This is a genomic window from Bradyrhizobium sp. SZCCHNGR1005, assembly GCF_032489995.1.
Lineage (GTDB): Bacteria > Pseudomonadota > Alphaproteobacteria > Rhizobiales > Xanthobacteraceae > Bradyrhizobium.
The window spans coordinates 947,501-1,005,171 of sequence record NZ_JAUEZC010000003.1; the positions used below are offsets into that span (position 1 = coordinate 947,501).

Consider the following 57,671-nt stretch of genomic DNA (forward strand, 5'->3'; position numbering starts at 1 on the left):
ACGATTACTAGCGATTCCAACTTCATGGGCTCGAGTTGCAGAGCCCAATCCGAACTGAGACGGCTTTTTGAGATTTGCGAAGGGTTGCCCCTTAGCTTCCCACTGTCACCGCCATTGTAGCACGTGTGTAGCCCAGCCCGTAAGGGCCATGAGGACTTGACGTCATCCCCACCTTCCTCGCGGCTTATCACCGGCAGTCTCCTTAGAGTGCTCAACTAAATGGTAGCAACTAAGGACGGGGGTTGCGCTCGTTGCGGGACTTAACCCAACATCTCACGACACGAGCTGACGACAGCCATGCAGCACCTGTGTTCCGGGCTCCGAAGAGAAGGTCACATCTCTGCGACCGGTCCCAGACATGTCAAGGGCTGGTAAGGTTCTGCGCGTTGCGTCGAATTAAACCACATGCTCCACCGCTTGTGCGGGCCCCCGTCAATTCCTTTGAGTTTTAATCTTGCGACCGTACTCCCCAGGCGGAATGCTTAAAGCGTTAGCTGCGCCACTGGTGAGTAAACCCACCAACGGCTGGCATTCATCGTTTACGGCGTGGACTACCAGGGTATCTAATCCTGTTTGCTCCCCACGCTTTCGTGCCTCAGCGTCAGTATCGGGCCAGTGAGCCGCCTTCGCCACTGGTGTTCTTGCGAATATCTACGAATTTCACCTCTACACTCGCAGTTCCACTCACCTCTCCCGAACTCAAGATCTTCAGTATCAAAGGCAGTTCTGGAGTTGAGCTCCAGGATTTCACCCCTGACTTAAAGACCCGCCTACGCACCCTTTACGCCCAGTGATTCCGAGCAACGCTAGCCCCCTTCGTATTACCGCGGCTGCTGGCACGAAGTTAGCCGGGGCTTATTCTTGCGGTACCGTCATTATCTTCCCGCACAAAAGAGCTTTACAACCCTAGGGCCTTCATCACTCACGCGGCATGGCTGGATCAGGCTTGCGCCCATTGTCCAATATTCCCCACTGCTGCCTCCCGTAGGAGTTTGGGCCGTGTCTCAGTCCCAATGTGGCTGATCATCCTCTCAGACCAGCTACTGATCGTCGCCTTGGTGGGCCTTTACCCCACCAACTAGCTAATCAGACGCGGGCCGATCTTTCGGCGATAAATCTTTCCCCGTAAGGGCTTATCCGGTATTAGCACAAGTTTCCCTGTGTTGTTCCGAACCAAAAGGTACGTTCCCACGCGTTACTCACCCGTCTGCCGCTGACGTATTGCTACGCCCGCTCGACTTGCATGTGTTAAGCCTGCCGCCAGCGTTCGCTCTGAGCCAGGATCAAACTCTCAAGTTGAACTTGAAGCTTTGAACCGGCTGATCACAACGTTTGACGAGGTCCCACCTATCAATCACCCACGCTTCACAGCGCAAATGATCATGGTGTTACCTTTGAAACATTGTCCGCCGAAGTCTTCTCGTCCGATCTCAGAACCAAAAGCCGAAGCTCTCAACCCCAAGACCCGCAAGGACTCCGCCGTCCACGTTTCTCTTTCTTCATCTTCACTTGTCAAACAGCCTGGAACCGAAGTTCCACCTCCGCGAAGGAGGGTCGCTCAACCTTATTCGACGACGATGGGCAACCGGGTTCTACCGGTTGTGCACCACTCATCAAAAGTGAGGAGCAGAACGGGCGCGAGTGCTTGCCCCGGTCAGTTCCGAAGCAGCGCCGCGCTCAGTGGTCGTGCTTATAGGGGGGTCCGATCCGGGTGTCAACGACCAATGTCAACAAATCGTCGCATCGAATCATTTTTCTTCAGGCCGCCCGACGCCGTGTCGTTTTGCCGTGGTCTCCCGGCGCGGCGCCGCACTTGGGCCACAATCCTGCGACGATTTGTTAATATGTACTTGATTCACCGGCGCCAGCGGGGACTGCCGGTGGTCTATCTCAAGGAAATGGCGAGCCCTTCGCCTGATCCTGACGGCCGAGACAACATCGAGAGATCCTGAACAAGCCTCATGGTTCGTGTTTCCGGCTTCTGAAGCGCCAGAATCCCGGACCACCTGCAGCATGCCATCATCTTGAGCCGTTTCTGTTGAACGGTGCGGAGGCCGGCCGCTGCAGCTGACGAGGCTCAGCTTGGGATGTTCGGTGTCGGGCGGTGAATTTGGGGGACGAGCGGTTGAACCATCGGACGTCACGCGGGGGGCATGGGCGCGAGATCGGCATGATCGATCTCGGTCATGAACCGCCGCTGTCGGTCGACGGCTCCGAAGCAGCGGTGATCGATCGCCGCCGGGTTTCCGTCCAATGGTTTTCAGGCACGATCCTGACCGGGCTTTGCGGCGCGGCCCTGATCGGCGGCGCCGTTTTCGCCTCCCTTGATGGTGAGCTGACGTTCGCGCGCATGCCGGAACGGGTCGAAACCGCCTTGCGGGGCGCCTTTGGCGGCGGCGACCGGGTTACGACGCTGCGCAAGAGCGACCGGCTGCCGCCGCCGAGCGAGGCCGCCGCAGCCCGCAGCGTGGTCCGCGTCTCGACGGTGACCCGGGTCGGCGCCCGCGACGTCGTCAAGGTTCGGCCGTTCGTGCGCGTCTCCGGCAACCTCGCGATGGCGACCAGCGATCTGTCGGCCAAGATCCCGCCCTTCAACGCCCAGCGCCTGTTGAGCGATGCCGATTCGAACGCGAACGGAACCGCTGCGGATCCGAACAATCCGGAAGCGGTCGAGCCCGACGCCGAGGTCTCCTTCGTGACCAAGGATCTTGCCGCCGTCCTGCCGAAGGCCAAGATCGCCGCCGTCGTGCCGCTCGATGAAATCATGATGCGCGTCCGCGACACCGCCAATTGGCGCGGCAATGGCGGCGGCGTCCGCTACGCCGCCCTCGCCAATGCGGCGGCGGATGCGACCGGCGCCCAGGGTGACCTGAAATTGGCCTATGCCAGCGACGGCAGCGTTCCCGACCCCTATGCCGGCTTCGAGACCCGCATCGTGCCGGAAAACGTCACCCTGCTGCCGAAGACCAAGGAGCAGATCACCGGCGGTAATCCGATCGGCGAGCGCATCCATCTGGTCAAGAAGGGCGACACGGTCACATCGATCCTGCGCGACCAGGGAGCGACGCCCGACGAGGCGAAAACCATCGCCGCGACACTGGGGCCGCGTGGCCGCGACGGCGGTTTGAAGGAAGGCGAGAAGGTGCGGATCCTGATGGGTCCCTCCAGTCCCGCGCCTGGCGCCCGGCTGCAGCCGTTCCGCGTGATCGTCGCTAACGATACGGTGGTCGAGGCCGTGGCTGCGCTGTCCGACCTCGGCAAATATGTCGCCGTGGACGTGCAGAGCATGAACACGGTGACCGATACGGCCGAGAGCACCAATGACGAGGAGGACGACGGCTCGGGCGTCCGGCTCTATCAGAGCATTTATGAGACCGCGTTGCGCAACAAGGTGCCGAACCCGGTCATCGACGAGATGATCCGAATCTACTCCTACGACGTCGACTTCCAGCGCAAGGTCCAGCCCGGCGATTCCTTCGACGTGTTCTATTCCGGCGACGACGACGAAAAGACCCCTGACAAAGGCGACGTGCTGTTCGCCTCCCTCACCGTCGGGGGCGAGACCAAGAAGTATTACAAGTTCATCACCCCTGACGACGGCGTGGTCGACTACTATGACGAGACCGGCAAGAGCGCGAAGAAGTTCCTGGTGCGCAAGCCGGTCAACAACGCCATCATGCGCTCCGGCTTCGGCGGCCGCCGCCATCCGATCCTCGGCTATGTGAAGATGCACACCGGCGTCGACTGGGCCACCGCCTACGGCACGCCGATCTTCGCCGCCGGCAACGGCGTGATCGAGACGGCCGGCCTCGAGGGCGGCTACGGCAAATATATCCGCATCAAGCACAACAACGGCTATGAGACCGCCTATGGCCACATGTCGGCCTTCGCCAAGGGCATGGAGCAGGGCAAGCGGGTGCGCCAGGGCCAGGTAATCGGCTTCGTCGGATCCACCGGCATGTCGACCGGCCCGCACGTGCACTACGAGATCCTGGTCAACGGCCGCTTCGTGGACCCGATGCGGGTGAAGCTGCCGCGCGGCCGTTCGCTCGAAGGAACGCTGATGGCGAATTTCGAGAAGGAGCGCGACCGCGTCGACCAGATGATGGCCGGCCGCAACGGTGGCTCCCGCCTCTCGGATGCCGGCCCATTGCAGATGCAGCAGGTGAGCAACAGGTAGCGTCCATTGCCCTTCCACACCGGTGGGTGCCGGAGCTCAGCCGCAATCACTGGCCATCCGGTCGAGACAGCACGCGGGATAGGCGGCTGATGAGGCCGAAATACCAACCGTAACGCGGTCGAGCCGGGCATTCATCGCCTCCCTCGTCGGCGACCTGCACACTTTCCTCCACTCCAGGCCGCCGCAAATTCGCCAAACAATTTCCGCGATCTTTCCCAGATCACGTAAGTCTGACGAAAGCTGAGCTTTGTCTGTTCCGCGCCATCTTCAATGAAGAGCGAGCGGAAATGGAAACCGTGCATGTCGTCGAGCGCTGCGATCCTCAGCGGTCCGAGGCAGAAGCGTTCGTCCGGGACGTCTACCGTCGCGAGTACGATGCCAAGGTCACCGATTTCGCCAACCGGTTGATCTGCCGGTTCGGGCCCGGCGGACAGATCTCATGCGTGGCCGGCCTTCGGCTCGCCGAGGAAGGTTTCTTCTCCGAGCGATATCTCTCCGATCCGGTCGAGACGGCCCTGTCGCGCGCCGCCGGGTGCAGCGTCAATCGCGGCGACATCTACGAGGTCACGACGCTGGCCAGTCGCTCGCCGCGCGAGATCGCTGCCTTCATCAACGACATCATCACGTTCGGAACGGAGCGCGGCCTCTCATGGTCGTTCTTCACGCTGACGCGCCGCCTCAACCTGCTGCTCACGCGGCTTCACCTCGCACCGATCTACCTGGCCGACGCCGCCTCGGATCGCGTGGCCGATCCGTCGGCATGGGGCCGCTATTACGAGACCGAGCCGAAGGTCTACGGCGTATACGACGACGGCCTGCTTCGCAGCCGTGCATCCAGCGCTGCGGAGGCTGACCATGCGCACCTTTTTTGAGACGGTCGTGGCCCATGCAGGGCGTGATCCAGCACGAATCGCGTGCAGCGATTCCGAGAGGATGCTGACGCGGTCCAACCTGCTGAGTGAGGCGGCGCGGCTCGCCGCCCGCCTCCCGAAGGCAGCGCGCACCGTTGGACTTCTGATGCCGAATAGCTGCGATCAGGCCATCGCGCAGCTGGCCTGCGTTGCGGCCGGCCGAATCACCGTGCCGCTGCCGACCTTCTTCAGCCCCCAGCAGCTCGAGCACATCGTGCGTGACGCAGGGATCGACTTGGTCCTCACCGGGGCAACCGACACCGATGCCTTGCCTGCAGGGCTGCCGCGAATGCAGGCCACCTCGAACGGCGCTGAGGCAGCTATTCCCGCCTTCGAGCCCGGCTTCGGCGGCATCATCTACACGTCGGGAAGCTCCGGCCAGCCGAAGGGGGTCCGGCACGAGAGCGGCCAGATCGGCTGGTCCGCAGCCGCACTTGCCCGAGCGATCGATGCAACCGAATCCGATTCGTATCTGTCCCTGCTGCCGCTATCGCTTCTGCTCGAGACCATCTGCGCCATCTTCGTTCCTGCACTGGTCGGCGGGCGCGTGCACTTCGACACCGCGGTCGCCGAGGCGATTGGACGCGGCGCTCCGTCCGGCATTGCCGAGTCGTTCGCGCAGCACCGCCCGACCACGGGCGTGCTGGTTCCGGAGCTGCTGCGACTTTGGGTCGCCGAGCTCGCAGCTCTCAGGCGCCGTGCACCAGACAGCCTGCGCTTCGTCGCCGTTGGCGGCGCCGCAGTGCCGGTCGCGGTGGCGGAGGCCGCTTGGCAGTTCGGGATTCCCGTCCACGAAGGATATGGGCTTTCGGAATGCTGCTCGGTGGTGGCCCTGAACCGACCCGGCCAGCGCGTCGGCGGCACCGTCGGACAACCGCTCCCCGGGCTCTCGGTCGCGATCCATGACGGCGAAGTCCATGTCGACGGTCCCTGCGTGACCGATGGCTATCTGAGCGGCGGCCCGTCGCCGCGGCCCTGGCCGACCGGCGATCTCGGCGCCCTGGACGATCAGGGGCGGCTGACCATTTTCGGTCGGCGCGACAATCTCATTGTCACCGCGCTCGGACGCAACATCAGTCCTGAATGGGTCGAAACCACGCTGCTCCAGGACCCGAGCATCGCCTTCTGTGCCGTTGCAGCGGCCGAAGCCGGTCTCGCCGCGCTCATCGTTGCCACACCCCAGGCGGCGGGATGGTTTGCGTCGGCCGGCACGGACGTCGTCCAGGCACGCATCGCCGGCCTCTGTGCCGCACTGCCCGCCTATGCGCGACCGCTACGCGTCGAGGTGATCAGCCTCGCTGACGCAAAGGATGCCGGGCTCCTCACCGACAACGGCCGGATCCGGCGGCGCGTCGCGCGCGACCTTCTGGCCACCCTGTCCACCCCCTCCCCCCTCAGCTCAGAAGAAAGGACCGAACCATGAGCTTTCATGAGCGTCTGACCAGCGCAACTGCCGCCGCACGTGAGCAGTTCCTCGCTATCCCCCTCATCCAGAACGCACCACGCTACGGTGCGCCCAAGAGCCTCTATGTCGCCTTCCTCGCGGAAGCCTATCATCACGTGAAGCACACCTTCCCGCTGCTCGCGCTCGCGGCTTCGCGGACCACCGACGAACGCTATCAGGACGCGCTCGTCGAATACATGGAAGAGGAGCGCGGCCACGAGAAATGGATCCTCGACGACATCAAAGCGATGGGCGGCGACGCCGAGGCTGTGCACAACGGCCAGCCGGGCGCGGCCTGTCGCGTGATGGTCGCCTTTGCCTATCACGCCATCGAGCATGTGAGCCCTTATGCGATGCTCGGCAGCGTCCACGTTCTCGAAGGAATCTCGGTGCTGCTCGCCGATCAGCTCGCCGCGACGCTGCGGCAAAGCTTCGCGGTGGAGGGCGGCGGTGCCGGCTTCTCCTATCTGACCTCGCACGGCAGTCTCGATCAGGAGCACGTGGCTTTCTTCCGAAAAGTCGTCGACCGCATCGAGGATCCGATCGCGCAGGCCATCATCATCGATCATTCGAAGATGTTCTATCGCCTCTATGGCGACATCTTCCGTGATCTTGGCGCCCGTCCGGAACTCAGCCATGCAGCTTGACGGCAAATGCGTCCTGATCACGGGGGGCGGGTCCGGCATCGGCCGGGCTCTCGCCGTCGAGGCGGCACGGCGCGGCATGAAGCTCGCCTTGTGCGGCCGCCGCTACGAGGCCCTGAAGGAGACCGCAACCTCATTGGTGAGCAGCTGCGACCCGCTGGTGATCGAAGCGGACCTCACCGTGCCGGCGCACCGGGCGCGAATCGTGACGCGGTTGAGCAGCGCCTGGGGTCACCTCGACGTGCTGGTCAATAATGCCGGGATCGTGGCTGGCGGAGCCGTCACTCATCTCGACGACCATGCCATGGAGCAGACGTTCCGCACCAACGTCATTGCGCCGATGGCGCTGACGCGTGACCTCGCGGGGCTGTTGGCGAGGGCCCGACCGTCACGCGTGGTGAATGTCGGATCGATGTTCGGCGATATCGCCTATCCCGGGTTCGCCGCCTACTCGGCGTCGAAATTCGCACTGCGCGGCTTTTCCAGCGCCCTGCGCCGCGAATGGCGCCAGCTCGGCATCGGTGTGACCTATGCGGCTCCCCGCGCGACGCAGACGGACGCGGCCGCCGCGTTCCAGGACCTGATCACCGCGAACGGCATGCAGCTCGACGACCCGGCCCGCGTCGCAGCCGCGATCTGGCGCGGCGTGGAAGCCGGGCGGGACGACATCTATCCGCGCGGGGCCGAGCGCCTGTTCGTGCTGATCCAGCGCCTTGCCCCTCGGCTCATCGACCGCGCCCTTGCCCGCACCACGGCGCGCTCCGCCGTCTAATCTCCTGAACAACTACGAGAAGGCCAACTCATGCGTGCCCGACTGCACAACCTCGCTTATTGGATCATGCTCGCCACGTCGATCACCGCGGCGCCTGCCCACGCAGCCGAGGATCCATTGATGACATCGATCCGGCAGATCCAGACGCGATGGGAAACCATCAAGTTCACCGTGCCGGAAGGCGACGAGCAGACGCGCCAGATGGACGCGCTCGGGTCGGAGGTCGACGCGCTGGCGGCAAAATATCCCGACCGCGTCGAAGCGCAGATCTGGGACGGTATCGTCACCAGCGAACGAGCCTCCATGTACAGCGCCTTCTCGGCACTGTCGCTCGCCAACCGGGCTCGCGATACGCTGGAGAAGGCGTACAAGATGAGCCCAACCGCGCTCGATGGCGGCGCACCGACGAGCCTCGGCGTGCTGTACTACCGCGTACCCGGTTTTCCGGTCGGCTTCGGCGACAACAGCAAGGCGCGCACCCTTCTGGAGCAGGCGACCGCTTCGGCACCGAACGGGCTCGATGCCTGGTATTTCTATGGCGACTTCCTGGTGTCGCGGGGCGAATATGCGCGGGCGCGCGACGCTTTCATGCACGCTCTCTCGATTCCAGCGCATCCCGACCGGCCGCTCTGGGACAAGAACCGCCGGATCGTCATCAAGGAGAAGCTCGATGACATCAGGGCCAAGCAATGACCGGAGCAGAGAATGCGAGCCGGAGCGGCGGCGGACTGTGGCATCGCTTCGGCCGTCAGCTCGCCCGCCCCAAGGGACTCACCGGGCTTCTGGTCGGCCGCTTGATGGCCCAGATCAACCGGGCGCCATACCGCTTGGCGCTCGAAGCCCTGGCTCCCCAGCGATCCGACCGGGTCCTTGAGATCGGCTTCGGCCCCGGCGAGGGCATTGCCGCCCTCGCAGTGCAAGTATCTGCCGGCCGCATCATCGGCCTCGACGCGGCGTCGGCGATGCTTGCGCAAGCGTCGCGGCGCAACCGAAAAGCCATCGCCGAGGGACGCGTCGCCCTTGGCATTGGCGAGGCCAGCGACCTGCCCTGGGCGGCGGCCAGCTTCGACCGCGTGCTCGCCGTCAACGTGGCCTACTTCTTCGATTCGCGTGGTGATGCCGCGTCCGAAATCCGTCGCGTGCTCGCGCCAGGCGGCCGGGCCGTTCTCTATGTGACCGATCGCGCGACCATGGCCCACTGGCCGTTCGCGGGACCGCAGACGCACAAGACCTATGATGCGTTCAGCCTCCAGCAGTTGCTCCGGGCCGGAGGCTTCGCGGCAAACAGGATCCGGATCGAGCGGCACCGCCTTCCATTCGGAGCATGGGGTCTGGTTGCGATTGCTTCGGCCTGACGACCCGTCAGCTCACGTGAGCAATCAGCTTCTTCGCTGGGGGAAATCGCATCTCGGCGCATCCACCGCCCGGTGCGTTCGACAGATTGAGTTCACCGCCATGGGCGAGCATGGTCCGCTCGACGATCGATAGGCCCAGTCCCGCACCGTCGCGCCGGTCGCTGCGCACGAGCCCGCTTCTACGCCATTCGGCGTCCAGCACCTGCGCCGGAAATCCCGGCCCGCAATCGCGGACGGCGATTGCCGGCACATTTGTAATCTCGACCGAGATCGTGCCGTTCGCCGGCGAATGCTCCAGCGCGTTCTCAATGAGATTGCGGACAGCGCGGAAGATGTCGTCGCGTCCCCCGGACACGATCACGGGCTGATCGCCGGCAACAACTTCGATCAGACGGCCGCGGGCGACGATCTGAGGGGCGAGAAAGGCCGCCGTCTCGCGCGCCACGTCGCGCAGATCGACCACGTCGCCAGGCTCGATACGGAAGCGGCCGAGCCGGGCGCGGTCGAGCATCTGCTCGACCAGACGCTCCATGCCGCCCAAATCGGTCTCCAGCAGCCGGGCCTGGGGCACGTCAAGCGCCGCGAGCTGCGCCTTCATGACCGAGAGCGGGGTCCGCAATTCGTGCGCCACGTCGGCGACGAACTCCTCCTGCAACTGATAGGCCTGCCGCAGCCGGATGAACGCCTCGTTGACCGTCCGCACCAGCGCCAGAAGATCGTGCGGCAGGCCCTTCTCGCTGAGAAGCACCGCCACACCACCCGGCTGGATCGCCCTCGCCTGCTCCACCGCCTGGGCCAGCGGGCGCAACGCGAGGCGCGCGACGACGATGTTCGTCAGCAGGAACAGCCCCAGAAACGGAATCCAGAGCCAGGCGATCTTCTTCATGAATTCGTGCAGGACGGATTCGAAGATGATGTCGCCAGAGGGAAAGACGATCTGCAGGGCGGCGAATGACGAGACGTTCGGAATGCGTCCGGTGAGGCCAAACAATTCGGGCTGCGTACCGCTCGCAGGCAGGCGGAAATAGAAGTACGACAAGGACGTAGGATCGAAGGCAATGAATGGGTCGGTCACCTCCGGCGAACCGGCAAGCTTCTGGCCGTCGATATCGAGCAGGATGAACCGGCCACCCGCCTCCGCAATCCGGCGTCTCGTTTCCTCGCTGACCTGCGCCCTCAGCTTGCCATCGCCATCCGTGACGTCCTTGAGGATGTCCGCAGCGAAGCCTTGCAGCGTGCCTTCATAGAAGAGCGAGTGCGGGCCGTGGAAGCGCGTATAGAGGAATAGCGTCGCCACGCCGACGGCACACAGGCTCACCAATACGAGGCCAAGCACGAGACGGCCGAACAGGCCCTGGTGCAAATGTCTCAAGGTCGTCGCTCGGAGAGAAGATAGCCGATACCGCGCAGGGTGAAGATCTCCCGCTCCGCGCCGGCCTCCGCGAGCTTCTTGCGCAGACGATGCATCAGCACCTCGATGGCGTTGGAGCTGACCTCTTCGCCATAACCATAGAGCGCCTCCTCCAGCGAGGATTTCGGCACGACACGGGGGCGACAGCGCATCAGGAGCTCCAGCGCGCCGACCTCGCGGCGGGTGAGATCCACCACGATACCGTTCACCTTGGCCCGGCGTTCGCCCGGGTCCAGCGCAATGTTGCCGTCGTGAAGGACGCTCTGGAACGTCGTACCTGGCCGCCGCAGCAGTGCGCGGACCCGCGCGATCAGTTCGTCCGGGTTGAACGGTTTGCGCAGATAGTCGTCGGCACCGCCATTGAGGCCGCTGATGACGGACGACGCGTCATCCCGAGCGGTCAGCAGCAGGATTGGCGTCGAGGCGCCACGACGCCGGAGCGAATCGAGCAGATCCATGCCATCGCCATCGGGCAGGCCGAGATCGAGCACGATGCAGTCGTAATCGGTCGTCCGCAATGCGACCTCGGCGTCGCCCAGCGTTACGAACGGATCGACGGCAAAGCCGGCGCTGCGCAGCGCGTTGGTCGTCAGCCCGCGCAAGCGTCGATTGTCTTCCAGAAATAAGATCCGCACGTCCGCTTTGACCCGCGTCGCGCATGCCGGGCATGCGCATGAAGTTCCGATGCGCAGGTCGCTAACACACATCCGAGGCGGCATCGACGGATGAGGGGAACACATTCAAATTTCCACGGGGATTTGATCGAGTGATTCATTTGCATATCAGTCGCATTTGCACCCATCATTCTAACGAAAACGCCCCTCACCGCGACACGCGGTAAAGGGCGCAGACTTGTTAGTATCGGGCTCTTCCTGGCGTCGGGTTCACCGACCTCCTGCTGTCGGCGTCCGCCGCGCCCGGATCAGTTCAGCTTGCGCTTCGGGATCGGCGCCTCGAAGGTTGCGATCTCGGCAGTGTGCGGCACCTTGCCGTTGAAGGTCAGCACATTGCCTTCGGCCGAGATCGTCATGTGATCGCCGTCCTTCACGTCGCCCGCCAGGATCATCTCGGCGAGCGGATCCTGCAGGTAACGCTGGATCACGCGCTTCAGGGGACGCGCACCATAGGCCGGATCCCAGCCTTTGACCGCGAGCCAATCGCGCGCCACCTCGTCGAGGGTGAGCTCGATCTTGCGCTCCTCCAGCAGCTTCTGCAGCCGAGTGAACTGAATCTCGACGATCCGCCCCATCTCGCTCTTCTGCAGCCGATGGAACAGGATGATCTCGTCGACGCGGTTCAGGAATTCGGGGCGGAAATGCGCCCGCACCGTACCCATCACCAGATCGCGCACCTCCGATGTATCCTCGCCCTCCGGCTGGTTGACCAGGAACTCGGAGCCGAGATTGCTGGTCATGATGATCAGCGTGTTGCGGAAGTCGACGGTGCGGCCCTGGCCATCGGTCAGGCGGCCGTCGTCGAGCACCTGCAGCAGCACGTTGAACACATCAGGATGCGCCTTCTCGATCTCGTCGAACAGCACGACCTGATAGGGCCGGCGCCGCACGGCTTCGGTCAGCGCCCCGCCCTCGTCATAGCCGACATAGCCGGGAGGCGCGCCGATCAGCCGCGACACCGAATGCTTCTCCATGTACTCGGACATGTCGAGGCGGACCATCGCAGTCTCGTCGTTGAAGAGATACTCCGCGAGCGCCTTGGTCAGCTCGGTCTTGCCGACTCCGGTCGGGCCTAAGAACATGAACGAGCCCATCGGCCGGTTCGGATCCTGCAGGCCTGCGCGCGAGCGGCGCACGGCGGTTGCCACCGCATGCACGGCTTCGGCCTGACCAACCACGCGCTTGGCCAGGCTCTCCTCCATCCGCAGCAGCTTGTCCTTCTCGCCTTCCAGCATCTTATCGACGGGAACGCCGGTCCAGCGCGAGACCACCTGCGCGATGTGGTTGGCGGTGACCGCCTCCTCCATCATCTCGCCGGCATTCTCCTTGGCCTCGATGTCCGCAAGCCGCTTCTCGAGTTCCGGAATGCTGCCATAGGCGAGTTCGCCCGCACGCTGATATTCGCCACGGCGCTGCGCATTGGCGAGTTCGATGCGCAGGGCATCCAGCTCGCTCTTCAGCTTCTGCGCATTCGAGAGCTTGTTCTTTTCCGCGCTCCAGCGCGCGGTCAGGCCTGCCGACTTCTCCGAGAGATCGGCGAGTTCCTTCTCCAGCGTCAGCAGCCGGCTCTTCGAACCGGGATCGGTTTCCTTCTTCAGCGCTTCCTGCTCGATCTTGAGCCGGATGATCTCACGATCCATCGAATCCAGCTCCTCCGGCTTGGAGTCGACCTGCATCTTCAGCCGCGCCGCCGCCTCGTCCATCAGGTCGATGGCCTTGTCGGGCAGGAAGCGGTCGGTGATGTAGCGGTTCGACAGCGTCGCCGACGCCACCAGCGCGGAGTCGGTGATGCGCACGCCGTGGTGCTGCTCGTATTTGTCCTTCAGGCCGCGCAGGATCGAAATCGTATCCTCGACCGAGGGCTCGGAGACGAAGATCGGCTGGAAACGCCGCGCCAGCGCCGCATCCTTCTCGACGTGCTTCTGATACTCGTCGAGCGTGGTGGCGCCGATGCAGTGCAGTTCGCCGCGCGCCAGCGCCGGCTTGAGCAGGTTCGACGCGTCCATCGCACCGTCGGCCTTGCCGGCGCCGATCAGCGTGTGCATCTCGTCGATGAACAGGATGAAGCTGCCTTCGGCCGCGGTGACTTCCTGCAGCACGGCCTTCAGCCGCTCTTCGAACTCGCCGCGATATTTCGCGCCCGCAATCAGCGCGCCGAGATCAAGCGCCAGCAGCCGCTTGTCCTTCAGACTCTCCGGCACGTCGCCGTTGATGATGCGCAGCGCCAGGCCTTCGACGATCGCGGTCTTGCCGACGCCGGGCTCACCGATCAGCACGGGATTGTTCTTGGTGCGGCGGGACAGCACTTGAATGGTGCGGCGGATCTCCTCGTCACGGCCGATCACCGGATCGAGCTTGCCGTCGCGCGCGGCCTGGGTCAGGTCGCGGGCATATTTCTTCAGGGCATCATAGGCGTTCTCGGCGGTCGCCGAATCGGCGGTGCGGCCCTTGCGCAAGGTCTCGATCGCAGCATTGAGGTTCTGCGCCGTCACCCCGCCCTTGCTCAGGATCGTGCCGGCCTCGCTGTTCTTCTCCAGCGCCAGCCCGAGCAGGAGCCGTTCGACCGTGACAAAACTGTCGCCGGCCTTCTCGGCCGCTTTCTCGGCCGCGTCGAAGGCGCGCGCCAGTTCGGGCGACAGGTACACCTGCCCGGCGCCACTGCCCGACACTTTCGGCAACTTGTTCAGGCCATCCTCGGTCGCCTTGAGGATCGCGCGCGAATTGCCGCCGGCGCGATCGATCAGACCAGCCGCCAAGCCTTCAGTGTCGTCGAGCAGAACCTTGAGGAGGTGCAGGGGCGAGAACTGCTGGTGCCCATCGCGCACGGCCAGCGACTGGGCGGATTGGATGAAGCCCCGAGCACGTTCGGTATATTTTTCGATATTCATAACTGGTTTCCCTCAGCCTGCCGCTCACGCCCCGAAAGCACGTTGTCGGCATCTTCACTGGGTTTCGCTCCTCGACGTTGACGCTCGTCAACCTCGCAAGCGGACGCGTCGCCGGCACGTCGCCGGCTTGACGGAAATGTGGGAAGCGAGGTCCGGATTCGGAAGAGGCAGCTTCACAAATTCGTGTGCGCTAGCGAACGGCTGGGGAATCTTTTATCAGGGCTGATGCCTGTGAACCCACCAGCCGAAATCGCCGGCCTCTACCGCTACCCGGTCAAAGGTCTCACCCCGGAACCACTGCAGCAGGCGCCGTTGCGCGTCGGCCAAACCCTGCCCGCCGACCGCCGCTACGCCATCGAGAACGGACCGAGCGGGTTCGACCCGGCGCAACCAGCGTGGAAGGTGAAGACGTTCTACCTGATGCTGATGCGCAATGAGCGCTTGGCGGCCCTGAAGGCTCGGTTCGACGATGCCACCAACCTGCTGACGATCCAGCGGGGTGGCGAGGTGGTCGCGCAGGGCGACCTGGAGACGTCGGAAGGACGCGCCGCGATCGAGGCATTCTTCGCCGCCAACTTCTCCGAGGAACTACGCGGCCCACCGAAGGTCCTGTCCGGCGGCGACCACAGCTTCTCCGACGTGGCGCGCAAGGTGGTCTCGATCATCAATCTGGCAAGCCTGAAAGAGATCGAAGCGATGGTCGGCGCAGCCGTGAACCCGCTGCGCTTCCGCGCCAATCTCTACGTCAAGGATTGGCCGGCCTGGTATGAGGCTGGCCTCGTCGGAGCGACACTGCGCATAGGCACGACCAGGCTGAAGGTGGTCAAGACCATCACCCGCTGCGCAGCCGTCAATGTCGACCCCGACACCGCCGCGCGCGACCTCGACATTCCGCCCGCGATCGTCCGCCATCGCAGCAATAATGAATGCGGCATCTATGCCGAAGTGATCGAGGCCGGTGACATCGCCGTCGGCGATACGCTTATGGTCGAGCAGCCGAGCTTGTTTTGAGGCAGTATTTGCCCGGCTCCCGATCTCGATTTTCGATCGTCATTCCGGGGCAGCCGCGTTCAGCGGCTGAACCCGGAATGACACGAGCGAGAGCCCGAAGCACTTATCAGTTCGGCATCACATAGGCATAGACCCGGCCGCGCGACACCGGCGCCTCGCGCACCCGGTTCCGGTTGTTGCCGGAGATCAGGATCGGATTACCCTGCGCGTCGATGCCGGAGACCACGCCGACATGACCGCCGCCGTGGCGGCTCATCACCGCGATGGCGCCGACCTGCGGCCCTGACACGCGCTGGCCGTAGCTGGCGAAGGAGCGGGCGAGGTCCGACCCGGTACCATGATGTCCGGTGCGCTCCAGCACCATGTTCATGAAGCGCGCGCACCACAGGCTCGCACGGCTGGTCGGGTTGCCGCCGAGATAGCGGCGCGCCTCGGCGACCACACTGCTGTCACCGAAGCCACCCGACGACCCCATGCCGCCGGATGCAGTGCCAGACATCATTTGGTTCGCCTGCACATCATCCACACCGCGCACCTCCAGCCGAGCCACGCGGCGCGACAGGCGAGCATACGATCTGCCGTGACGGATATGATGCTTGGCGTAGTGATGACCGCCATGACTGCGGTGGGCATGATGCCCGGAGCCATGATGGGAACGGGCCGAAGCCGGCGTCGCGGAAGCGGCAAAGGCCGCGGAACACACCGCCAGCGCAACAACGTGAAGCGACCGGCGAACGATAGACACAACCATACTCAATCCTTCTCTTAGTCCCCCTGGCAGTCTGACTTGACACCCCCTGTTCCCTGACTGGCCCCCGTGTGCACAGTCAGCAGCAGCGGCTCGTAAAACGGCAGGATGTGACGAAAACATGACGACATGCTGCACTGCAATGGCGACCAGAGGGAAATTCCGGGCAAGCCCGTTTGTGAATACCGGGGAACCCATCCGCATTGCTGCCCTCAGCATGAACTGCGATGGTCGATGCGCTGAAAGCTGAAACAAGAAGGAGCTCGGCAATGCCCCACGCGGCGACCAAGGATGGCGTACGTCTCTATTTCGAAGAGGCCGGGAGCGGTACGCCAATCCTGTTCCTGCATGAATTCGCGGCCGACTACACCAATTGGGAGCCGCAAATGCGCTACTTCTCGCGCGCGCATCGCTGCATCGTCTTTTCCGCGCGCGGCTATACGCCGTCGGACATCCCACCCTCGCCCGCCGCTTACACCTATGAACATTTTTATACCGATGCCTTGGCCGTGCTCGATCATCTCGGCATCGCGCAAGCGCATTTCGTCGGGCTGTCGATGGGTGCCTATTCCTCCCTGCAGGTCGCGCTGCATGCGCCGCAGCGACTACATTCGATGACGCTCGCCGGTGTCGGCTCCGGCTCGAGCCTCGAACAGTTGGAGAGCTTTCGCGCGCAATGCCGGGCCACAGCCGAGCAGTTCGACACGCTCGGCTCAGTGGAGGTCGCCAAGATCACGCGCGAGGCGCCGGGCCGGATTCCCTTCCTGGTGAAGGACCCGCGCGGCCACGCCGACTTCTATGCGGCGCTGGCGCGGCATGATGCCAAGGGCTCCGCAAACACGATGCGCAGCTTCCAGGGCGGGCGTCCTTCGATCTACACGATGACGGAAGCGATAGGTCAGGTGACCACACCGGCGCTGATCATCTGCGGCGACGAGGACGATGCCTGCATCGAACCAAGCCTGTTCCTGAAGAAGCACCTGGGAGCGTCGGGGCTGAGCTTCTTCCCCAAATCCGGCCATGTGCTGAACTTGGAAGAACCTGCGCTGTTCAACGAAACGGTCGAGCGTTTCATCGCGATCGTTGAAGCCGGCCGCTGGAGCCGGCGCGATCCGCGGTCGACTGCAGGATAGCGAAGCATGGAACGGTCCAGCTCGAAAGTCATTGGCGCAACGGAATGAGGATTCGACGCCAGATTATCCAAACCAGTGGTGTCAAGATCGAAAGGCAGACCAAGAGTCGCGACGCGATACGACCAACCTTATGCAAGGTCGAAATGCGTGACGGCTCCCGCTCTGGCTGCCGATCGAGCCAGCGCAGCGGATACCCGAAACATCAACCGAGTAGGTGAAGAATACCCTCAAAATCCACTTCGCGAGATCCTGCCTAACTGCTCCCGGCCTGCCTGAGCGGCAGGCTGTTCCGGCGCAATTTCTCGCAGAGCGGTTCGCCGGGACGACTTAGTGAGCCAAACATCGTCACATCAGGAACTGCGGGTCCGGCGCAGTCGTGAGGCTCAACCGCAACTCAGTGAACAAGGCGGCCTTCAGAGCGTCAAGCGCCGTGATGGTCAAAGTGAATCCGCACAACGATCATCCACGGCAAAATCACGAGCCGACGCCGCGGCTGATGATATCCATAACGATTGTCTATCGCTGCAATCAAATCATTTCAATTGCACATTCGGAGAGATCCGGGCTCAATTCCGGCCAAGCATCTGGGTTAGCTCCCGAGAACAATCAGGTGAGGAAATGCATCAATCGGCGCTGCGGCGCGTCGCCATCATGTGCGACACGGCTTGCCATCGTCATCACCGAGCGAATGTCGCGCCCCATGCATCGCTTGCCGCGGTCCCGGCCGTATCGGCATTCAGCACCGTCACCTGTCGTGGTGATCGATTCACGGACGCCGCTCTACTCGATCTGGCAGCCTTCGGGAGCGTCGGACCATGATGAAGGCGTTCTGTCTTGGCTCGCTGGGCTTGCTGTTGAGCAGCGCCTCCTACGCCGGTCAGCCCGTTCCGGCCTGGCTGCATGAACAACACGTCACACACTATGACGGCCGGTCGGACGACCTGGTCACCGCGGGCCTGGGAGCCGGCGCCATGACAGGCGCCCCTCCGGACTTCGTGGATGCCCAGCACCCGACCGTGCAGGAACTGCGTCGCGCTTCCATCTTCTTCCGCGCCAGCAAGGGACAGGGTTACGGCCGGCTGTTCGGCCCCCATGTCGATCAGGAAGAAGGCAAGCTCATCGAGGACGACGGCAGGATCGCAGGTGACGAGATCCTCGCCTTCGCAGACGATGGCGAGGGCAAGCAGAACGTTGCGATGCTGCTGCAGATCCCAGCCAATCTGTCGACGGAGAGGCGCTGCCTGGTCGCAATTCCCGTCAATGGCTCGTCCAGCCTGTTCCGTGACATCGTCGACTTCGGCTATTGGGGTCTGCGGCACCGCTGTGCCGTCGTCTATAACGACAAGGGCCACGGCAACGGCTTCCACCTTCTGGAGACCGACTCGGTCAACGTGATCGATGGCCGTCAGGCGCGGGCACAGGAGGCTGGGCCCAACGCGCATTTTCGCGCCGATCTGGACGATGCGGCGCGCGCATCATTCCTGGCGGCGTGGCCCCACCGCGTTGCATTCAAGGCAGCCCATTCGAAGCAGAATCCGGAGAAGGATTGGGGCACCGATCTGCTGCGTTCGGTGGAGTTCGCGTTTTTCGAACTGGCGAAACGTGATCCCGGCTTTGTCCGCGAGAACACGATCGTCATCGCCACGGGGAGCTCGAACGGCGGCGGCGCGGTCCTCTATGGTGCGGAAAAAGACGAGCAGCATCTGCTGGACGGCGTTGTCGCCCGCGAGCCGCAAGTGCAGCTTAGGCCGGATGACCGGGTCGTCGTGACGCGCGGGACGATAAAGCGCCGGGGCACGGGTCGCACCCTGCTCGACTACTTCAGCTTCGGAAACCTCTTTCAGCCCTGTGCCGTGCTGGCCGTGCCCGACATCCCGCTGAAGGACCGCGTTCCCTACGCCGCTAACCGATGCCAATCACTTCACGACAAAGGTTTGCTCACGGCGACGGCCCTGGATGCTCAGGCGCACGAAGCGCTGGACCGGATGCACGCTTACGGATGGGATGGCGAAACCGATGTCGGCCATGCCTTCGGCTATTTCGTCGCGCCGGATGCCACGGCGACCAAATATATCAACGATCACGGCCGCTTCGACATCCGCGACCGCATCTGCGGCTACAGCTACGCCGCAACCGACGCGGAGGGGCGGCCCGTTACGGTCCCGTCCACCCTCGCCGCGACGATCTTTGCGGTCGCGCCGGGAGGCGCGCCGGCCGGCGCGATCGACGTGATCAACGACAACGACCCGACCGGGCCCCGGCGCAGCTGGCTCTCAGTCTCGCCCAGCACCGGCCGGCAGGATTTCGACCTCGACGGTGCGGTCTGCATTCGCGATCTCGTCACCGGCAGTTCGCCTGACGCGAAGCGTGTAAGGGCTGGCATCGACGAGTTCCTGGCGTCGGGACGGTTGCATGGATTGCCGACGATCATCGTTCATGGCCGAAACGACGATCGCGTTCCCGCCGGCTTTTCTTCCCGCCCCTATCTGGGGCTCAACAGTATCGCCGACGGCGAAGGTTCGAACCTCCGCTATATCGAAGTCACCAACGCGGAGCACTTCGGCACCGACCTGCCCGGCTTCGACACGCGAATGGTTCCGCTGACGCTCTACCATCTTCGCGCTCTCGATCAGATGTGGGCGCATCTGACCCGCAAGGCGCCGTTGCCGCCAAGCCAGATCGTCAGGACAACACCCCGCGGCGGTGAGCCCGGCAAGGCTCCCATGCTCCAATCATCGAATGTGCCGCCCATCTCGGCGAGCCCATCTGAGGGCGACAAGATCATCGTGGAGAGCGGGCGTGTGCTGATGCCGGATTGAGCCGAATGCAGAGAGGACGAAGCGGTCCGGGCTGTGTCATATTGCGCCGATAGCCCGCGTCCGCGCGATCCACGGGAATACCTCGGACTCCCATCCCGACGATGCCACACGCCGATGCGAACGCGCCGCGAGAGCTGGCGCTTTCGCGGACGCTTTTCAGATTGAATTAATCTGGGCCTGCTACCGCTAGGCCCAGACTCCGAAGGGCTGGGTATCGGGCGACCAGGCGAACGCGTTGCAGCGATCGCCAAAGCGGCTAGGCAGAACACGGCATCTCGGAAGGAATGGGGATGCGGAATGGTCGACGTGGCAGCCGGCGACTTGCCTCGAAGCACGCCACGGCCACCTTCGCCAGCGCGGCTCTTTCGAGGACCATCGGTGCAGGAGGTTCTCGATCTCAACGGCGGCGCATTTCCGGGGTTCGATACGCTTCGGCTTTGCCTGTCGCTTCTGGTCGTGCTCGTGCATTCGTTTATGCTGTCCTACGGCATGGCCGGCTCTCGCGTGCTGCTGAACGCGCCCTACATCGCCGTCATGCTTTCGCTGCTGCCGCTCTTCTTTGCCTTGAGCGGATTTCTCGTTGCCGGCAGCGCATTCCGATTGCGCGACACGGGCACCTTCCTGCTCTTCCGAAGCCTGCGAATAGTGCCTGCATTGGCTGTCGAAGTTACGATTTCAGCCTTGATCCTCGGCCCTCTGCTGACGACCCGACCGCTGCGAGACTACTTCACGAATGCGGATTTCTTCTCCTATTTCGGCAACATCATCGGTCGCGTTCGATTTACATTGCCCGGCGTGTTCGAAGGGCTCCCGCTTGATCGCGTCGTCAACGGGAATGTATGGACGCTCAAACCGGAGTTCTTCTGCTACGCCCTCATGGCGCTCTTGATGGTGAGCCGGGCGGCCTACAGCCGGAAACTGACAACGCCGCTCTGGCTGGTCGTAACCGTCGCGATGATCGTGGTGAATCAGGCTACCGACGCGTTCGTGCCCGATGGCTATCTTGGACCAACGCTGCTGGTCTATTCCTTTGCCACCGGCGTCGTCGCCTTTCATTGGCGAGAGCACATCAAGCTGAACGCGTCACTCGCGCTGCTCTCGGCCGCAGCTGCCTATTTGCTGCTGTTGGGGCCGAAGAACGCGTTCTTCTCCATTCCTGCTCTCACCTACCTGATGATTTGGATCGGTGCCCAGCGGCTGCCATCGACGGGCGGAGATTATTCCTACGGCATCTATCTGTTTTCGTATCCGATCCAGCAAACGCTCGTTGCGACGTTCCTGCCGCTGCGCGAATGGTGGCTGCTCTTTCCCATATCTGCCCTGATTGCGATTCTGATCGCGGCGCTATCCTGGCATCTGATCGAGCTCCCTGCGCTCCGGTTGAAAAAGCCGGTCTTGGCGTTGTCCTCTCGCATGACGACCAAACTGATGGCCGCCATTGCCCGATGGCGGGCGGCGTTGCCCGTCCGCCGCATGAGTGGTTCGTGACTGACCTTTTTCGCGCGCCGACGGCCGTAACTGCTCGCTCTCGCCCATCCCGCACAGCCCCGGACGCGTGGCGAGACATTGCTGCCCGGCGGGCATTTTGCGCATGGTCGTCATGCCGCCATTGCCCGTCGTGCCAGGATGTCGCAGGCATCAAGGCTCGTGTCGTCGGGCAAATCAGGAGCACCTTTCCGCGCATCCCGCCTCCACAAGAGGGACGTATCGCGATCGTCACGGACGTCGGAAGCGGGATGCGATGGACGCGGCGTGTCGCAGTGTGTCTCTCACACGGACGAACGACATCGGCGCGGACGTGAAGTCGTGTGGTCCTGGCCTCCCGGTGCTGAGGCCCATGCAACGCGCAAGCGTTGCGCGACGCGATGATGCTTCGCATCACGCGGACGGGGGCAAGAATGCCGGTCCCCGAGGAGAGCGCGTATAAGCGTTAACACCGTCGCGCAGGGAAGGCCGGATGTGCGGCTCGTACCTGTGGTGACTGCCGCCTGCTTTTTTTGATGCAGGCGGGCCATGGGTGTGAGCTAACACCCGGCCTTTCCTGCGCCCTCTTGCTTTTCGAGGGCGAATGCTTCGCAAAGCTCGGGCGTAACGCGCTGCGAGAATGCGAGCGCACGCCTCGCGCTGTTTGAGATGTGAAGAGCCAGATCGTGCCAACAGGCCGGTCATTCCGGGGCGCGCATGCAATGCGCGAACCCGGAATCTCGAAATGGGTGTGCGCGCCAGACAACTTCGAGATTCCGGGTTCGGGGCCTACGGCCTCGCCCCGGAATGGCAGCCGGAGGCTACCTTCCCTTCCCCGCCCGGCTCAGCAGGAAGATCCCCTGCTCGCCGAACATGTTCCAGAACCACCAGGGCATATTGACCCGCAGCGGCTGGCCGTCGGAATCGAGCGCCACCGCGCGCTCCATCTTGACGTTGATCTCGTCGCAGAGCTGCACGAAGTCCTTGATGGTGCAGAAATGGATGTTCGGCGTGTCGTACCAGGTGAACGGCAGATTCTCGGTACGCGGCATGTGACCGCCGATCAGAAGCTGCAGGCGCAGCCGCCAGAAGCCGAAATTCGGAAAGGCCACGATCGCGCGGCGGCCGATGCGCAGGAGATTTTCGAGCACCGTCCTCGGCTGCCGCGTCGCCTGCAGGGTCTGCGACAGGATCACGTAGTCGAACGCGTCGTCGGGATAATCGACGAGGTCGGTGTCGGCGTCGCCCTGCACCACCGCAAGCCCCTTCGCCACGCAGTGGTTGACGCCTTCGCGCGACAGCTCGATGCCGCGACCGTCGATGCCGCGGCTCTCAAGCAACTGCAGGAGATCGCCGTCGCCACAACCGATGTCGAGCACCTTGGAGCCGCGCTCGACCATCTTGGCAATCAGCAGATGGTCGGGGCGATAGGCGAGCCCTTCGCGCTCCGTAACGCCGTTCAGCGGCAGCACCTCTTGCAGCGCCATGGTCAGACTCCGGGTGTGGTCAGCCCGCGTGCCTTGCCGGCGGACTCGAGGAAGGCACGGGCGATGTCGAAGAACTCGGGGACATCGAGCAGGAAGGCATCATGACCTTTGTCGGTTTCGATCTCCGCGAAAGAGACCCGTGCGCTCGACGCGTTGAGCGCATGCACCAGCGCCCGCGACTCCGGCGTCGGAAACAGCCAGTCGCTGGTGAAGGACACGACGCAGAAACGGGTCTGAATGCCGCGGAAAGCTTCGGCCAGCACGCCATCATGATCGGCGGCGATATCGAAGTAGTCCATCGCGCGGGTCAGATAGAGATAGGCGTTGGCATCGAAGCGCTCCACGAAGGACGAGCCCTGGTAGCGCAGATAGCTCTCGACCTGGAAATCGGCATCGAAGGAAAAGGTCGGCAGGTCGCGGTCCTGCATGCGGCGACCGAACTTGCGATGCAGCGCCGCGTCCGACAAATAAGTGATGTGCGCGGCCATCCGCGCCACCGCGAGCCCGCGATGCGGATGAACGCCCTTGTCGGCATAGCGGCCGTGATCCCAATCCGGATCGGCCATCACCGCCTGCCGGCCGAGCTCATGGAAGGCGATATTCTGCGCCGAGTGACGCGTAGCGCAGGCGATCGCGAGCGCCGCGAACACGCGGGTCGGATAGGCCACAGTCCATTGCAGCACCTGCATGCCGCCCATGGAGCCGCCGACCACCGCAAACAGCGTCTCGATGCCGAGATGGTCGATCAGCATCGCCTGGGCGCGCACCATGTCCGGAATGGTGATGATCGGGAAATCCAGGCCCCAGGCCTTGCCCGTCGCCGGATTGAGCGAGGCGGGGCCGGTCGAACCCATGCAGCCGCCGATCACGTTCGAGCAGATGATGAAGTAACGGTTGGTATCGAGTGGACGGCCCGGGCCGACCAGCGTCTCCCACCAGCCCGGCTTGCCGGTCATCGGATGGCGATTGGCGACATGCTGATCGCCGGTCAGGGCGTGGCAGACCAGGATGGCGTTCGATCTGTCGGCATTGAGCTCGCCATAGGTCTGGTAGGCGATCTGGAACGGCGCGAGATCGACCCCGCAGTCGAGCCGGAGCGGCTGATCGGCGCCGAACTTTGCAACCGGCGAGTTCGGATGATCGACCTCGTGCGAGCGCTCCTCCGGCGGGATCACGCGTCGTGACTTCGGCGAGTTCGATTTGGGCGTCAGGCCTGTCATGTCTCTAGACCCCGGCGGTCGCCGGAGCTCCCGAACCACGTGACATATCAGGCCATAAAAAAACCCGGCCCGAAATTAGGTTCGGCCGGGATCAGAACTGTCCCCGGCCTGTTTAGCGAATTGTTTAACGTGGCTGCAAGCCGGCCGGCTCAAATGACCACGGAATGACCAACAACGTAGTCCGGCGGGCGGCCGACGTCAAGGCAAGCCGGAATCGACGGCACGCCGCCATGTTGCAACTGTAGCGCTTCCGGGCGCTCGATCGGGTAAACTTGATGTTGCACGCGCCTGATCTGTAGGACAGAACGACGCTCGCCTGCACCGCAGGACCAGCCAAGAGATGCCGCAAATGCCCGAGACGCCTCCCGCCCCGCCCTCGCTTGCCGATCTGCGCAAGGAGATCGACGCGATCGACGAGCAGATGCATCGGTTGTTGATGCAGCGCGGCGACATCATCGACCGCCTGATCCAGGTGAAGAAGACGCAGGAGGTCGGCTCGGCCTTCCGGCCGGCGCGCGAGGCCGACATGATGAAGCGCCTGGTGCAGCGCCATCGCGGCATCCTGCCGCTCGATACGGTCGAGAGCATCTGGCGCATCATCGTCTCCAGCTTCACCTACGTGCAGGCGCCGTTCTGCGCGCACGCCGACGTCTCGGTCGGCGAGGCTGCGATGCGGGATTCCGCGCGGTTCCATTTCGGCTTCATCGTGCCCTATGTGGCGCATTTCAGCGCCCAGGCCGCCGTCGAGGCGGCAGCGAAATCGAAGGGCGATCTGGCGCTGGTCTCGGCGACGTCAGGGCATACGCCGTGGTGGATCACGCTCGAGCCGGCCGGCGCGCCGAAGATCATCGCCCGGCTGCCTTTCCTGGAGCGCGCCGACCATCCGGCGGCGCTGCCGGTGTTTGCGATCTCCCGCGTGGCCGACGATGCCCTGCTGTTGGAGGTCGAGACCTGGAGCATCCGCGTGTCGGGCTGGAATGCGCAGGTGGCGCGAGCGCTGTCGCCGCTGGCGGACATCGTAGCGGTGCCGGATACCGCCTTCGACAGCGCGGCCCTGTTGGTCTCCATCGAGGCCCCCTCGAACCTCGAAAAAATCAGGGCAGCCCTGATCGCGGCGGGCGCCTCGGTACGCTCGACGGCCCTCGTCGGCGGCCATGCAAAGCGCTATACGGTGCCGAGCTAGGGTTGATGGCTCTGGCCTGATCCTGCGGTTTCCCGGAGTTGAATGATGTCCCGCCCCGTGCCGAATCCCGGCATCCTCGATATTGCGCCCTACACCCCCGGCAAGAGCCCGAAGCCGGAGCCGGGCCGCAAGGTGTTCAAGCTTTCGGCCAATGAGACCCCGTTTGGCCCCTCGCCGAAGGCGATCGCGGCCTTCACGCACGCGGCGACGCATCTGGAGGACTACCCGGAAGGCACCTCGCGGGTGCTGCGCCAGGCGATCGGCCGCGCCTACGGCCTCGATCCCGATCGGATCATCTGCGGCGCCGGCTCCGACGAGATCCTCAACCTGCTGGCACACACCTTTCTCGGCCACGGCGACGAGGCGATCTCCACCACGCACGGCTTTTTGGTTTATCCGATCGCCACGATGGGCCGCGGCGCCAAGAACGTGATCGCACCGGAGAAGAACCTGACCGCGGATGTCAACGCCATCCTGCAGGCGGTCACGCCGCGCACCAAGCTGGTCTGGCTCGCCAACCCGAACAATCCGACTGGCACCTACATCCCGTTCGACGAGGTCAAGCGGCTGCGCGCCGGCCTGCCCTCCAACGTCGTACTGGTTTTGGACGCGGCCTATTCCGACTACGTGTCGCGCAACGACTATGAGGTCGGCATCGAGCTGGTCGCCACGACCGAGAACACCGTGATGACCCACACTTTTTCCAAGATTCACGGGCTCGCCGCGCTACGCGTCGGCTGGATGTTCGGCCCGGCCCATATCGTCGATGCGGTCAACCGCATCCGTGGACCGTTCAACGTCTCCACGCCGGCCATGCTCGCCGCGGTCGCTGCGATCGAGGACAGTGCGCATGTGCAGACGTCCAAGACGTACACGGAAGAATGGCGCAACAGGCTCAGCGAGGAGATCGGCAAGCTCGGCCTGAAGGTGACGCCGAGCGTGACGAACTTCATCCTGATCCACTTCCCGACCGAGAAGGGCAAGACGGCCGCCGAGGCCGACGAATTCCTGACCCGGCGCGGCCTGGTGCTGCGCGCGCTCAACAACTATCAGCTGCCGCATGCGCTGCGGATGACGATCGGCTCCGAAGAGGCCAATCGCCTGGTGTTGGAGGGTTTGCGCGAATTCATGGGGACGAAGTGACGAGCGCGGCGAAATTCGAGCGCGTCGCGCTGATCGGATTCGGCCTGATCGGCGGCTCGATCGCGCGCGCCGCGCGCCTGCATGGGCTGGCCGGTGAGATCGTCACCACAGCGCGCTCGAAGGAGACGCGGGCTCGTGTCGCCGAGCTCGGCATCGTCGACCGCGTGGTGGAGAGCAATGCGGAGGCGGTGAAGGACGCCGACCTCGTCATCCTCTGCATTCCCGTCGGCGCCTGCGGGCCTGTGGCGCAGGAGATCGCGGGCTCACTGAAGGACGGCGCGATCATCTCCGATGTCGGCTCGGTCAAGGGCGCCATCGTGCGCGACATGGCTCCGCATTTGCCGGCAGGTGTGCATTTCGTGCCGGCGCATCCGGTTGCCGGCACCGAGAATTCCGGCCCCGACTCCGGGTTTGCGGAACTCTTCATCAATCGCTGGTGCATCCTGACGCCGCCGGTCGGCACCGATGCCGATGCGGTCGCGCGCCTCCGCGCGTTCTGGGCTGCGCTCGGCGCCAAGGTCGAGATCATGACACCGGACCATCATGATCTCGTGCTCGCCATCACCAGCCATCTGCCGCATCTGATCGCCTACACGATCGTCGGCACCGCCGAGGAGCTGGCGCAGGTGACGGAATCCGAGGTGATCAAATTTTCCGCGGGCGGCTTCCGCGACTTCACCCGCATCGCCGCGTCGGATCCGACGATGTGGCGCGACGTGTTCTTGAACAACAAGGATGCCGTCCTGGAAATGCTCGGCACCTTCAATGAGGATCTCGCCAAGCTGACACGCGCGATCCGACGCGGCGACGGGCAGGCGTTGTTCGAGCATTTCACCCGGACGCGCGCGATTCGCCGCGGCATCGTCGAGATCGGGCAGGATTCGGCAGCGCCCGATTTCGGCCGGCCGCTACCGCAGATCGAGCCGTCGTAACGGCGGACGGGCCGCGCGCTAGAACAGTGGCGGGATCTGCGCCACTTTGAACGGGCCGAGCACGACCGCCCCATCGGAGATGCGCAATGGAAAGCTGCGCGCCTTACGCCCTTCCAACACGACTTCCTTGCCCAGAGCATTGATGCCGGCGGCGACGCCGGCATTGGCGTTCTGTTTCACCACCTTGCCAAGCCCTGGAATCGCGCGATCGAGCGCGCCGAAAAGGTTGTTGAGATCCTGCGACTTCACCCCGGGCGCAACGCGGTCGAGCGTCGACTGCGGCACGCCGTTGTCGAGCATCTTGTCGATCCCAAGCGCGGGGATCACCTTGTCGAGCCCAGCGACGGTCATCTGCAACTCGCCATCGATGTTACCGCTGGCTGTCAGACTGAGCGTGCCGGAAGCGACCGCGAGCAGTTCGCCCTGCTGAATCCGCGATTGCACGATGTCGATGTGGCCGCCGGCAGCCTGGATCTCACGAAATCGCACCGGCCAGGGCTTGGGCCGAAAATCGCTCAATCCCGAAACGCGCGTCTGGATGTCGGCATTGAACGGCTCGGCGAGCAACGGATGACCCCCTTGAATGCTGCCGTTCGCGATCTGCAGCGCGGCTTCGATCACGGGATGATCGGTCGGCGCCCCCTCGGCGAGGCGGCCGTGCAGTTCGATGTGATCGGCGCGCGCAAGCGGCGCGCGAGCCGCACCGTCGATTCGATCGATCGTGGGAGCGTCGAACACCAATGCGCCGCGTTGTGGTGCCACGGGCAGGCCATAGACGCTGGCCTGGCCGAGCTGCCAGTTCACCGCAAACGAGGCGGGATCGCTGCCGTTCGAGATGGTTGCAGGCCCCTTGAATTCCGCGATCAGACGCTTGGGGTCATAGACCTGGGCCACGACCAGAATTTCGCCGAGCTTGGCCGTCATCAGCGGCGTGCCGACGGCTTGCGAGAACAGGGAAACGCTTGGGTCGCCGCAGCGAACCTCGAGGCGGAACGGGAAGCCGGCGACCGAGCGCCGCGCGCAATCATAGACGCGTCCGGACTTCGCCTCTCGCGCACGCCAGGCGTCGGCCTGGACATCGACCTGCGAAGCGGCAAAGAACCAGAACACGCTCCATGCCACCGCGGCGATCAGGAGCAGGACGGGAGCGATGAAGAGCCCCCATAGCGGGCGCCTGCGCGGCGCTGACGTCATATCGGACATGCGGGGACCCTTTGCGGAGCAATTTTGGCGATAAAGCGATCACGGAATGTGTATTTAAGTTAACAAATCGCGACCACCACCCTTATGGCCTCCAACCCGATGTCGGCAATGACTCTGTCTGTCAGTGAACTTCCCCACGGCGATCTCTGGGTCTTCGGCTACGGCTCGCTGATGTGGCGTCCGGGATTCGACTTTATCGAGCAGGTTCCGGCGCGCCTGATCGGTGAGCACCGCGCGCTCTGTGTGTACTCCTTCGTCCATCGTGGCACACCAGAGAAGCCCGGACTGGTGCTCGGGCTTGATCGCGGCGGCGCCTGCCGCGGGATCGCGTTTCGGGTTGCGGAACAGAACCGAGCGGCGGTGGTCGCCTATTTGCGCGCGCGCGAGCAGGTCACATCCGTCTATCGCGAGGTGATGCGATCGGTGTGGCTGGAGGACGAGGCGCGCCAGCGGGTCAGCGCCCTCACCTATGTGGTCGATCGCGGTCATGTGCAATATGCCGGCCGACTGTCGCTGGCCGAGCAGCTGAGCCATGTGAGCCAGGGCCACGGCCAGTCCGGCGCCAATCGCGACTACGTGCTCTCGACGGTGAAAGCAATCGAAGCCCAGGGGTTTCGCGACGCGCAGCTGCACCGGCTGGCGCTGATGCTGCACGGCGAGGGCCATGCGCTGCATTCGGTAGCAGACGACGGAACATAGCCTCAGGCCTTCGCCGCCTGTGGCACACGGCCGAACAGCTGCGCTTGCTCAGCCTGACCGGCGGCGACGAGGCGATCGGTCGCATCCTCGATCGTGGCCTGCATACGCGACAGAAATTCATCCCGCGGCAGGCCCGGCGGCAGCGGATCAAGGAACTCGACGACGAGCGTGCCGGGATAGCGCATGAAGGAATTGCGCGGCCAGAACAGGCCGGAGTTGAGCGCGACCGGCAGGCAGGGCACGCCGCAATCGACATAGATCAGGCCGACGCCGGGCTTGTAGTGCGGCGGCGCGCCCGGAGGCCTGCGCGTGCCTTCCGGAAAGATCACGAACTGGCGGCCGCGCTTCACCTCTTCCGATGCGCGGCGCACGATCTTCATCAAGGCGCGCGTGCCGGCGCTGCGGTCGATCGCGACCATATCGGCCTTGATCAGGAAAAGGCCGAAAATCGGAATGCGCCTGAGCTCGCGCTTCAGCACGAAGAACGGCTCGTCGAAGAAGTGCAACAGCGAGATGGTCTCCCACATCGACTGGTGTTTGGCGGCGACGATCAATGGCCCCTTCGGAATCTTTTCGACGCCGCGATATTCGACCCTGATGTTGCAGATGAAGCGCATCAACAGAATGTTGGTCTGCGCCCACCAATTGGCGACCCGTAGCAACGCTTTCCGGGACATCAGAAGCGTCGGCAGCGCGACCAGCGCCCAGAAGACGAACACCGGATAGAACAGGATGTTGAACAGCAGCGAGCGCAGAAAGATCGAAACCATCGCGGATCCTGTTCAATTGGCCTGGGCCGTCGCCGGACGCCGGGATAGCGCGCCGCTCGGCGGCTCTGCCTCCGGCATGAGATCGAGGCCGAAATCGGCCAGACGTACCCTGAGCTCGGCGGCAACATATTTCGCATATTCGGAGAAGAGCAGCCGCAGGGTCGGGCCGCTGGTCCACCACGGCTCGTCCCGCCACCGCTCACCGACCACGGCATAGGGAATGAGATCGATGTCCGGCATCGCGTGCGAGAGCTCCACGATGGCGCGGGGCATGTGATAATTCGAGGTCACCACAATCAGCGACTTGAAGCCGCGCTCATGCGCCCAGCGCCGGGTCTGCGCAGCATTGCTGCGGGTATTGACCGCGGAATAATCCAGATCGACGCAGCAGGCAATGAAGGACCGCGCCTCCGGCAGCGAGCGCGAGATGTCGTTGGCATCGTTGGTCGGATGCACGCCCGAGATCAACAGCCGCCTGCCATAGCCGCCGGCCAGGAGCTCGACGGCGTCGGACACGCGCGACGAACCGCCGGTGAGGACCACGATGCCGTCGGCCTGGCGCTCCGGCTTGATCTCGGCGCCGCGCAATTGCGAAAGGAAACCGACGAAACCGAACGCGGCCACCAGGAAGCCGAGCGCCAGCACGACCCCCATCCCCGCCACAGCGCAGCCTGCCACCCGATAGCGGGGAGGCTTGGGGCGCATATCGTCGGTCTCAGGCACCATGCGACGTCTGGCAATCCTCTCTTCAAGCGCCGCGACGTCCATTCCGCCGCGCGGCCCTCTGCCCGATGCAGGTGAGCACAGGCGCGATTTGCATCTCCGGCGCAGACGATTTTAAGCAGTTTTCGGTTCAAGTGAAATCCGCCAGCGGGAACTCCGTCCCCGATCAGTCGATACTTGCGAGCGTTGTGAACAGGGTTCGACGTGCGGCCCAGCCGGTGACCGCCGCGATCACCACCGCCTGCACCGCGATCACGACATAGCCGAGCGGCCGCAGCGAAAAGGTGCCCAGCAATGCCGCGAACTGGTCGCCGACCGGCGTGCCCGAGAACCAGTTGGCAATCGACTCGGAGAAACCGAAGCCGAGCATGGCAATGCCGCCGCCGATCACGCCGCCCTCGAGACCGAGTTGCAGGAAATGGCGCAGGAAATGATTGGCAATGTAGCGGTCGCCCGCACCGACGAAATGCAGCACCTCCACGATCGGCCGATTCGCGGACATGGCGCCGCGCGTTGCGAAGGATACCGAGATGAAGGTCGCGACAATGACCAGCACGAGAATGCCGACGCCTGCGAGCAGAGTGGCACCGGTCATGGACCGCATCCGGTCGATCCAGGCGCGGTGATCGTCGACGCTGGCATTCGGCGCGATCGCGGTCACGCGGTCGCGCAGCCCGGCAAGGTCGAACGCCGTGCCGGGCTGAACCCGCGCGATGATCACGCGCGGGACCGGCAGTTCGTCGAAAGAAAGGCCGCTGCCGAGCCAAGGCTCCAGCAGCTTGCCGGATTCCTCCTTGGTGAACGGTTTCACCTCGACGATGCCCGGCTGCGCCTTCATCGCCTCCGCCACCGCCGCGGTGTCACGCTCGAGATCGCGGCCGGTCTTGGGGCGCACCTGCACGGTGATCTCGCTCGCAACCTCCGACTGCCATTCGGCGGCCGATTCGCTGATCAGCATCACCGTTCCGGTCGTGATGGAGGCGAGGAAGGTCATGATGGCCACCACCGCCACCAATGCGCGGCCGGCGATCGACGCCCGCGGCACGATGGGAGATACGATGCGCGCCTGCGCCGGCAGTTGCGGGCGGTCGTCGCCAAGGTCGACCAGAAGGCCGCGATCGTCCACGCTACTCATAGATGTGCAGCCGTCCCTGATGCAGCACCAGCCGGCGGGCCTCATACTGGTCCATCAGCGTGATGTCGTGGGTTGCAATGATAACCGCAGTCCCCGATCGGTTGAGCTCGATGAAGAGCCGCAATAGCCGGCGGCCCAAAGTCGGATCGACGTTGCCGGTCGGCTCGTCCGCCAGCAGAAGCTGCGGCCGCGAGATCACGGCGCGCGCGATCGCCGCACGCTGCTTCTCACCACCAGACAGAATGGGCGGAAGTGCGTCCATGCGCTCGCCCAGGCCCACCCATTTCAGGAGATCGATGACTTCCTTGCGGTAGCTCGACTCCTCGCGCCCAATGACACGGAACGGCAGCGCCACGTTTTCATAGGTCGTCATGTGATCGAGCAGGCGGAAATCCTGCAGCACAATGCCGATCCGCTTGCGCAAATCGGCGATCTCGTCCTTGCCGAGCAGCGAGACATCATAACCGAACAGATTGACCAATCCCCGGGTCGGCCGCAGGGACAGGAACAACAGCTTCAAGAGCGAGGTCTTGCCGGCGCCGGATGGTCCGGTCAGGAACTGGAAGGAATGCGCCGGAATCTGGAAGCTGAGGTCGCGGAGAATCTCCGGCCCAAGTCCATAGCGCAGTCCGACATTTTCGAACCGAACCAAGCGTCAGCTCCGTCCGAGGGCGTGCTCGCACAACTCGCGCGCAAGCAGACTTTTGGCAGCGTCAATCAATATGGCTCTCGTTATGGTTTCCGGTTCGTTAACGGTCACCTTGTACCATCCCGGCGGGTTGAGGTTCCGAAGTTCGTCATGCTGCCCTTCTGGTGTTCCAGGCGCGACTTTGCACTCCCTTTTTGGGGCGTTTGCGAATGTCCGCGCCATTGGAACACCAGATAACACATTGATGCCAGTGAAGCTTTGGATTCGACGTTCGCAACCGATTCTCACCCGTCGGGGCCGAACACGAAATCCACGTCCCTGGCCGCGAACTTCCGGACAGAGCGGTTAAGGCCGCTGGTTGGAGACAGGCTGGATGTTCATCGTTTGCCCTCATTGTACGACATCTTACGCCATCGATCTGGCAACATTGGGCGCAAGCGGCCGGACCGTCCGCTGCTCCCGCTGCAAGGAGGTCTGGCTGGCGCATCCTGAAGACGCTGTGGAGGCTCCCGCCCCCATCCCAGCCATGGCGGAAGACAGCCATTCCGGCGGCCTTCCCGATGAGACCGATTGGGAGACACTCGCCCGCAGCGATGCGGACGACCATCCTCCCATTGTCGCAAGCCCGTCCATCGCCGCCGACTGGCCGGAGGAAAGCGCCGCTGCCGGTACCGACTGGCCGACCACGGAGGCTGACGCCGAGACGGAGAACGATGGCAGGCGTCGGCCCTGGTTTCGCAGGGTCCTGAAGAAGCCAAGCTTCGCCGAGACGGGCGGCAAACCAGGCTTCAACCTGCCGGCGCTCACGCTCGCCATGGGCGCCCTTGTCATCGCGCTCGTCGTCTGGCGCGCCGACGTGGTGCGGCTGATGCCGCAGACCGCGGCGTTCTACAGGCTGGTCGGGCTGGATGTGAACCTTCGCGGCGCCATCTTCAAAGACCTGAAAGTCGTCACCGAGACGGTCGACGGCAAGCCGGTCCTGGTGATCGAAGGGGCCGTCGTCGCGACCGGCCGCAAGCCCGTCGATCTCCCCCGCCTGCGCTTCAGCGTCCGCGACGCCCAAGGCGCCGAAATCTACGCCTGGAATGCAGTGCTCGATCAAACCAGGCTCAAGCCCGGCGAGCGAGCGGCATTCAAGTCTCGGCTGGCTTCTCCGCCTCCCGAAGGGCGCAATATCGATATACGATTCTTCAACCGGCGCGATATTACCGCTGGAAATGCGTAGCAACGGATCTCGCGGGCCTCTCGCGAGAGCACGAGAGGAAAAGGCAAGATGATGTCGCGCGTGCTGATCGCCGACGACGAAGAGTCCATGCGGACCTTGGTTGCGCGGGCGATTGCAATGGATGGTCATGACACCGTCACGGCTCAGGACGGCGCCGAAGCGCTGGACATCCTCACGCGGGAAAATGGCGCGTTCGATCTCCTGCTCACCGACATCCAGATGCCGGTCATGGATGGAATTGCGCTGGCGCTGTCGGCGGCGCGCGATTTCCCGAACCTCACGATCCTTCTGATGACCGGCTTTGCACATCAGCGCGAGCGCGCCTCCAACCTGAGCGCGATCGCGCATGACGTGATCACCAAACCGTTCTCCGTGGCCGACATCCGCACCGCGGTGGCGGACGCGCTGGCCGCGAAGAGAGCGTGATTGCAGACTTTGGAAACGCTCGTCATGCACGTCCGCCTCCTCGGGGGCGTTGCGAGAGCAAGCGACCTCTCCGCAGAAGCGCAGACGGCGTAGGCGAAAAGCGATCCAGGAAGCCGTAAAGACTCTGGATTGCTTCGGCACATGCGCGCCTCGGAATGACGGAGACATACATCCTCGCTCTCGCGGCGCGATTTGCACCCGAGCTATGCATCTGCTTCACCCTCGAAGGCCGAGGGCGCAGGGAATGCCGGGCTGCTGGCCGCAACCCATGGCCCGCCTGCAAAAGAAAAAGCAGGCGGCAGTCACCACAGGTACAGCCGAACATCCGGCATTCCCTGCGCGATGGTGTTAACGATTATTTCGCGCTCTCCTCGGTGTGCCGGGCTTGTTAGCCACCGTCGTCAGCAGGATCATCACCTGCGGACTTAGCGCCAGCGTCGGGGCGCCAGGACCACGCGACTTCACGTCCGCAAGAGTATCGCTCGTCCGCATCTCCAAAGGACATGCTCCGACATCTCGCGGCCATCGCATCCCCACCTCACGTGTCGTGACGATCGGCCGAAACGTCCCTCTGCTCGAGGCGGGATGCGCAGATGATCGTTCCGATTTGCCCGACACGGCAAGCGCACAAAGCTGCGGCCGATTGGCACGACGGGCATTTTGCGCATGACGTCATGCGCAAATTGCCCGTCGGGTCGAGACGCCCGGAGGGCCGTGAGCTGATTCTAGACGAGCTCCGACCGGCCCCCGCGAGCAGCAGAGGTTTGTCCAGCCCAAGGAGGAGTCACTCGATGAAGAAGCTGCCATTCGCGCTCGCGGCGTTTCTGTCGGCTCTGCCGTCATTCGGCCATGCGCAAGGCCATATGGGAACGCCGCAGGAGCAGAAGGCCTGCTCACGCGATGCGCGGCGCTTTTGTCGACACCAGCTCGGCGACGACAATGCGGTCGAGCAGTGCCTGATGCAGAACCGCAGCAGGCTGAGCAGGAGCTGTTCCTCCGTTTTCCAGAGTCACGGGATGTAGCTCACTGTGTGCCAGCGATCGAGCCATCGATCGCAAGGCCTGTGCGGCTGTTGAAGCGCCGCACAGACCGCAATTGACAAGGATCTTCTGACGAGGATCTTCGGTGCGCTGCGGAGCGAGCGCCTACCGGAACGCACGCCGGGTTCGAAGTTGCCTTTGGCAACCTCTCGGAGCCAGCCTCAAGCCGTGAAGTAACCCGGCTGGCTAATGTCGGCGATCAAACCGATCCCCGTCGGGGACCAGCCCAACCGCTGCTGCGTCAAAGCGCTGGAAGCGGGCATATCCAAACCGGCGAACATCGCCAGTGGCCCGTAATAATCGCCCGCCTCCTCTTTCTTGATCGAAACGACCGGCACATTCAGCGCGCGCCCGACCACTTCGATCATCTCGCGCATGGGGACGCCTTCCTCGCCGACGGCGTGGTAGATTCCGTCGACTGCGCCCTTTTCCAATGCAAGTCGGTATAGGCGGGCGACATCCAGCCTGTGCCCCGCAGGCCAGCGCTCCGCGCCTTCGCCGACATAGGCCGCGGCGCCTTTTTGCCGCGCGAGCTCGACCAGATAACTGATCAACCCGGCCTTTCCGGGAGCGCCATGCACTTGCGGCAGGCGTATTGCCATTGCACGCACGCCACGCGACGCATAGGCCAAACCGGCCTGCTCCGACATGCGCGGAACATGCGGGCTGGCCTCGCGCCGCATATCTTCAGTGACCACCACACCTGGTGCGACGAGCCCCGTTCCCGAGGTGACGATGAAAGGCTTGTTCGTGCCGACCAGCACATCGCCCATTGCTTCGATGGCGGCCTTGTCGATCGCACCATTCTCCGCGAATTTCGTGAAATCGTGGATGAAGGCCAGATGGATCACGCCGTCCGCCTCCCTCGCACCGCGCTTCAGGCTTTCGAGGTCCTGCAGCGAACCGCGATGAACGTCTGCGCCTAATTGCTTCAACGTCCTGACATTCTCATCCGAGCGTGCGAGGCCGGCGACCTGATGCCCGTTTGCGATGAGTTCCTTTGTAGTTTCGGTGCCGATAAAGCCCGCGGCGCCGGTGACGAATACCCGCATGAGAACGCTCCCTGTTCAGAACGCCGGGATACTGGTACGTTGCTCATTCAGGTAAAGTAGTGACATCATACTGGTATAATCGCTAACAGGATGACGGACGCGAACTCGCTCGGGACCTATCTTAAGGATCGCCGCGCCAAGCTCGATCCTACGGCATTCGGGTTTCCGCTGAAACGACGGCGCACGCCGGGACTTCGGCGCGAAGAAGTGGCGCAGCGCGCCAATGTCAGTGCCACCTGGTATACTTGGCTGGAACAAGGGCGCGGCGGCGCGCCCTCCGCAGACGTGCTGGATCGCATCGCTCGCGCCATGATGCTGACCGACGTGGAGCGCGAACATCTGTTTCTGCTCGGTCTTGGCCGGCCACCCGAAGTGCGTTATCGCGCGCCCGAGGGCATCTCTCCGCGTCTGCAACGCGTGCTCGACACGCTGGAATACAGTCCCGCCTTTGTGCGTACCGCAACCTGGGATGTGATCGCGTGGAACAGCGCTGCCGCAACGGTCCTGACCGACTACAGCACAGTGCCGGAAGGGCAGCGTAATGTCTTGCGCATGATGTTCCGCGACAGTCGCGTCCGCGCAGCGCAGCCCAACTGGCAAAGCGTTGCACGCTATGTGGTGGCGTCCTTCCGCGCGGATGTGGCGCGCGCCGGTGCAGCGCGCGACGTGCAATCGCTAGTCGATGAGCTCTGTACGACGAGCCCCGAATTCGCGGTGATGTGGCGTGACAACGATGTGCAAGGGTACGGCGATGGCGTGAAGGTCCTGCATCATCCCGTGGCCGGCCCGCTCTCGATGGAATTCTCCGCTTTCGCCGTCGATGGCCGGCCCGACCTCAACATGGTGATCTTCAATCCTGCAACGCCCGCCGATGCGGACAAGATCCGGGCGCTTCTGAATGCTCTTCCGAAGTAGGTGAGAGACGCCCCCGGTGCGCGCGTCGCCGCCGACCGAATCTCCGGACCAAACGATCCGGACCAACGATCCAGACTTGGCGCTGTCGCGATCGACTTCGAGCAGGCGAAATACTGGACGGATCCGGCGCCGGTTATGACTTATGCGTGGGCTTATGTCAGGGCACGCGTGCTCGCGACGACCAAGCCCCGAAGAGGTGGCCGATACCGGCTCAGTACGGCTTGAGATCATGATGCGATTAGAAGGAATCGCATCATGATCTCATGTCTTTGATTGAGCATGATCTCCGCGCAAACGCCTATGGCGTTTGTCGCGAGGAAAACCGGTTTCCACTTTTCCGGATCATGCTCTAGACCAGACCTCTCCGGCTTCATCGATACGTGATCAGGCCCGCAAAGCCTTCGTCCATATGGTCCTGGTGATGGCAATGGAAGAAAGTCGCGCCCGGATCATCGGCGATGAAATCCACTTCGGCGGTCGAAAAGCGTGGCAGGCTGATGGTGTCCTTGATAACGCCTGACGTCGACTTGTCGCCGACCTTGGTGATCTCGAACGAATGCCGGTGCAGATGCACCGGATGCTCGTCGCCGCTGTTGTTGTTGAGGAGCAGGCGGTAACGCCTGCCTTCGAGGACACTGAACAGAGGATTGGTGTCGGGCCAGGACTTGCCGTTGATGGTCCAGCGATTGTAGCCGCCCCGTCCGCCCGGAACCTTCTCGAATTTGAGGCCGATGGTCTCGTCAGCTGCCGCCGCCTCACTCTGGCGGCCGAAGAGGGTGTAGTCCCATTTGGATTTGGCAGGCGCCGACCAGGCGGGCTCGCCGCTACGATTGGCATATTCGACGACCACGCCCATGCCCATATTGCGGTCCTCGTCGTCCGTGGAGCCGAACACCCAGACGCCGGGATTGTTCATCTCCACGATGACATCGGCCCGCTCGGCGACATCGAGTTTCAGCACGTCGACGGTCGCGGGCGTCGGCACGGGATTGCCGTCGAGCGCAAGTACCTTGAACCTGTGTCCCGGCAGCGCGAGCGAGATGCCCATGTTGCCGCTCGCATTGAGCAGCCGAAACAGCACGCGCTCGCCCTCACGCACCCGGATCGGCTCGCCATGGCCGAGCGTCCGCTCGCCCAGCGTAGCCGCGCGATACATGACTTCGAGGCCGTTGTCCGGCGGCGGTCCCTTCTTGATGTCCTGCAGACTGACCCAGTGGCCCTCCCAATGATGCGCGGCGAGCAGCACCTCGCGATCGTAACTTCCGGGATCGCTGGCAGCAGGCTCCACGATCAGAAAGCCGAACTCGCCGGAATAGGTGCTCTTGTTCAGATCGGTCATCGCCATGGCATGGCTGTGATACCAGCGCGTGCCGGACGGCTTCGGCGTGTAGGAATAGGTCAGCGTCTTGCCGGGTTCGATGATCGGCGAGCCTTCCTCCGTCGCCCCGTCCTGAGACGAGGGGATCATCAGGCCATGCGAATGGACCAGATTGGGATAGCCGGAATTGTTAGTAACCTCGATCCGGACCGGCCGCCCTTCCTTGAGGCGCAGTACAGGGCCAGGCACCGTCCCATTATATGCCGTGGTCCTGATCACCTTGCCGGGCGCGATCTCGAGCGAGAGCGGCGCGATCGTGATCCTGTAATCGGCGGCCTCATCCGGCGCCGTCTGAGCACGAAGGAAAGGCATGGTCCAGGCTGTCGCCACGGACACTGCGCCGGCCTGCGCGCCACGAAGCAGCGCTCTCCGGCTGAGGAGCGGCTGTATCCGGCGTCTCCCGTCGTCTCGATCATACGTCGTCATCGCCTGCTCCGCTCGAATTCGACAGTCGCACGCAATGATCTGATGCGCCAAGAAGCCGGGCAAAGGGGCCGCCGGCCACAAAACAATTTGATGCCGAACGAGCAGCTTTATCGGGAACCGATAATGAATAGAGTGACGGCGCTGCATTCGTGGAGATCCGTATGAAGACCGAAGGAGCCATCGTCGAGGCCGAGCCGGCAGCCGAGGCGCGAGACGATGGTCCCCGATCGGCGGCGGAGGTGCTCCTCATCTTCCTCAAGCTCGGGCTGACCTGTTTCGGCGGGCCGATCGCGCATATCGGCTACTTCCGCGATGAGTTCGTCGTGCGCCGGAGGTGGATCGACGAACATGCCTTCGCCGATCTGGTCGGGCTCTGCCAGTTCCTTCCGGGACCGGCCAGTAGCCAAGTCGGATTTTCGATCGGGCTGATGCGGGCCGGATATCTCGGCGCGCTCGCCGCATGGACCGGCTTCACGCTGCCGTCCGCCGCGGCGCTGATCCTGTTTGCCTACGGGGCCGGAGCGCTCACCGGACCGGTCGGGACCGGATTGCTGCACGGCCTCAAGCTCACGGCGGTGGCGATCGTGGCGCAGGCGGTGTGGGGCATGGCGCGCACCCTTTGTCCGGATCGCGAGCGCGCATCGATCGCGGTGGCGGCCGCGCTGATCATCCTGTTCAGCGCGTCATCGCCGGCGCAGATCGGCGCAATCCTGCTGGGCGGGATTGCCGGGCTTTGGCTCTGCCGCAGCGGGGCGGCCGCGCCGTCCGGACCTATCGAGATGCCGGTGTCGCGCACCGCGGGCGTCGCCGCGCTGGCCGCGTTCTTCCTGCTGCTGATCGGGCTTCCGCTGCTGCATCATCTGACCGGATCGTCCGGCGTGGCCTTGTTTGAAGCCTTCTACCGATCCGGCGCGCTGGTGTTCGGCGGCGGGCACGTGGTCCTGCCGCTGCTGCGCGAGGCCTTCGTCACGCCGGGCTGGCTGAACGACGATGCGTTTCTTGCCGGCTATGGCGCGGCCCAGGCGGTGCCGGGGCCGCTCTTCACTTTCGCGGCGTATCTCGGAACGGTGGTCGCTCCGGAGCCGCACGGACTGGCGGGGGCAGCGTTAGGACTCGTCGGCATCTTTCTGCCCGGAATCCTGATCCTGCTCGGCGTCCTGCCGTTCTGGGATTCGTTCCGCAGACGCTCCGGCGCGCAGGCGATGATGCGCGGCGTCAACGCCGCCGTGGTCGGCGTTCTGGGCGCGGCGCTCTACAGTCCGGTCTGGACCAGCACTGTCCAAGGCCCGCGGGATGTCGGCGTGGCGCTGGTCGGCTTCGTGCTGCTCACCATCTGGCGCGCGCCGCCGCTCATCGTCGTCGCGATCAGCGCGCTTGCTGGCGTCCTGCTCGCCGCGGCGGCTTCGTAGATCAGGATACAGTCGCCTTCTGGCGTGTCGTCTCTGGCGGGGAGACGTCGAACCGCGCGTAGCGCAACGCAAGCGGCGGCAGTACCAGCAGGTTCAGCGCCATCGAGGTCACGAGTCCGCCGACAATGACGATCGCCATCGGCCCTTCGATTTCACGGCCGGGCTCGCCGGCACCGAGCGCCAGCGGCAGCAGGCCGAGGCCCGTCACGAGCGAGGTCATCAGGATCGGAACGAGGCGATCGGCCGCGCCCTCGATCGCCGTCTCGGCTCCCCACGCGCGGCGTTCGACCGTGACCAGATGCTCATAATGCGAGATCATCAGGATCGAGTTGCGGAGCGTGATCCCAAACAGAGTGACGAACCCGACCATCGAGCCGAGGGACAATAAGCTGCCCGTGAGTGCAACCGCGAACACTCCGCCGACGAAGGCAAACGGCAGATTGACGAGGACGAGCACCAGGTTGCGCCAGTGGCCCGTGACGAACGACAGCAGAAGGACGATGCCCACCGCCACCAGCAACGAATTGACCAGAAGATCGCGCCGCGACCGAGCCTGCGCCTCGGCCGCTCCCGCGAACTCGACATGGGCGCCGGGCGGAAGCTTGACGTCGCTGGCGATCTTTCGCCTTGCATCGGCGACGAAGGATTCCAGGTCGCGCCCGCTGACACCAGCGGTGACGGTTTGAACGCGCTGCCCATCGCGATGGAGGACCTGATAACGGCCGGAGGTCCCGTAGACGTCCGCGATCTGCCTCAGCAGAACATAAGCGCCGCTCGGTGTCCGCACCGGCATGTCGCCGATCTGAGACAGGCGGGCGTTCGCACGCGTGTCCATCTTGACGATCACGTTGAAGACCGTGTTGCCTTCATAGGCCTGACCGACGACGTCCCCCTGATACGCCGTCCGGATCAACTCCAGCACATCGACCGCGTCGAGTCCCCATCGCTGCAGATCGGTCGGGCGGAGCGTCACATCGACCTGCGGCATTCCCGGCGGAGCCTGCTGCTGAACCTCGATCGCGCCCCGAACTTCGCCGAGCTCACGCGCAACGTCGCGCGCGGCGCGCTGCAGCGAATCGAGATCGGGACCAAAGACGTTCACGACCACTGCCGCGGTGAAGCCGGACACCGTTTCTTCGATCCGCTCGGTCAAATAGGTCTTGATCGAAAAGACGACGCCGGGGAAGTCGGCCAACGCTGCGCGAATGCGCTTCTCCGTCGTTTCCTGGTCCGCCCCGGAAAGCCCGGGCTGGAAGTCGATCTCGAACTCGCTGGAGTGCGGACCGACGGTGTCGATGCCGGCCTCGGCACGTCCGACATGCTGGGCCACGCTACGCACGCCCGGCACGGTTCGAAGCGCAGAAGTGATCAGCTTGCCGATGCGCAGCGATTCATCGAGCGATGTCCCGGGAATCGCCGATACGTGCAGGATCAGATGGCCTTCCTTCAGATCGGGCAGGAAGGTGCCGCCAAAGAACGGCAACATCCCAGCTCCCAGCATCGTGAGAAGCACCGCGGTCGCGACGACCAGCCGAGGAAACCTCCCGATCCGCCAGAGCAGGCTTTCATAGTGACGGCGTGACCAGCGCACCAAGGGCGGAGGTCTGTGCTTTCGATTGCCAGCCGCCTTTCCGGCCAGCAGCACCATGGACAGGGCCGGCGTGACGGTGAGCGCGACAATGAGCGAGGCCGCCACGGCGAGGATATAAGCGATGCCGAGAGGCCCGAACAGGCGGCCGGCGACGCCCGGAAGGACCAGGATCGGCACGAAGACCAGGAGCGCCGCAAAGGTCGCGTAGACCACGGAGGAGCGGACCTCGAGCATGGCGCCGAGCACGACTTGCGTCTCGGCGCGAGGTGCCGCGGAATGGCGGTTCTCGCGCAAGCGCCGCACCACATTCTCGACGCCGATCACGGCATCGTCGACCACTTCGCCGATGGCGATGGCAAGCCCACCGAGCGTCATCGTATTGAGACTTTCGCCCATCCACTCCAGGGCAAGCACGGCGGCGAGCAGCGATAGCGGAATCGCGGTGCAACTGATGACGGAGGTGCGCCAATCGAACAGGAACAGCAGCAGCACGACGATCACCAGCGCGCCGCCGATCAGCAGCGCGTACAGGACGTTGCTGGTCGCCGCATCGATGAAACTCGCGGGGCGAAACAGGTCGGCATGAAGCTGGACCGCTTCGGCCTCCAGCGCCGGCCGCAAGTCCGTCAGCGCCGCCTCGACCCGCGTCGCGACCTCGCGCGTGTTGGCGCCATATTGCTGACTGATCATCAGCATGATTCCGGGCCGGCCGTTGATCAGCGCGGCGCCGATCGGCGGCTCGGGTGCGGTCGCAACGGTGGCGACATCGCCCAGCACCACGCTGGCGCCGTCATGGTGGAACAGAACCGTGCGCGCGAGCTGCTCGGCCGTCAGCGATTGGCCCTGCGTCTGCAGGACGACGCGCTGATTGGCCGTGTCGACAAACCCGGCGCCGCGGACTCCCGTGGCTTTCCGCGCCGCGGCCAGAACGTCGTTCATGCCGACCTTGAAGCGGACCAGATCATCGGGTCGGACCTGCACTTGCAGCGATCTCGTGTCCCCGCCGTAAGTGGATATTTGCGCGACGCCAGGCACCGCCAGCAGCCGTCTTCCGACCGTCCAGTCCGCAAGCGTGCGCAAATCCATTTGCGAGCGGCGATCGGAGGTCAGGCCGATCACAAGCACGGTCCCGGCCGACGACGTCAGCGGCGTCATGGACGGAGGCTGCACGCCTTGCGGAAGGCGGCTCGCCAGGACCGCGAGGCGTTCGGCAACCAGTTGGCGCGCCCGGTAGATGTCGCTGCCCGGCTGAAAGATCACCGTGAGGACCGACAGCCCTTGAATCGAGGACGACCGCATGCTCTCGATGCCGGGCAGGCCGATGATCGATGTTTCGACCGGCTGGGTGACGAGCACCTCGACCTGCTCCGGGCCGAGGCCCGGCGCTTCGGTCTGGACCGAAACCTGCGGCGGGGCGAATTCGGGGAACACCCCGTAGCTCGCATTCCCCAGTGCAAACACGCCGTAGCCCGCGACGGCGCATGCCAGCGCGAGCACGATCCCGCGGAAGCGGATGGCGAAGGAGACCAACGCCGCCTGCGGCCCGGTCGGCGTCGGGCCGGGGTCGTCAATCATTGTCGTCGTCGCCCCGAAGCTCGCTCCTCGCCTCCTCCGACAATAGGACCTGCGCGCCTCGCATCACGACCTCGGAGCCGGGCGGAATGTCCTGCACGACGTAGTCGTCGTCGGACACAGGCTGATCCGTGCTGATCGGATGACGCTTGAAGCTGGTAGGCCCGGAGCGGAGATACACCCACGACCGGCCCTGCCATTGAACGATCGCGGTGTCCTCGACGAACACGCCTTGATAGGTCTTGCCCGAGGGGACATAGACCGTGGTGTTCATGCCCGGCAGCAAGCCGCTGTCGCCGGACGCCGCAAAAAAGTAGCTCAGTCCCTGGATCCGCGGGTCGGTTCGCGTCGCCGGGGAGATGTAGGAGAGATCGATGTTGGCGCTCCGCGTCGGCGCTTGCGCCAGTGCGACCTGCGGCTCGCCGGCGAGGACCACGCCCGGCGGCAAGGTGACCTGGACGAGAAACTGGTCGCGCTCGATCAAGCGCACCACCTCTTGGGAGCGCTCGACGATCCATTTTCCGATCACGGAGCCCCATTCCTGCCGCGCCGTCGCGGCGAGGGTCTTGACCTGCGATTCCGCGGCGGCCAGGGAGGCCTGATCGGTTCGGAACGTCCCTTCGGCAGTCTCGACATCTTTCTTCGGCATCGCCGCGGACTGGACGAGGTTCTGGACCCGCTCGAGTGCGCTCTTCGCCACGTCGAGCTTGGCCTGGGCGGTCTGCAGCTGCGCCTGCGCGTTGGTGTAGCTGTTGGCCAGCTCGGTCACCCGGGCGACGTCCAGGACCGCGCCATAGGCTCGGAATTGCTCGGGATGCGGCGCCGCCTCCAGGACGGCGGTCTGCAGTCCGATCTGCCGCTGCTGCGCGGCGGAAAGCGTCACGGTGCCGGGCGCAGCATGTCCGGCGGAAGATGACGCCGGACTGTCCGGACCGTCATCGCTTGCCTGCAACGGCGCAGCAGCCGCTGGGGCGGCGCCCCAGATCGGAGAACCCGCCGCCAGCATACAAACAGCAGCGGCGAGCACTCGCAGCAATCCGCCATCTCTGGGCAAGAGGACACCTGAAGCTTGTCAGTCCTCAACGATTATCGTCCTGAACCCCGGGCTTCAAGGGGCGACATCAGCACCGGCCCGATGGCCGCCACCCCAAGCGAGCGGGAAGGTATCCCGTGGCTTTCAACCTCCGAGGCAGGCGGCCGCGACGGCCGGACTAATAATCCTTCAACAGCCGCTCGATGTAGTCGAGCTCGATCTGCGGACGGGACGGATCGGCGAGCCGGCGGCGCAGCTCTTCGAGGATGCGGCGAACCCGCTGCACGTCGATCTCGCCGGGGACCTTCTGCGAGAAATCGTCGATATCGGTGCTAGGGTGCATCGGCCGTCCGAGCGGATCGGTCTGGCCGTTGCCCTGCCGACGGCCGGCCCGCGACCCCGGACCATCGCCCTGCTGCTCGCCGTCACCGTCCTGCTGCATCGCCTCGGCAAGCTTCTGCGCGCCCTTGCGGAGCGCGTCGAGCGCCTTGCCCTGGCTCTCCACGGCGGCATCGGCATTGCCGTCGCCGAGCCGGCTGCCGGCATCGCCCATCGCGTTATCGGCCTGGTCGAGGCCGTCGCCCTGATCGCCATCGTCGCCTTGATCGGCCTGCTCGCCTTGGTCACCCTGTTGGCCACCCTGGCCCTGCTGGCCCTTTTGGCCCTGCTGTCCCTTCTGGCCGCGCTGCCCCTCGCCCATGCCGCGCTTGGCGAGCTGCTCCTGCAGCTGCTTCAGCCGATCGCGCAGCGCCTGCTGATCCTGCTGCAGATCGCCGAAGCTCTGGTCCTGATCGCCCTGCTGATGGCCGCGCATGCGGTCGCGGCGGGAGTCCTGGCCCTGCTTGAAGGTCTTGTCGCGGAGCTGCTGCTGCTTGCGGATCATGTCGCCGAGCTCGTTCAGCGACTGCTGCATGTCGTTGTCGCCGCCCTGGCCGGGCTGCGCCATCTGCAGATTTTCCAGCATCTGCTGCAGCTGCTCGAGCAGCTCGCGCGCGCCCTCCTTGTCGCCGGAGCGCGACAGCCGCTCCATGCGATCGATCATGTTCTGCAGGTCCTGCTGGCGCAGGAACTTGGTGTTGGGATCGAGCGGGCGCTGCGCCATCTGCGGATTGTTGCGCAGCTGCTCGGCGAGCTGGCGCATGTAGTTGTCCATGGCCTGGCGCAGGTCCTGCGTCAGCTTCTTGATCTCCTCGTCGCTGGCGCCGCGTTCCAGCGCCTGCTTGAGCGCGTCCTGCGCGGCGCGCAGCGCCTTGTCGACGTCGGTGATGTTGCCGTCCTCGATGGTGACGGCGAGCGCCCACAGGCTGGCGACCACCTCGCGCAGCGCATCGTCGGTGCGCGCTGCTTCGAGCTGGCTGGTGACCGAGCGCAGGCCGAGATACTGCCCCGCCTCCGGCGTGAACAGCTCCGGCGCGATCAGGAGCGCATCGAGCGCGGTGAACACGTCGCCGTTGCGATTGGCATCGAGCGCCAGGATGCGGCGCTGCTCGATCAGCGCCCGCGCCAGCGGTTTGGTGAAGAGACGCTCGGGCAGCCGCATCTCGAACGGCTCGCTCTTGCCCTCATTGCCGGCTTCGTCCTTGGCCGTCAGCGTGACCGTGACATCGGCGCCCGCGTAAGGATCCTCGCTGAGATCCTTGACGGTCTGGCCCACCCCGCTGCGGGTGCGGGCATTCGGCAGCACCAGCGGAAACTCCGGCGGCTGGAACAGCGGCCGCGGCGCCTGCGCGCCGGCGTCCTTGTCGGCAGCCCCCTTGTCGACAGGACGCACCGCCACATGGGCGTGCGCTTCGGTCACGCCGTAATCGTCTTCGAGCTTGTAGGAGAGTTTGAGCGCGCCGCGGGCCTGCCGCTCCGGATCCTTCGCGAAGGCAATCGTCGGCGGATGGTCGGGCATCGCCGTGAACGTCCATTGCGGCTGCCCCGATGGCGCGCGGACATGGACCGTGCCGTCGCCGGCGATGGTGAAGTGCTTCTCGATGGCGCCTTGAGGCACCGGTTGGGGCGCCGGCTCGGTGGCGGCCGCCTCGGCGATGCCGCCGCCCGCGACCACGTCGAGATTGGCGCCGCTCGAGCGCACGATCAGGGTGCTGCCGGCCGGCACCGCAAGCACCCCGCTCGGCGGCAAGGCGGCCTCCTTGTTCGCCGCCGACAGGATGACCGGCGGCCGGCCCGTATAGACCGGCGGGTTCACCCAAGCATCGACCCGGACCGTGGCCGGCGCCAGCACGCCGTTCCAGTCGAAGGCCGAGGATACGCGCATGGTGCGCTCGTCGCCGGCCGCGACATAGGTCGCGACCATCAGCACCACGACCAGCGCGCGCAACGCCCAGGGGTCATGCAGCGACAGCCGCGGGTGCGGACGCCCGGCGCGGATGCGGTTGATCGAGGCGAGCGTGCGCTCGCGCTGGGCCTGCCACAGCGCACGCGCGATCGGGTCCTGCGTCGCCAGCGTATCGGTGAGCGCGGTGGCGGGGCGATGCGCGATTCCGGAGCCGCGGTCGAGCCGGGCCAGGCCCTCGTCGCGGGTCGGCCAGCGGAACCGGACCGCCGGCACCAGCGCCCCGAGCGCGAGCAGCGCGAACAGTCCGACCCCGATGGCACGCGCGGCAAACGGCAGCGACAGCCACAGGCCGGCCCATGACACCACCAGGAACAGGCCGACGACGAGGAGAACGCGGGCGAGATGCGGCCAGCCGCGCTCCCAGGCGATCGCGAGGCGCGCCTGTTGCAGCGCTTGCGTCAGCCTCAGCCGCGCGAGCGCATCGGGGGTGTGTCCCGGCTGGACCGGGTCAGGAATGGCACCGCTCAACAAACTCTCCAGGTTGCCCAGGCACACAAGCTAGCACAAAAGGCGGCAGTGAGGCATCCGTTCCTGGAGGCCCGGCCTTCCGGCGGCCGCCGATCACACGCGAGTGTGACCGGGCGGGTTCCGGGGATTTGCGGAGGTGCCGCGGCCCTCGCCGATCGCCGTGTTCCCGGCGCTGCTCTTTTCTATGTCGCATGGAAATCCGTTCTCGCGGCGAGTTTTCGCCCGAGTTTTCGGGAAGCGCGTCACCCTCGAAGAATGAGGGCGCAGGGAAGGTCGGGAGCTGGCCTCTCCCATGGCCCCCGTGCGAATGAAGTGCACGGGGTAGGAACCACAGGTTCGGCCGAGTCACCCCCGACCTTCCCTGCGCGATGGTGTTACGATTTATACGCGCTCTTCCCGGGGACCGGCTTTGTTGTCCCCGTCCGCGTGATGCCTTTGGCATCATCGCGTTGCGACAATGCGCTGTCCGCGCATTGCGCAGGCATCAGCACCGGGATGCCAGAACCACGCGACTTCACCGTCGCATCGGGATCGTTCGTCCGCGCGAGCAAGCTCGCGCTGCGCCCCGACACGCCCATCGCATCCCGCACCCGACGTCCGTGACGATCGCGAAGCGCCCCCTCAGTGGGACGGGATGCGGGATAAGAGCACGATTTCGGATAAATGGAAAGCGAAATATTTTTGCGGCAAGGGCTGAACAGGGCGATACGCGTTGAAACTGTTCGTGAATTTAGTTGTTCGACGCGACCAACAGCGCTCACATACGCCCACTCCGGGGTGAACCGCCAATCGCAAACGGAAAAGCTCATCTGGACCGGCTGTCATAGGATCTACGTCGCGAAGGTCAAAGCCGGGATGCTGAACGAGCACGATGCTCTGTCGACAGAATATGGAGCCGGCCTCGGGAAAGCCATCGAGAAGGGCTGGCTCTGGCAGCACGACAGCGGTACATATTCAGGATTACGCAAGAGGGCCTAGACTTGTTCGCCTGAGGCGACATGACCAGCATTTTTGATGATATTGAACGAACGGACACAAAGCCACGGCCTGCGGATGAAGCTCGGTTCGCCTATTTGAATCGTTCAGGTCGTGCCGAAGCCGCACGCGTGCGGGCGAAGATCGACGAATGGTTTGCGGCATATCCTGAAACGCACCGAGCAGCACTTATAGCTCGTTTCAGGTCGGCAATTGATGTGCAGCATCACAGCGCATTTCTGGAACTGTTTATCTACCACTTTCTCCTCGCACGCGGTTGCAAGGTAATCGAGATCGAGCCCAAGCTTGAGCACACCGAAAAGTCGCCGGACTTCTTTGTAGAAAACGACAAGCAGCAACGATTCTATGTGGAGGTTGTGCAGGCCAGTGGATTGTCCAATCAAGAGGCTTCCGCTCAAGCAAGGCTTAGTACGGCGCTCGCCGCGATCGACGATACCCCTTCGCCATTGCACTTCCTGGATTTGAAGGTGACGGGCCAGCCGGCGCAGCCGTTATCTACGAAGAAGCTCCGAACCGCGCTAAAGTCATGGATAGCAAGCTTACCTGAAGGCGAGGGCGCCAAGAAAGTTGCGCCCTTCGTTCACGAAGAGCACGAAGCGAAGATCCTGATAACGGCGTGGCCCCGCAACAAACCGGACCAAAGCGGCAAGGCGATAGGGATCCAGCGAACTCCCGTAATCCAAGTGAACCCGAGCCAAGAGATTTTCCCGGCCCTGAAGGGCAAGGCCGGTCGCTATGGAAAGCTCGATCACCCGTACCTGGTTGTCATCAACGGGCTATCAATGAATCACGATGAGACTGCAGTGCTAGACGCTTTGCTCGGCAAGGAAGCTGTCAGGCTTTCCAAGGGGCCGAACGGGGAAGAAATCGTTCAACAAATCCGTGAGCCGAATGGTGTGTGGCACGGGCCGCGCGAAGGGGAAGCGCGGAATACACGGCTGAGCGGCGTGCTCGCGCTAAAGCAAGTTGATCCGTGGAATTTTGCGAGCAAGACAGGGCTTTTAGTCCCTAACCCTCGGGCAGAAAAGCCGCTGCCCCAACTCGGGCTGGGGACAAACGAGATGGTGATCTCAGGAGACAAATATCTTCGCAAGGAAGGGAAACAAATGCATGAACTGGTTGGCCTGCCAGCTCCTTGGCCTGAGGAATGAACGGCGGAATTGCGGGGACTGCCGTACCGTAATTTGGAAGTAGGTAACCCAGATTAGAATGAAATCGTACTGTACTTTCCTTGTACTCGATCCGACTCACGTCGAAGCGGTCGGCTCGTTGTGCTTGGCTACTGGATGGACAACTCGCTTCATTCCCGACCCGTCGGAACGATTTTGGTTTCATAAGAGTGTAGTGACGGAGATCTCGCACCCTGCTGCGCTCACCACGCCGCCGGAGGGTTCTATTGCCGGCCAATTGATGGTGATCGATGCAGACGAGACGACGGCCAACAATATCATTGGCCTTATCTACGCGGCCAGCAACATCATCGAAGGAAATACTAAGCAACACGCTAGCAGAGCTTTTGAACTTCCTGAAAATCCAACTGAGCAATTAGCCGTATTCCGCGACGTATTTCGAACTCGTGGCTTCTTTGAGCAATTCAGCCAAAGCTTTGATTTCCCTCTTGCGGTGGCGCTGGCGGCAACAGCGTGGTCCGACAAAGGCTTTGTGTACGCAATCCACAAACTATCGAGAAGCCTCGAAACGGAAAGCATCACATGGTGGTCAACCCATCCAATGTACGGACAGATTTTTGATAAGCACTCTGAACTCTACTCGAACCACGTTAGCACCTCGATAGCAATCAACCTTGCCTTCTCGGCGATTGAAGAGCTCAAGCTTCAAGTGAAATCAAGCGTCACCAAACCGCGATTTCTGGCGGGCGACTGGAACCCTGTCGTGCGAAAAGATATTTTGGAGAGGCTACAGAATGCGGGGATAGACGTTGACCAAAAGATGAATTGGATCGTGAGGGGCGATAAATCCAAACCGGAAGAAAGCATCAAGGAAAGCACCAAGCAAGCACTTGGGGCGCCTGCTCCGTATAGCGACGGTCAAGTCGTTCGTGACGTGGAATTGACGATACCTGAAGCACTCCACATCAGCAGCTTTATTCGAAATTTTATGACGGCACACGGTTTCAGTGAAGCGTCGGCATTCTTAGGCCCGTATGAGGTCTTTAACGTCCAGAGTTTAGCTCGCCGGCTCATCCTCTCGAAAAGCCGATTATGGAACGTCAGTACCGAGGATATTTTACGGCGGACCAATTCTGAAACTGAAGACTAACGATCCTCCAACTCTCGATCGTCGAGAAAATGAGACGCTTGCTGGGCGCGTTGATCGCCGCTCCGAATTACGGTGACGCTGCTGGACTGCACAAAACTCGCGAGTGGCGAAGCTTGGCGCTGCCTGCGGCCGACCAACCGCCGCTCTCGAGCGCGGTGGGAATCCCAATGCAGTGCGAGGCGTCAATTATCGGCTCGATCGATGCGCCCGACTTCGAGCCGACTAGTTAAAGTGCACTGTCGCTCATGCGAGATCATCGTCAGCGTATCAATCTCACCCCGGGCTGATCGCCGTCGATGAACTGCACGCCGCCGGCTTCCAGCGCACGGCGAATGGCAGCCAGATTGTTGATTGAAGGTACCCGCCTGCCCTTCTCGAAGTCGCGGATGGTGCTCTCGCTCAGATTTGATCGAGCGGCCAATTCGGCCTGGGACCAGTCGAGCAGTCCACGGGCTGCCCGAGATTGATCGGGGGTCATCTTGGCGCCATTTGAAAGAATATCACGCTTTTCGTCTATCAATCACGAAAAGCGTTGACATCCGCGAATTTAAACGATATCCGTTTACATCTCACGGTTTACGTTTACCGGAGCCGAAATAAATGGCTGGATGTCGCGAGATCGGCCTTTCTTCGAGATCAGGCGGGCCGTCACCCCCCTCAAGACCCAGGCAAACACGCGCCTGCTGGCTTTTCGCCAAGCATTCAACGCTCTCAACGCGCAACTCAAGCCGCGACCTCACAGGCCCGCCGTTGCTCCTTCGAACTGAAACACGAGCAGCGCTCCATGCGCATCAGTGAAGGAGGAGCCAGGCGAATGAGCATCGTGTCGATCATGGCCGCGATCCTCGAACATGAACTGCGCGACCACGGCATTCTCGGGCTGAGCCAACGCGACTGCGAGACGATCGTCCACAGCATGATCGAACGGACGGCCGAATTGGCGGCCCACGTCAAAGGGCATCAGCAACGATCATGATCGAGCGATCGAACTTGAGGAAGCGTAGCCCGCATGAGCGTCAGCGACATGCGGGAGCAGGACCCGGATATCGCTTCGCTCATCCGGGCCACGCTTGCGCACATAACTAGTTAAGTATTTAGCTCGTCCTCAGGCTCTGGGTGATTTCAAAAATGTTAACAACCAAGACTGTACCCTGAATGCATCCTCAAGCTGCGAGCGAAGGCCGACACATGGATCGCTGGCTAGATGCGAAGTTGAAAGCAGCTCTCAACCGACCGATCTTTGTCGTAGATGAAACCGGCAGGGAATTACGGTGACGCTGCACAAAACTCGGGACTGGCGGTGCTCGGCGGGCCGGCCAACCGCCTCACTCCGAGCGGCGGGAATCGCGATGAAGTGCAGAAATGTCACCGCAACTCCGCCACTGGGGGCACGCATTGCGACACTCCGAGGACTTGATCATCGACGGCAAACGAAAAAACTCATGCGATTACGGTGACGCTGCACTTTTCTCGGCGCGCTTCTGACGGATGCGCGAATTAAGTGCACCGTCAACGAAACGGGAACAGTTAAGTGCACTGTCACCGCAACCTCATACGGGAGCAGAACCCGGATGTCGCTTCGCTCATCCGTGCTACGACTTCCCGATGATCTCGCGGGGCCATCGATTTCGTGAAGCAAATTAGCTAGCTTCAGCGGGGACGCGAGTCCAAGCCATTCGACGGTCGTCTCCGCGCCAATGCAGATTATGCTCCCCAAATCGGACCTCTCGCGTCGCAACTAATGAGCTTCGAATTACGGTGACGCTGCATAAAACTAGCTGCTGGCGCGAAACCTCCCCGGAATTACGGTGACGCTGCACAAAACTACCGAGCTGCTGGCGCAAACCTCCGCGACGAATAGAACTCGCCACGCGACAGCTTAGTGCACTGTGGCGTAATCCCGCATCAAATTGACCCGGATTACGGTGATTGTCGCCGTGATGCGGCCGCAGCAGCAGTGCGCAGCAGGGCAAGGATGGACGCACGAGACATCACGGATAACCCCCGCTGCGATGGAGAAGACCCGCCGGGACTGCAACCGGCGCGGGCATCGAACACGACACCCTGGCATTGATCACAAGGAAAGGTTGTGGCGGAGCAACGGCGTCATGTTGATGACCATGACGTCGCGCCGCTGGCGATCGTCCGACACATTTACTACTACTAATACTACGGACCTCATTTGTATTGGGGGGCGACATCGACTGTGTCCTACCCGCAACGTAATCGGTTTTTGATAGTCGCTCTAATCCCCCCGAGGTTGCGGCTATTGTTCCCCAGATCGGCCCTTGCTACCCCTGGATCAACGACAATGGGGATGCTGTGGGGGCTCAAATGAACTGTTCGCGTTGGATGGCCACCTCGTTAGCCATCCTCGGGTTGGCATGTCTCGGCGGGTGTGCTGCGCCGCTTGCGGTCAACAATGTGACCGAAATCAGGTCGACCACGGGCAGCCACGGGATCGATGTCTACGAGCAGAAGCGCCGAACCGACGCAAGCGTGCCCGAGCTCGCGGGTGACCAGCTCGTGGAGGTGCGGACGTTTCACAATCCCGGCCAGGGCGAGGTCGAGATGTCCGGGGCCGCTTGCTCACTGGAAGCCAGCGGCTTCACGGCAACCATGACGAGCCCCGCGAAGGTGCGCGTCCCGCTCTATCGCGGACAGTCGAGCACGCTTGCCGTGACCTGCCAAAAGCCCGGCTATCAAAAGCGGATGATCACGGTCGCGCCGTTCGATGCCACGCGCCAGGCTCGTCTGGCCAGCGGCGTCAACGGCGGGATCCTTGGTGCGGTCATCGTAGCAGGCATCGATGCCGCCGCCGACAACACGAAGAACGACTGGCGCTATCCCGTAGCGAAGGTGGTTCTGGAGGCCGACGCCTCCGGCAGGTGATGGACGGAGCTTTCGTCGCTGGCGGTGAGGGCAGTTGCGGAGACAGCGCGCTCGATTGATGTGAGTAGGGGGTCAGGTTTAGCAAACGTAGCCCGCATGAGCGTCAGCGACATGCGGGAGCAAGACCCGGACATCGCTTCGCTCATCCGGGCTACGCTTGCTGGTGTTCGCGGCGCGAAGCGGCGAGGCGATCATGGGCGCATTGAGGCTAATTGGGCGTTTCTGCCGCTTCCTGCTTAGCCCATGGGACGAGCGCATACTCAGCATTTTGCTCGGCTCGCGTCTAACGCTGATCGCAAATATCTGCGCCGCCGCCCTGGTTCCTGTGATTACCCAAGAAGGGGCGTACATTGTGCGCGCATGCACAGGTTACTATAGACCGCAAGATGTTCTAATGTACTCGCTTCCAGTTATCGTAATGCTTCTCGTGAGAAGGCTGGCTCTTTCCTTCTGCTTTCTTATTATTTACGTCGCTATATGCATCCAGATCTATTTTCAGGCAGAAAGTATAAATCTCGGAGTCCACACCTGCGGAGATCGGCTTGGCGATCCTATCGAATACATGCCCTTCTTCTCCTATTTTTCCATGGTCTGCCTTGCAGGCTATATAGTTTATCTAGCCGTGGTCGCCTTGGTTGCGGTCGTAAAGTCCATCGTATTCGTAGCCAAAGACGACAGATAGGAAATTACAATTACGCAATTACGTTGATGCTGCACGAATTACGGCGACACTGCACAAAACTCGGGACTGGCGGTGCTCGGCGGGCCGGCCAACCGCCTCACTCCGAGCGGCGGGAATTGCGATGAAGTGCAGAAATGTCACCGCAACTCCGCCACTGGGGCATGCATTGCGACACTCCGAGGGCTTGATCATCGACGGCAAACGGAAAAACTCATGCGCCCTCCCCCGTTTGCCATCCAGGCGTCAACAGTCGGCGCAATCGGCGCGCACGGCATCAAGCAGGAACAGTTAAGTGCACTGTCACCGTAATTTGTAGCATGAGCGTCAGCGACGTGCGGGAGAAGGACCCGGATATCGCTTCGCTCATCCGAGCTACGCTTGGCCGCTGCCGTTCAAGGGGGCAGTCGAAATAAGTTGACGTTTCAGGTGCGATGTAGATGCCGCATCAGCTCGAGATTCCGGGTTCAGCCCTGACGGGCTGCCCCGGAATGACGGGGCTCATGGAGAGGTCGGACCAATTCGAGCGTCCGGCCACGTCAACTCACAGCCACGGCGCCGGCGTGTCCATCGCGATCAGGGCCTCGACGTCGATGCGCGGGCGGATCACTGCGGCCTGATCGTCCTTCACCAGCACCTCCGGCACCAGCGGCCTTGTGTTGTAGGTGCCGGCCTGCACCGCGCCATAGGCGCCGGACGTCATGATCGCCAAGAGGTCGCCCGGCTTCGGCTCCGGCAGAGCGCGGTCGAGCGCGAGATAATCGCCGCTCTCGCAGACCGGGCCGACAACGTCGGCGATCATCTGCGGCGTGCCGGGCGCGGGCTTAACGACCGGCAGGATGTCGTGATGGGCTTCGTACAGCGTCGGGCGGATCAGATCGTTCATCGCGGCATCGATGATGACGAAGTTCTTGGCTTCGCCATGCTTCACATAGATCACGCGCGCGACCAGGATGCCGGCATTGCCGACGATCAGGCGCCCCGGCTCGAACAGCAGGGTGCAGCCGAGATTGTGGCTGACGCGCTTGACCATCGCGGCATAGGCGTCCGGCTCCGGCGGCGCGCCGCGGTCCATGTGATAGGGAATGCCGAGGCCACCGCCGAAATCGACGTGGCTGATGGTGTGGCCGTCGGCACGCAGCGTCTGCACGAATTCGCTGAGGATGCGGAAGGCCGTCTCCATCGGTCCGAGATCGGTGATCTGGCTGCCGATATGCACGTCGACGCCCGAGACCTTGATTCCCGGCAGCGTGGCGGCGCGGGCATAGACCCTGCGTGCGTGCTCCAGCGGGATGCCGAACTTGTTCTCGGACTTGCCGGTCGAGATCTTGGCGTGCGTGCCGGCATCGACGTCCGGGTTCACGCGCACCGAAATGTGCGCCGTATGCCCGGTCTCGGCGGCAAGCTGCGACAGCAGCTCCAGCTCCGGCTCGGACTCGATGTTGATGCAGCGGATGCCGGCCGCGAGCGCGGCGCGCAGCTCGGTCTCGGTCTTGCCGACGCCGGAGAACACGATCTTGCTGCCGGGAATGCCGGCCGCCAGCGCGCGCTTCAGCTCGCCGCCCGAGACCACGTCGGCGCCGGCGCCGAGCCTGGCGAGGGTGCGCAGCACCGACTGGTTGGAATTGGCCTTCATCGCGTAGCAGATCAGGACGTCCTCGCCTTTGAAGGCATCGGCGAAGACGCGGTAATGCCGCTCCAGCGTCGCGGTCGAATAGCAATAGAACGGCGTGCCGACCTGAGCGGCGAGTTCGGCGAGATTGACCGCCTCGGCGTGCAGCACGCCGGAGCGATAGTCGAAATGGTTCATGAGTTACGATCCGCGCAGCCCTTCGCAGAGGGCTTAGAGTGTCTCGGCGCGACTTGCCGAGAAACCGGAGGGAATGTCAATTCGCGCTGCCACCCTCCCCTGCAGGGGGGAGGGTCGACGCGCGTCGCATCAGCGACGGGCGGCGGGGTGGGGTGGGCCAAGGAAGCCGGTGCGGGTGGAGAGATCACCCCACCTCACGGCTCGCTTCGCTCGCCATGAGGCGCCCCCCTCCAGGGGAGGGTGAAGCATCGACCACCCGTCGAGCTTGAGCTCAAGCCTATTTGTTGCTGTCCAGGAGCGGATCCAGGATGAAGGGCTTCTTGTTGCCGCGCGGCGCAGCCGGGGCAGCGTCGGCGCCGTAGCTGGAGCCGAACACGCTCGGCTTGGCCGCGTTCTCCTGGGCGGTGTCGGTGGGGGCCGACGACAATTGGGGCTGCGGCGGCGAGTTCGGCGGCAGGTCCAGCGGGCCCTTGCGCCCGCAGGACGCGAGCAGCAGCGCGGCAGCACCCACGGCCACGATGGCCCAGCCGGACGAGGTCGGACGACGGCTACGATTCACGTTTCGATATCCCCAATGCGGGCGGCACCATACAGAGAAAGGCCAGCCCTGGCGAGTGCCGGAGTGCCACGCAAGCGCGGCGAAATTTGGCGCCGAGCCCTTACTTTCGCTGCTTTTCCAACCGCTTCAGCCAGCTCTTGGCCTGCGCGGTCACGTTCTTGGGCGCGGTGCCGCCGAAGCTCGTGCGGCTCTTCACCGAGGATTCGACCGAGAGCACGCCGAACACCTCGTCCGTGATCTTCGGCTCGACCTCCTGCATGGCCTTGAGCGGCAGCTCGTGCAGCGCGACGCCCTGCTTGGCCGCCAGCGCCACAATGCGCCCGGTGACGTGATGGGCCTCGCGGAACGGCATCTTCAGGGTCCGCACCAGCCAGTCGGCGAGATCGGTCGCAGTGGCATAGCCCTCGCCGGCGGCCGCCTTCATCCGATCCGTCTCGGGCACGAGATCGATCGCCATGCCGGTCATGGCGCGGATCGCCAGCGACAGCGCCGCGAAGGCCTCCATGGCGCCCTGCTTGTCCTCCTGCATGTCCTTTTGATAGGCGAGCGGCAGGCCCTTCATCACGATCAAGAGCCCGTTCAGCGCGCCGATCACCCGGCCGGTCTTGGCGCGCACCAGCTCGGCGGCGTCGGGGTTGCGCTTCTGCGGCATGATCGAGGAGCCGGTGGTGAACTTGTCCGACAGCTTGACCAGCCCGACCAGCGGCGAGGTCCAGATCACGATCTCCTCGGCGAAGCGCGACAGATGCACGGCGCAGATCGCGGCCGCCGACAGCGTCTCCAGCACGAAATCGCGATCGGACACCGCATCCAGCGAATTGGCCATCGGCCGGTCGAAGCCGAGCGCCTCCGCGGTGGCGTGGCGGTCGATCGGGAACGAGGTGCCGGCGAGCGCGGCGGCGCCGAGCGGCGATTCGTTCAGCCGCTTGCGGGCGTCGGCGAAGCGGCCGCGGTCGCGCGCCGCCATCTCGACGTAGG

At 63.6% G+C, this 57,671-nt stretch carries 45 protein-coding genes, 1 rRNA gene, 1 pseudogene and 1 riboswitch (2 of these 48 running past the window's edge); of the genes and pseudogenes, 25 read left to right on the top strand and 22 right to left on the bottom strand.

Translation table 11 applies throughout. The annotated features are described in order from the left end of the window. Window positions 1-1,299 (bottom strand): 16S ribosomal RNA (locus QXZ85_RS16890) (it extends 190 nt beyond the left edge of the window). 871 nt (window positions 1,300-2,170) lie between these two features. Here QXZ85_RS16890 and QXZ85_RS16895 point away from each other — a divergent pair. From QXZ85_RS16895 to QXZ85_RS16925, 7 genes are all read left to right on the top strand, one after another. Beyond that, the gene (locus QXZ85_RS16895) at window positions 2,171-4,180 is read left to right on the top strand and encodes a M23 family metallopeptidase (protein WP_315706390.1); all 2,010 of its coding nucleotides are present in this window, start codon (window positions 2,171-2,173) and stop codon (window positions 4,178-4,180) included. A 287-nt stretch (window positions 4,181-4,467) separates the two neighbouring features. Further along, window positions 4,468-5,052 carry a thermostable hemolysin gene (locus QXZ85_RS16900; protein WP_315768629.1) on the top strand — a complete coding sequence of 195 codons (585 nt, stop codon included), beginning with the start codon at window positions 4,468-4,470 and terminating at the stop codon, window positions 5,050-5,052. Then, window positions 5,036-6,514 carry an AMP-binding protein gene (locus QXZ85_RS16905; RefSeq protein WP_315768628.1) on the top strand — a complete coding sequence of 493 codons (1,479 nt, stop codon included), beginning with the start codon at window positions 5,036-5,038 and terminating at the stop codon, window positions 6,512-6,514. The genes QXZ85_RS16900 and QXZ85_RS16905 overlap by 17 nt, the downstream gene beginning before the upstream one ends. Further along, on the top strand, window positions 6,511-7,182 hold the full coding sequence (locus QXZ85_RS16910; RefSeq protein ID WP_315706393.1) for an iron-containing redox enzyme family protein: 672 nt from the start codon (window positions 6,511-6,513) through the stop codon (window positions 7,180-7,182). The genes QXZ85_RS16905 and QXZ85_RS16910 overlap by 4 nt, the downstream gene beginning before the upstream one ends. Continuing rightward, on the top strand, window positions 7,172-7,951 hold the full coding sequence (locus tag QXZ85_RS16915) for an SDR family NAD(P)-dependent oxidoreductase (RefSeq protein ID WP_315706394.1): 780 nt from the start codon (window positions 7,172-7,174) through the stop codon (window positions 7,949-7,951). Before QXZ85_RS16910 ends, QXZ85_RS16915 begins: the two co-directional genes overlap by 11 nt. Before the next feature lie 30 nt (window positions 7,952-7,981). Continuing rightward, window positions 7,982-8,644 (top strand): tetratricopeptide repeat protein, encoded by a 663-nt coding sequence (locus QXZ85_RS16920; RefSeq protein ID WP_315706395.1) that lies wholly within the window; start codon window positions 7,982-7,984, stop codon window positions 8,642-8,644. After that, window positions 8,641-9,306 carry a methyltransferase domain-containing protein gene (locus tag QXZ85_RS16925; protein WP_316174488.1) on the top strand — a complete coding sequence of 222 codons (666 nt, stop codon included), beginning with the start codon at window positions 8,641-8,643 and terminating at the stop codon, window positions 9,304-9,306. The genes QXZ85_RS16920 and QXZ85_RS16925 overlap by 4 nt, the downstream gene beginning before the upstream one ends. 7 nt (window positions 9,307-9,313) lie before the next feature. Here QXZ85_RS16925 and QXZ85_RS16930 read toward each other — a convergent pair whose 3' ends face one another. From QXZ85_RS16930 to clpB, 3 genes are all read right to left on the bottom strand, one after another. Continuing rightward, the gene (locus QXZ85_RS16930; RefSeq protein ID WP_316174490.1) at window positions 9,314-10,678 is read right to left on the bottom strand and encodes a HAMP domain-containing sensor histidine kinase; all 1,365 of its coding nucleotides are present in this window, start codon (window positions 10,676-10,678) and stop codon (window positions 9,314-9,316) included. Then, complete coding sequence (locus QXZ85_RS16935) at window positions 10,675-11,352, bottom strand: response regulator transcription factor (RefSeq protein ID WP_315706398.1); 678 nt, start codon at window positions 11,350-11,352, stop codon at window positions 10,675-10,677. Before QXZ85_RS16935 ends, QXZ85_RS16930 begins: the two co-directional genes overlap by 4 nt. A 287-nt stretch (window positions 11,353-11,639) precedes the next feature. Next, complete coding sequence (clpB, locus tag QXZ85_RS16940; RefSeq protein ID WP_315743800.1) at window positions 11,640-14,279, bottom strand: ATP-dependent chaperone ClpB; 2,640 nt, start codon at window positions 14,277-14,279, stop codon at window positions 11,640-11,642. Window positions 14,280-14,504: 225 nt separating this feature from the next. Between clpB and QXZ85_RS16945 the strand changes: the two genes are divergently transcribed. Beyond that, window positions 14,505-15,290, top strand: coding sequence for an MOSC domain-containing protein (locus QXZ85_RS16945; protein ID WP_315743802.1), 786 nt, complete (start codon window positions 14,505-14,507; stop codon window positions 15,288-15,290). A gap of 106 nt (window positions 15,291-15,396) precedes the next feature. Here QXZ85_RS16945 and QXZ85_RS16950 read toward each other — a convergent pair whose 3' ends face one another. Further along, window positions 15,397-16,041 (bottom strand): TIGR02594 family protein, encoded by a 645-nt coding sequence (locus tag QXZ85_RS16950; protein ID WP_315706401.1) that lies wholly within the window; start codon window positions 16,039-16,041, stop codon window positions 15,397-15,399. 266 nt (window positions 16,042-16,307) lie between these two features. Here QXZ85_RS16950 and QXZ85_RS16955 point away from each other — a divergent pair, with 266 nt between their 5' ends. From QXZ85_RS16955 to QXZ85_RS16965, 3 genes and pseudogenes are all read left to right on the top strand, one after another. Continuing rightward, window positions 16,308-17,171 (top strand): alpha/beta hydrolase, encoded by an 864-nt coding sequence (locus tag QXZ85_RS16955; protein ID WP_315743804.1) that lies wholly within the window; start codon window positions 16,308-16,310, stop codon window positions 17,169-17,171. A gap of 815 nt (window positions 17,172-17,986) precedes the next feature. After that, window positions 17,987-19,990: a 3-hydroxybutyrate oligomer hydrolase family protein gene (locus QXZ85_RS16960; protein ID WP_315743805.1), complete on the top strand. Its 2,004-nt coding sequence runs from the start codon at window positions 17,987-17,989 to the stop codon at window positions 19,988-19,990. A gap of 297 nt (window positions 19,991-20,287) precedes the next feature. Next, window positions 20,288-21,328 (top strand): annotated as a pseudogene (locus tag QXZ85_RS16965) (acyltransferase family protein); the annotation flags it as partial. 947 nt (window positions 21,329-22,275) lie between these two features. On the opposite strand, the gene metW reads toward QXZ85_RS16965, so the two are convergent. Next, a complete protein-coding gene (gene metW / locus QXZ85_RS16970) occupies window positions 22,276-22,941 on the bottom strand; it encodes a methionine biosynthesis protein MetW (protein WP_315706404.1) in 666 nt (221 codons plus the stop codon). Window positions 22,942-22,943: 2 nt separating this feature from the next. After that, on the bottom strand, window positions 22,944-24,161 hold the full coding sequence (locus QXZ85_RS16975) for a homoserine O-acetyltransferase (RefSeq protein WP_315706405.1): 1,218 nt from the start codon (window positions 24,159-24,161) through the stop codon (window positions 22,944-22,946). A 91-nt stretch (window positions 24,162-24,252) separates the two neighbouring features. After that, window positions 24,253-24,332, bottom strand: a riboswitch (SAM riboswitch). A 178-nt stretch (window positions 24,333-24,510) separates the two neighbouring features. Here QXZ85_RS16975 and QXZ85_RS16980 point away from each other — a divergent pair. Genes QXZ85_RS16980 through QXZ85_RS16990 form a run of 3 tightly spaced genes read left to right on the top strand, consistent with a single transcriptional unit; the run spans window position 24,511 to window position 27,419 of the window. Beyond that, window positions 24,511-25,344, top strand: a complete 834-nt coding sequence (locus QXZ85_RS16980) for a chorismate mutase (RefSeq protein ID WP_315727538.1) — start codon at window positions 24,511-24,513, stop codon at window positions 25,342-25,344. A gap of 45 nt (window positions 25,345-25,389) precedes the next feature. Further along, window positions 25,390-26,487: a histidinol-phosphate transaminase gene (gene hisC / locus QXZ85_RS16985; protein ID WP_315706407.1), complete on the top strand. Its 1,098-nt coding sequence runs from the start codon at window positions 25,390-25,392 to the stop codon at window positions 26,485-26,487. Then, window positions 26,484-27,419 carry a prephenate/arogenate dehydrogenase family protein gene (locus tag QXZ85_RS16990; protein WP_315706408.1) on the top strand — a complete coding sequence of 312 codons (936 nt, stop codon included), beginning with the start codon at window positions 26,484-26,486 and terminating at the stop codon, window positions 27,417-27,419. Before hisC ends, QXZ85_RS16990 begins: the two co-directional genes overlap by 4 nt. Window positions 27,420-27,437: 18 nt before the next feature. On the opposite strand, the gene QXZ85_RS16995 is transcribed toward QXZ85_RS16990, so the two are convergent. Continuing rightward, window positions 27,438-28,622, bottom strand: a complete 1,185-nt coding sequence (locus QXZ85_RS16995) for a DUF2125 domain-containing protein (protein WP_315743807.1) — start codon at window positions 28,620-28,622, stop codon at window positions 27,438-27,440. A gap of 99 nt (window positions 28,623-28,721) precedes the next feature. Between QXZ85_RS16995 and QXZ85_RS17000 the strand changes: the two genes are divergently transcribed. Next, complete coding sequence (locus tag QXZ85_RS17000) at window positions 28,722-29,321, top strand: gamma-glutamylcyclotransferase (protein ID WP_409977782.1); 600 nt, start codon at window positions 28,722-28,724, stop codon at window positions 29,319-29,321. A gap of 2 nt (window positions 29,322-29,323) precedes the next feature. Here QXZ85_RS17000 and QXZ85_RS17005 read toward each other — a convergent pair whose 3' ends face one another. The 4 genes from QXZ85_RS17005 to ftsE form a co-directional block, all read right to left on the bottom strand. Then, window positions 29,324-30,091: a lysophospholipid acyltransferase family protein gene (locus QXZ85_RS17005; protein ID WP_315706411.1), complete on the bottom strand. Its 768-nt coding sequence runs from the start codon at window positions 30,089-30,091 to the stop codon at window positions 29,324-29,326. A 12-nt stretch (window positions 30,092-30,103) separates the two neighbouring features. Continuing rightward, window positions 30,104-30,817, bottom strand: coding sequence for a YdcF family protein (locus QXZ85_RS17010; RefSeq protein ID WP_315706412.1), 714 nt, complete (start codon window positions 30,815-30,817; stop codon window positions 30,104-30,106). A gap of 163 nt (window positions 30,818-30,980) precedes the next feature. After that, complete coding sequence (locus QXZ85_RS17015; RefSeq protein WP_315706413.1) at window positions 30,981-31,949, bottom strand: ABC transporter permease; 969 nt, start codon at window positions 31,947-31,949, stop codon at window positions 30,981-30,983. Further along, window positions 31,942-32,601, bottom strand: coding sequence for a cell division ATP-binding protein FtsE (gene ftsE, locus QXZ85_RS17020; RefSeq protein WP_315706414.1), 660 nt, complete (start codon window positions 32,599-32,601; stop codon window positions 31,942-31,944). Before ftsE ends, QXZ85_RS17015 begins: the two co-directional genes overlap by 8 nt. Before the next feature lie 370 nt (window positions 32,602-32,971). Between ftsE and QXZ85_RS17025 the strand changes: the two genes are divergently transcribed. The 3 genes from QXZ85_RS17025 to QXZ85_RS17035 all read left to right on the top strand — a co-directional run bounded on the left by QXZ85_RS17025 (window position 32,972) and on the right by QXZ85_RS17035 (window position 35,271). Next, window positions 32,972-33,823, top strand: a complete 852-nt coding sequence (locus tag QXZ85_RS17025) for an MJ0042-type zinc finger domain-containing protein (protein WP_315706415.1) — start codon at window positions 32,972-32,974, stop codon at window positions 33,821-33,823. 51 nt (window positions 33,824-33,874) lie between these two features. After that, the gene (locus QXZ85_RS17030; RefSeq protein ID WP_315706520.1) at window positions 33,875-34,249 is read left to right on the top strand and encodes a response regulator; all 375 of its coding nucleotides are present in this window, start codon (window positions 33,875-33,877) and stop codon (window positions 34,247-34,249) included. Between the two features lie 791 nt (window positions 34,250-35,040). After that, the gene (locus QXZ85_RS17035; protein ID WP_315706416.1) at window positions 35,041-35,271 is read left to right on the top strand and encodes a cysteine rich repeat-containing protein; all 231 of its coding nucleotides are present in this window, start codon (window positions 35,041-35,043) and stop codon (window positions 35,269-35,271) included. 179 nt (window positions 35,272-35,450) lie between these two features. Here the strand turns inward: QXZ85_RS17035 and QXZ85_RS17040 are convergent, their stop codons facing one another. Then, window positions 35,451-36,341 carry an SDR family oxidoreductase gene (locus tag QXZ85_RS17040; RefSeq protein ID WP_315706417.1) on the bottom strand — a complete coding sequence of 297 codons (891 nt, stop codon included), beginning with the start codon at window positions 36,339-36,341 and terminating at the stop codon, window positions 35,451-35,453. A 90-nt stretch (window positions 36,342-36,431) separates the two neighbouring features. Here QXZ85_RS17040 and QXZ85_RS17045 point away from each other — a divergent pair, with 90 nt between their 5' ends. Continuing rightward, window positions 36,432-37,256, top strand: a complete 825-nt coding sequence (locus tag QXZ85_RS17045; RefSeq protein WP_315706418.1) for a helix-turn-helix transcriptional regulator — start codon at window positions 36,432-36,434, stop codon at window positions 37,254-37,256. A 370-nt stretch (window positions 37,257-37,626) separates the two neighbouring features. On the opposite strand, the gene QXZ85_RS17050 is transcribed toward QXZ85_RS17045, so the two are convergent. Beyond that, on the bottom strand, window positions 37,627-38,946 hold the full coding sequence (locus QXZ85_RS17050) for a multicopper oxidase family protein (protein ID WP_315706419.1): 1,320 nt from the start codon (window positions 38,944-38,946) through the stop codon (window positions 37,627-37,629). Between the two features lie 275 nt (window positions 38,947-39,221). Here QXZ85_RS17050 and chrA point away from each other — a divergent pair, with 275 nt between their 5' ends. Next, the gene (gene chrA, locus QXZ85_RS17055) at window positions 39,222-40,469 is read left to right on the top strand and encodes a chromate efflux transporter (RefSeq protein WP_315706420.1); all 1,248 of its coding nucleotides are present in this window, start codon (window positions 39,222-39,224) and stop codon (window positions 40,467-40,469) included. Window position 40,470: 1 nt separating this feature from the next. Here chrA and QXZ85_RS17060 read toward each other — a convergent pair whose 3' ends face one another. The 4 genes from QXZ85_RS17060 to QXZ85_RS17075 all read right to left on the bottom strand — a co-directional run bounded on the left by QXZ85_RS17060 (window position 40,471) and on the right by QXZ85_RS17075 (window position 48,286). Then, window positions 40,471-43,635 carry an efflux RND transporter permease subunit gene (locus QXZ85_RS17060; protein WP_315743810.1) on the bottom strand — a complete coding sequence of 1,055 codons (3,165 nt, stop codon included), beginning with the start codon at window positions 43,633-43,635 and terminating at the stop codon, window positions 40,471-40,473. After that, the gene (locus QXZ85_RS17065; RefSeq protein ID WP_315743959.1) at window positions 43,628-44,665 is read right to left on the bottom strand and encodes an efflux RND transporter periplasmic adaptor subunit; all 1,038 of its coding nucleotides are present in this window, start codon (window positions 44,663-44,665) and stop codon (window positions 43,628-43,630) included. Before QXZ85_RS17065 ends, QXZ85_RS17060 begins: the two co-directional genes overlap by 8 nt. 178 nt (window positions 44,666-44,843) lie before the next feature. Then, the gene (locus QXZ85_RS17070) at window positions 44,844-47,477 is read right to left on the bottom strand and encodes a TIGR02302 family protein (protein ID WP_315768622.1); all 2,634 of its coding nucleotides are present in this window, start codon (window positions 47,475-47,477) and stop codon (window positions 44,844-44,846) included. 374 nt (window positions 47,478-47,851) lie between these two features. Next, entirely contained in the window at window positions 47,852-48,286 is a 435-nt protein-coding gene (locus QXZ85_RS17075) for a hypothetical protein (RefSeq protein WP_315768621.1), read from the bottom strand. A 189-nt stretch (window positions 48,287-48,475) separates the two neighbouring features. On the opposite strand from QXZ85_RS17075, the gene QXZ85_RS17080 reads away from it, so the two are divergent. After that, the gene (locus QXZ85_RS17080) at window positions 48,476-49,624 is read left to right on the top strand and encodes a hypothetical protein (RefSeq protein WP_315768620.1); all 1,149 of its coding nucleotides are present in this window, start codon (window positions 48,476-48,478) and stop codon (window positions 49,622-49,624) included. A 193-nt stretch (window positions 49,625-49,817) separates the two neighbouring features. Next, complete coding sequence (locus QXZ85_RS17085) at window positions 49,818-50,753, top strand: hypothetical protein (RefSeq protein ID WP_315768619.1); 936 nt, start codon at window positions 49,818-49,820, stop codon at window positions 50,751-50,753. Window positions 50,754-51,012: 259 nt separating this feature from the next. Here the strand turns inward: QXZ85_RS17085 and QXZ85_RS17090 are convergent, their stop codons facing one another. Next, window positions 51,013-51,273 carry a multiprotein-bridging factor 1 family protein gene (locus QXZ85_RS17090; RefSeq protein ID WP_409998229.1) on the bottom strand — a complete coding sequence of 87 codons (261 nt, stop codon included), beginning with the start codon at window positions 51,271-51,273 and terminating at the stop codon, window positions 51,013-51,015. Window positions 51,274-51,567: 294 nt separating this feature from the next. On the opposite strand from QXZ85_RS17090, the gene QXZ85_RS17095 reads away from it, so the two are divergent. The 3 genes from QXZ85_RS17095 (at window position 51,568) to QXZ85_RS17105 (ending at window position 54,327) form a co-directional block, all read left to right on the top strand. Then, entirely contained in the window at window positions 51,568-51,729 is a 162-nt protein-coding gene (locus tag QXZ85_RS17095) for a hypothetical protein (protein WP_315768618.1), read from the top strand. A 1,358-nt stretch (window positions 51,730-53,087) separates the two neighbouring features. Next, window positions 53,088-53,645, top strand: a complete 558-nt coding sequence (locus tag QXZ85_RS17100) for a hypothetical protein (RefSeq protein ID WP_315768617.1) — start codon at window positions 53,088-53,090, stop codon at window positions 53,643-53,645. A 157-nt stretch (window positions 53,646-53,802) separates the two neighbouring features. After that, window positions 53,803-54,327 carry a hypothetical protein gene (locus tag QXZ85_RS17105; RefSeq protein ID WP_315766967.1) on the top strand — a complete coding sequence of 175 codons (525 nt, stop codon included), beginning with the start codon at window positions 53,803-53,805 and terminating at the stop codon, window positions 54,325-54,327. 541 nt (window positions 54,328-54,868) lie between these two features. On the opposite strand, the gene lysA is transcribed toward QXZ85_RS17105, so the two are convergent. The 3 genes from lysA to argH all read right to left on the bottom strand — a co-directional run. Next, entirely contained in the window at window positions 54,869-56,134 is a 1,266-nt protein-coding gene (lysA, locus tag QXZ85_RS17110) for a diaminopimelate decarboxylase (RefSeq protein WP_315706425.1), read from the bottom strand. Between the two features lie 277 nt (window positions 56,135-56,411). After that, the gene (lptM, locus tag QXZ85_RS17115) at window positions 56,412-56,693 is read right to left on the bottom strand and encodes an LPS translocon maturation chaperone LptM (RefSeq protein ID WP_315706426.1); all 282 of its coding nucleotides are present in this window, start codon (window positions 56,691-56,693) and stop codon (window positions 56,412-56,414) included. Window positions 56,694-56,793: 100 nt separating this feature from the next. Next, on the bottom strand, window positions 56,794-57,671 hold the 3' portion of the coding sequence (gene argH, locus QXZ85_RS17120; protein WP_316174500.1) for an argininosuccinate lyase. The gene runs 514 nt beyond the window's last position; 878 of the gene's 1,392 nt are visible here — the last part of the coding sequence; its start codon lies off the right edge, out of view; the stop codon is at window positions 56,794-56,796.

Excerpts from the sequence above, each read along its gene's own strand:
- QXZ85_RS16895 (WP_315706390.1), top strand. The coding sequence starts at position 2,171 with ATGATCGATCTCGGTCATGAACCGCCGCTGTCGGTCGACGGCTCCGAA.
- QXZ85_RS16900 (WP_315768629.1), top strand. The coding sequence starts at position 4,468 with ATGGAAACCGTGCATGTCGTCGAGCGCTGCGATCCTCAGCGGTCCGAG.
- QXZ85_RS16905 (WP_315768628.1), top strand. The coding sequence starts at position 5,036 with ATGCGCACCTTTTTTGAGACGGTCGTGGCCCATGCAGGGCGTGATCCA.
- QXZ85_RS16910 (WP_315706393.1), top strand. The coding sequence starts at position 6,511 with ATGAGCTTTCATGAGCGTCTGACCAGCGCAACTGCCGCCGCACGTGAG.
- QXZ85_RS16915 (WP_315706394.1), top strand. The coding sequence starts at position 7,172 with ATGCAGCTTGACGGCAAATGCGTCCTGATCACGGGGGGCGGGTCCGGC.
- QXZ85_RS16920 (WP_315706395.1), top strand. The coding sequence starts at position 7,982 with ATGCGTGCCCGACTGCACAACCTCGCTTATTGGATCATGCTCGCCACG.
- QXZ85_RS16925 (WP_316174488.1), top strand. The coding sequence starts at position 8,641 with ATGACCGGAGCAGAGAATGCGAGCCGGAGCGGCGGCGGACTGTGGCAT.
- clpB (WP_315743800.1), bottom strand. The coding sequence starts at position 14,279 with ATGAATATCGAAAAATATACCGAACGTGCTCGGGGCTTCATCCAATCC.
- QXZ85_RS16945 (WP_315743802.1), top strand. The coding sequence starts at position 14,505 with ATGCCTGTGAACCCACCAGCCGAAATCGCCGGCCTCTACCGCTACCCG.
- QXZ85_RS16950 (WP_315706401.1), bottom strand. The coding sequence starts at position 16,041 with ATGGTTGTGTCTATCGTTCGCCGGTCGCTTCACGTTGTTGCGCTGGCG.
- QXZ85_RS16955 (WP_315743804.1), top strand. The coding sequence starts at position 16,308 with ATGCCCCACGCGGCGACCAAGGATGGCGTACGTCTCTATTTCGAAGAG.
- QXZ85_RS16960 (WP_315743805.1), top strand. The coding sequence starts at position 17,987 with ATGATGAAGGCGTTCTGTCTTGGCTCGCTGGGCTTGCTGTTGAGCAGC.
- metW (WP_315706404.1), bottom strand. The coding sequence starts at position 22,941 with ATGGCGCTGCAAGAGGTGCTGCCGCTGAACGGCGTTACGGAGCGCGAA.
- QXZ85_RS16975 (WP_315706405.1), bottom strand. The coding sequence starts at position 24,161 with ATGACAGGCCTGACGCCCAAATCGAACTCGCCGAAGTCACGACGCGTG.
- QXZ85_RS16980 (WP_315727538.1), top strand. The coding sequence starts at position 24,511 with ATGCCCGAGACGCCTCCCGCCCCGCCCTCGCTTGCCGATCTGCGCAAG.
- hisC (WP_315706407.1), top strand. The coding sequence starts at position 25,390 with ATGTCCCGCCCCGTGCCGAATCCCGGCATCCTCGATATTGCGCCCTAC.
- QXZ85_RS16995 (WP_315743807.1), bottom strand. The coding sequence starts at position 28,622 with ATGTCCGATATGACGTCAGCGCCGCGCAGGCGCCCGCTATGGGGGCTC.
- QXZ85_RS17000 (WP_409977782.1), top strand. The coding sequence starts at position 28,722 with ATGTCGGCAATGACTCTGTCTGTCAGTGAACTTCCCCACGGCGATCTC.
- QXZ85_RS17005 (WP_315706411.1), bottom strand. The coding sequence starts at position 30,091 with ATGGTTTCGATCTTTCTGCGCTCGCTGCTGTTCAACATCCTGTTCTAT.
- QXZ85_RS17010 (WP_315706412.1), bottom strand. The coding sequence starts at position 30,817 with ATGGTGCCTGAGACCGACGATATGCGCCCCAAGCCTCCCCGCTATCGG.
- QXZ85_RS17015 (WP_315706413.1), bottom strand. The coding sequence starts at position 31,949 with ATGAGTAGCGTGGACGATCGCGGCCTTCTGGTCGACCTTGGCGACGAC.
- QXZ85_RS17025 (WP_315706415.1), top strand. The coding sequence starts at position 32,972 with ATGTTCATCGTTTGCCCTCATTGTACGACATCTTACGCCATCGATCTG.
- QXZ85_RS17030 (WP_315706520.1), top strand. The coding sequence starts at position 33,875 with ATGTCGCGCGTGCTGATCGCCGACGACGAAGAGTCCATGCGGACCTTG.
- QXZ85_RS17035 (WP_315706416.1), top strand. The coding sequence starts at position 35,041 with ATGAAGAAGCTGCCATTCGCGCTCGCGGCGTTTCTGTCGGCTCTGCCG.
- QXZ85_RS17040 (WP_315706417.1), bottom strand. The coding sequence starts at position 36,341 with ATGCGGGTATTCGTCACCGGCGCCGCGGGCTTTATCGGCACCGAAACT.
- QXZ85_RS17045 (WP_315706418.1), top strand. The coding sequence starts at position 36,432 with ATGACGGACGCGAACTCGCTCGGGACCTATCTTAAGGATCGCCGCGCC.
- QXZ85_RS17050 (WP_315706419.1), bottom strand. The coding sequence starts at position 38,946 with ATGCCTTTCCTTCGTGCTCAGACGGCGCCGGATGAGGCCGCCGATTAC.
- chrA (WP_315706420.1), top strand. The coding sequence starts at position 39,222 with ATGAAGACCGAAGGAGCCATCGTCGAGGCCGAGCCGGCAGCCGAGGCG.
- QXZ85_RS17060 (WP_315743810.1), bottom strand. The coding sequence starts at position 43,635 with ATGATTGACGACCCCGGCCCGACGCCGACCGGGCCGCAGGCGGCGTTG.
- QXZ85_RS17075 (WP_315768621.1), bottom strand. The coding sequence starts at position 48,286 with ATGAGCTTTTCCGTTTGCGATTGGCGGTTCACCCCGGAGTGGGCGTAT.
- QXZ85_RS17080 (WP_315768620.1), top strand. The coding sequence starts at position 48,476 with ATGACCAGCATTTTTGATGATATTGAACGAACGGACACAAAGCCACGG.
- QXZ85_RS17095 (WP_315768618.1), top strand. The coding sequence starts at position 51,568 with ATGAGCATCGTGTCGATCATGGCCGCGATCCTCGAACATGAACTGCGC.
- QXZ85_RS17100 (WP_315768617.1), top strand. The coding sequence starts at position 53,088 with ATGAACTGTTCGCGTTGGATGGCCACCTCGTTAGCCATCCTCGGGTTG.
- lysA (WP_315706425.1), bottom strand. The coding sequence starts at position 56,134 with ATGAACCATTTCGACTATCGCTCCGGCGTGCTGCACGCCGAGGCGGTC.